Origin of the sequence: Enterococcus sp. AZ071, assembly GCF_050499065.1 — a bacterium.
Classification (GTDB): Bacteria; Bacillota; Bacilli; order Lactobacillales; family Enterococcaceae; genus Enterococcus_A; species Enterococcus_A ferrettii.
Genome location: NZ_JBIPAS010000001.1, coordinates 1 through 57,671, shown reverse-complemented (window position 1 = coordinate 57,671; position 57,671 = coordinate 1). Strand labels below are relative to the sequence as shown.

General features: G+C 40.9%; 55 protein-coding genes and 1 pseudogene (1 of these 56 running past the window's edge). 11 read left to right on the top strand and 45 right to left on the bottom strand.

Annotated elements, in window-relative coordinates; translation table 11 throughout:
• Nucleotides 1–1,092 carry the 5' portion of a PucR family transcriptional regulator gene (locus IGI49_RS00280; protein WP_429962963.1) on the bottom strand. 402 nt of this gene lie to the left of the window's left edge, so the window shows 1,092 of its 1,494 coding nt (coding positions 1–1,092); the start codon lies at nt 1,090–1,092; its stop codon lies off the left edge, out of view.
• 198 nt (nt 1,093–1,290) lie between these two features.
• Nucleotides 1,291–1,548 (bottom strand): hypothetical protein, encoded by a 258-nt coding sequence (locus IGI49_RS00275; protein ID WP_429962962.1) that lies wholly within the window; start codon nt 1,546–1,548, stop codon nt 1,291–1,293.
• 179 nt (nt 1,549–1,727) lie between these two features.
• On the opposite strand from IGI49_RS00275, the gene IGI49_RS00270 reads away from it, so the two are divergent.
• The 3 genes from IGI49_RS00270 (at nt 1,728) to IGI49_RS00260 (ending at nt 3,986) form a co-directional block, all read left to right on the top strand.
• A complete protein-coding gene (locus IGI49_RS00270; RefSeq protein ID WP_429962961.1) occupies nt 1,728–2,141 on the top strand; it encodes a MarR family winged helix-turn-helix transcriptional regulator in 414 nt (137 codons plus the stop codon).
• Nucleotides 2,141–3,013: an NmrA family NAD(P)-binding protein gene (locus IGI49_RS00265; RefSeq protein WP_429962960.1), complete on the top strand. Its 873-nt coding sequence runs from the start codon at nt 2,141–2,143 to the stop codon at nt 3,011–3,013. Before IGI49_RS00270 ends, IGI49_RS00265 begins: the two co-directional genes overlap by 1 nt.
• 205 nt (nt 3,014–3,218) lie before the next feature.
• The gene (locus tag IGI49_RS00260; RefSeq protein WP_429962959.1) at nt 3,219–3,986 is read left to right on the top strand and encodes an SDR family NAD(P)-dependent oxidoreductase; all 768 of its coding nucleotides are present in this window, start codon (nt 3,219–3,221) and stop codon (nt 3,984–3,986) included.
• 319 nt (nt 3,987–4,305) lie between these two features.
• On the opposite strand, the gene IGI49_RS00255 is transcribed toward IGI49_RS00260, so the two are convergent.
• Both IGI49_RS00255 and IGI49_RS00250 read right to left on the bottom strand, forming a co-directional pair.
• Nucleotides 4,306–6,330, bottom strand: coding sequence for an FtsX-like permease family protein (locus IGI49_RS00255; RefSeq protein ID WP_429962958.1), 2,025 nt, complete (start codon nt 6,328–6,330; stop codon nt 4,306–4,308).
• Nucleotides 6,299–7,087 (bottom strand): ABC transporter ATP-binding protein, encoded by a 789-nt coding sequence (locus tag IGI49_RS00250; RefSeq protein ID WP_207703628.1) that lies wholly within the window; start codon nt 7,085–7,087, stop codon nt 6,299–6,301. The genes IGI49_RS00255 and IGI49_RS00250 overlap by 32 nt, the downstream gene beginning before the upstream one ends.
• A 384-nt stretch (nt 7,088–7,471) precedes the next feature.
• Between IGI49_RS00250 and nrdD the strand changes: the two genes are divergently transcribed.
• Nucleotides 7,472–9,664 (top strand): anaerobic ribonucleoside-triphosphate reductase, encoded by a 2,193-nt coding sequence (gene nrdD, locus IGI49_RS00245; RefSeq protein WP_207703629.1) that lies wholly within the window; start codon nt 7,472–7,474, stop codon nt 9,662–9,664.
• Between the two features lie 93 nt (nt 9,665–9,757).
• Entirely contained in the window at nt 9,758–10,360 is a 603-nt protein-coding gene (gene nrdG / locus IGI49_RS00240) for an anaerobic ribonucleoside-triphosphate reductase activating protein (protein ID WP_429962957.1), read from the top strand.
• Nucleotides 10,361–10,427: 67 nt separating this feature from the next.
• Here nrdG and IGI49_RS00235 read toward each other — a convergent pair whose 3' ends face one another.
• From IGI49_RS00235 to IGI49_RS00195, 9 genes are all read right to left on the bottom strand, one after another.
• Entirely contained in the window at nt 10,428–10,967 is a 540-nt protein-coding gene (locus IGI49_RS00235) for a DUF1697 domain-containing protein (RefSeq protein ID WP_429962956.1), read from the bottom strand.
• Nucleotides 10,968–10,997: 30 nt separating this feature from the next.
• Nucleotides 10,998–12,119, bottom strand: coding sequence for a DNA polymerase IV (gene dinB / locus IGI49_RS00230; protein WP_207703632.1), 1,122 nt, complete (start codon nt 12,117–12,119; stop codon nt 10,998–11,000).
• Between the two features lie 420 nt (nt 12,120–12,539).
• Nucleotides 12,540–13,067 (bottom strand): type II toxin-antitoxin system Phd/YefM family antitoxin, encoded by a 528-nt coding sequence (locus IGI49_RS00225; RefSeq protein WP_429962955.1) that lies wholly within the window; start codon nt 13,065–13,067, stop codon nt 12,540–12,542.
• Nucleotides 13,068–13,108: 41 nt separating this feature from the next.
• Complete coding sequence (locus tag IGI49_RS00220) at nt 13,109–14,362, bottom strand: DeoR family transcriptional regulator (protein ID WP_429962954.1); 1,254 nt, start codon at nt 14,360–14,362, stop codon at nt 13,109–13,111.
• 99 nt (nt 14,363–14,461) lie between these two features.
• Nucleotides 14,462–16,555 carry a copper-translocating P-type ATPase gene (locus tag IGI49_RS00215; protein ID WP_429962953.1) on the bottom strand — a complete coding sequence of 698 codons (2,094 nt, stop codon included), beginning with the start codon at nt 16,553–16,555 and terminating at the stop codon, nt 14,462–14,464.
• A gap of 16 nt (nt 16,556–16,571) precedes the next feature.
• Nucleotides 16,572–18,710 (bottom strand): heavy metal translocating P-type ATPase, encoded by a 2,139-nt coding sequence (locus IGI49_RS00210; protein WP_429964945.1) that lies wholly within the window; start codon nt 18,708–18,710, stop codon nt 16,572–16,574.
• Nucleotides 18,711–18,749: 39 nt separating this feature from the next.
• Nucleotides 18,750–18,959: a copper chaperone CopZ gene (copZ, locus tag IGI49_RS00205; protein ID WP_429962952.1), complete on the bottom strand. Its 210-nt coding sequence runs from the start codon at nt 18,957–18,959 to the stop codon at nt 18,750–18,752.
• A 255-nt stretch (nt 18,960–19,214) separates the two neighbouring features.
• Nucleotides 19,215–19,676, bottom strand: coding sequence for a CopY/TcrY family copper transport repressor (locus IGI49_RS00200; protein WP_429962951.1), 462 nt, complete (start codon nt 19,674–19,676; stop codon nt 19,215–19,217).
• Nucleotides 19,677–19,840: 164 nt separating this feature from the next.
• Nucleotides 19,841–21,895, bottom strand: a complete 2,055-nt coding sequence (locus IGI49_RS00195; protein WP_429962950.1) for a heavy metal translocating P-type ATPase — start codon at nt 21,893–21,895, stop codon at nt 19,841–19,843.
• 229 nt (nt 21,896–22,124) lie between these two features.
• Between IGI49_RS00195 and IGI49_RS00190 the strand changes: the two genes are divergently transcribed.
• Nucleotides 22,125–22,469 carry a hypothetical protein gene (locus IGI49_RS00190; RefSeq protein WP_429962949.1) on the top strand — a complete coding sequence of 115 codons (345 nt, stop codon included), beginning with the start codon at nt 22,125–22,127 and terminating at the stop codon, nt 22,467–22,469.
• Here IGI49_RS00190 and IGI49_RS00185 read toward each other — a convergent pair.
• The 21 genes from IGI49_RS00185 to IGI49_RS00085 all read right to left on the bottom strand — a co-directional run bounded on the left by IGI49_RS00185 (nt 22,432) and on the right by IGI49_RS00085 (nt 43,964).
• Nucleotides 22,432–22,782, bottom strand: coding sequence for a DUF2200 domain-containing protein (locus IGI49_RS00185; RefSeq protein ID WP_429962948.1), 351 nt, complete (start codon nt 22,780–22,782; stop codon nt 22,432–22,434). The genes IGI49_RS00190 and IGI49_RS00185 overlap by 38 nt on opposite strands.
• A gap of 38 nt (nt 22,783–22,820) precedes the next feature.
• On the bottom strand, nt 22,821–24,143 hold the full coding sequence (locus tag IGI49_RS00180; RefSeq protein ID WP_429962947.1) for an amidohydrolase: 1,323 nt from the start codon (nt 24,141–24,143) through the stop codon (nt 22,821–22,823).
• Nucleotides 24,127–25,866: an adenine deaminase C-terminal domain-containing protein gene (locus tag IGI49_RS00175; RefSeq protein WP_429962946.1), complete on the bottom strand. Its 1,740-nt coding sequence runs from the start codon at nt 25,864–25,866 to the stop codon at nt 24,127–24,129. The genes IGI49_RS00180 and IGI49_RS00175 overlap by 17 nt, the downstream gene beginning before the upstream one ends.
• A 158-nt stretch (nt 25,867–26,024) precedes the next feature.
• Nucleotides 26,025–26,585, bottom strand: coding sequence for a YdeI/OmpD-associated family protein (locus IGI49_RS00170; protein ID WP_429962945.1), 561 nt, complete (start codon nt 26,583–26,585; stop codon nt 26,025–26,027).
• Nucleotides 26,578–27,162: a flavin reductase family protein gene (locus IGI49_RS00165; RefSeq protein ID WP_429962944.1), complete on the bottom strand. Its 585-nt coding sequence runs from the start codon at nt 27,160–27,162 to the stop codon at nt 26,578–26,580. Before IGI49_RS00165 ends, IGI49_RS00170 begins: the two co-directional genes overlap by 8 nt.
• Nucleotides 27,159–27,599: a MarR family transcriptional regulator gene (locus IGI49_RS00160; RefSeq protein WP_429962943.1), complete on the bottom strand. Its 441-nt coding sequence runs from the start codon at nt 27,597–27,599 to the stop codon at nt 27,159–27,161. The genes IGI49_RS00165 and IGI49_RS00160 overlap by 4 nt, the downstream gene beginning before the upstream one ends.
• Nucleotides 27,600–27,742: 143 nt before the next feature.
• Entirely contained in the window at nt 27,743–28,834 is a 1,092-nt protein-coding gene (locus IGI49_RS00155; protein WP_429962942.1) for an ABC transporter substrate-binding protein, read from the bottom strand.
• A gap of 14 nt (nt 28,835–28,848) precedes the next feature.
• Nucleotides 28,849–29,880: an ABC transporter ATP-binding protein gene (locus IGI49_RS00150; RefSeq protein ID WP_429962941.1), complete on the bottom strand. Its 1,032-nt coding sequence runs from the start codon at nt 29,878–29,880 to the stop codon at nt 28,849–28,851.
• A gap of 298 nt (nt 29,881–30,178) precedes the next feature.
• A complete protein-coding gene (locus IGI49_RS00145; RefSeq protein ID WP_207705104.1) occupies nt 30,179–30,958 on the bottom strand; it encodes an ABC transporter permease in 780 nt (259 codons plus the stop codon).
• Nucleotides 30,951–31,784 (bottom strand): ABC transporter permease, encoded by an 834-nt coding sequence (locus IGI49_RS00140; protein ID WP_207705105.1) that lies wholly within the window; start codon nt 31,782–31,784, stop codon nt 30,951–30,953. Before IGI49_RS00140 ends, IGI49_RS00145 begins: the two co-directional genes overlap by 8 nt.
• 359 nt (nt 31,785–32,143) lie before the next feature.
• Entirely contained in the window at nt 32,144–32,290 is a 147-nt protein-coding gene (locus tag IGI49_RS00135) for a hypothetical protein (protein WP_429962940.1), read from the bottom strand.
• A 2-nt stretch (nt 32,291–32,292) separates the two neighbouring features.
• The gene (locus IGI49_RS00130; RefSeq protein WP_429964944.1) at nt 32,293–33,105 is read right to left on the bottom strand and encodes a prohibitin family protein; all 813 of its coding nucleotides are present in this window, start codon (nt 33,103–33,105) and stop codon (nt 32,293–32,295) included.
• Between the two features lie 207 nt (nt 33,106–33,312).
• A complete protein-coding gene (locus IGI49_RS00125) occupies nt 33,313–34,062 on the bottom strand; it encodes an ABC transporter permease (protein WP_429962939.1) in 750 nt (249 codons plus the stop codon).
• Nucleotides 34,059–34,913 (bottom strand): ABC transporter ATP-binding protein, encoded by an 855-nt coding sequence (locus IGI49_RS00120; RefSeq protein WP_429962938.1) that lies wholly within the window; start codon nt 34,911–34,913, stop codon nt 34,059–34,061. The genes IGI49_RS00125 and IGI49_RS00120 overlap by 4 nt, the downstream gene beginning before the upstream one ends.
• 177 nt (nt 34,914–35,090) lie before the next feature.
• Nucleotides 35,091–36,086: a LytTR family transcriptional regulator DNA-binding domain-containing protein gene (locus IGI49_RS00115; protein WP_429962937.1), complete on the bottom strand. Its 996-nt coding sequence runs from the start codon at nt 36,084–36,086 to the stop codon at nt 35,091–35,093.
• A gap of 139 nt (nt 36,087–36,225) precedes the next feature.
• Nucleotides 36,226–37,524: an asparagine--tRNA ligase gene (asnS, locus tag IGI49_RS00110; protein WP_429962936.1), complete on the bottom strand. Its 1,299-nt coding sequence runs from the start codon at nt 37,522–37,524 to the stop codon at nt 36,226–36,228.
• Nucleotides 37,525–37,561: 37 nt separating this feature from the next.
• Nucleotides 37,562–38,749, bottom strand: coding sequence for a pyridoxal phosphate-dependent aminotransferase (locus tag IGI49_RS00105; protein WP_429962935.1), 1,188 nt, complete (start codon nt 38,747–38,749; stop codon nt 37,562–37,564).
• Between the two features lie 24 nt (nt 38,750–38,773).
• Nucleotides 38,774–39,262: a DUF5590 domain-containing protein gene (locus tag IGI49_RS00100; RefSeq protein WP_429962934.1), complete on the bottom strand. Its 489-nt coding sequence runs from the start codon at nt 39,260–39,262 to the stop codon at nt 38,774–38,776.
• Nucleotides 39,263–39,315: 53 nt separating this feature from the next.
• Nucleotides 39,316–42,069, bottom strand: coding sequence for a helicase C-terminal domain-containing protein (locus IGI49_RS00095; protein ID WP_429962933.1), 2,754 nt, complete (start codon nt 42,067–42,069; stop codon nt 39,316–39,318).
• 401 nt (nt 42,070–42,470) lie between these two features.
• The gene (locus IGI49_RS00090) at nt 42,471–42,671 is read right to left on the bottom strand and encodes a cold-shock protein (protein ID WP_010755600.1); all 201 of its coding nucleotides are present in this window, start codon (nt 42,669–42,671) and stop codon (nt 42,471–42,473) included.
• A 171-nt stretch (nt 42,672–42,842) separates the two neighbouring features.
• Nucleotides 42,843–43,964, bottom strand: coding sequence for a hypothetical protein (locus IGI49_RS00085; protein WP_429962932.1), 1,122 nt, complete (start codon nt 43,962–43,964; stop codon nt 42,843–42,845).
• Nucleotides 43,965–44,507: 543 nt separating this feature from the next.
• Here IGI49_RS00085 and IGI49_RS00080 point away from each other — a divergent pair.
• Nucleotides 44,508–45,056: a PH domain-containing protein gene (locus IGI49_RS00080; RefSeq protein ID WP_429962931.1), complete on the top strand. Its 549-nt coding sequence runs from the start codon at nt 44,508–44,510 to the stop codon at nt 45,054–45,056.
• 49 nt (nt 45,057–45,105) lie between these two features.
• On the opposite strand, the gene IGI49_RS00075 is transcribed toward IGI49_RS00080, so the two are convergent.
• The 11 genes from IGI49_RS00075 to dnaX form a co-directional block, all read right to left on the bottom strand.
• Nucleotides 45,106–45,447 (bottom strand): P-II family nitrogen regulator, encoded by a 342-nt coding sequence (locus IGI49_RS00075; RefSeq protein ID WP_429962930.1) that lies wholly within the window; start codon nt 45,445–45,447, stop codon nt 45,106–45,108.
• 15 nt (nt 45,448–45,462) lie between these two features.
• A complete protein-coding gene (locus tag IGI49_RS00070) occupies nt 45,463–46,677 on the bottom strand; it encodes an ammonium transporter (RefSeq protein WP_429962929.1) in 1,215 nt (404 codons plus the stop codon).
• A 211-nt stretch (nt 46,678–46,888) separates the two neighbouring features.
• Nucleotides 46,889–47,746, bottom strand: coding sequence for a 16S rRNA (cytidine(1402)-2'-O)-methyltransferase (rsmI, locus tag IGI49_RS00065; RefSeq protein ID WP_429962928.1), 858 nt, complete (start codon nt 47,744–47,746; stop codon nt 46,889–46,891).
• Between the two features lie 51 nt (nt 47,747–47,797).
• Nucleotides 47,798–48,148 carry a DNA replication initiation control protein YabA gene (locus tag IGI49_RS00060; protein WP_207705287.1) on the bottom strand — a complete coding sequence of 117 codons (351 nt, stop codon included), beginning with the start codon at nt 48,146–48,148 and terminating at the stop codon, nt 47,798–47,800.
• Nucleotides 48,141–48,965 carry a PSP1 domain-containing protein gene (locus tag IGI49_RS00055; RefSeq protein ID WP_207705279.1) on the bottom strand — a complete coding sequence of 275 codons (825 nt, stop codon included), beginning with the start codon at nt 48,963–48,965 and terminating at the stop codon, nt 48,141–48,143. The genes IGI49_RS00060 and IGI49_RS00055 overlap by 8 nt, the downstream gene beginning before the upstream one ends.
• Nucleotides 48,966–48,995: 30 nt before the next feature.
• The gene (gene holB, locus IGI49_RS00050; protein ID WP_207705280.1) at nt 48,996–49,937 is read right to left on the bottom strand and encodes a DNA polymerase III subunit delta'; all 942 of its coding nucleotides are present in this window, start codon (nt 49,935–49,937) and stop codon (nt 48,996–48,998) included.
• Between the two features lies 1 nt (nt 49,938).
• Nucleotides 49,939–50,268: a cyclic-di-AMP receptor gene (locus tag IGI49_RS00045; protein WP_207705281.1), complete on the bottom strand. Its 330-nt coding sequence runs from the start codon at nt 50,266–50,268 to the stop codon at nt 49,939–49,941.
• Nucleotides 50,269–50,281: 13 nt separating this feature from the next.
• Entirely contained in the window at nt 50,282–50,926 is a 645-nt protein-coding gene (gene tmk, locus IGI49_RS00040; RefSeq protein WP_429962927.1) for a dTMP kinase, read from the bottom strand.
• Between the two features lie 61 nt (nt 50,927–50,987).
• On the bottom strand, nt 50,988–51,584 hold the full coding sequence (recR, locus tag IGI49_RS00035) for a recombination mediator RecR (RefSeq protein ID WP_429962926.1): 597 nt from the start codon (nt 51,582–51,584) through the stop codon (nt 50,988–50,990).
• Nucleotides 51,585–51,620: 36 nt separating this feature from the next.
• Nucleotides 51,621–51,935: a YbaB/EbfC family nucleoid-associated protein gene (locus IGI49_RS00030; RefSeq protein WP_429964943.1), complete on the bottom strand. Its 315-nt coding sequence runs from the start codon at nt 51,933–51,935 to the stop codon at nt 51,621–51,623.
• Nucleotides 51,936–52,248: 313 nt separating this feature from the next.
• Nucleotides 52,249–53,985: a DNA polymerase III subunit gamma/tau gene (dnaX, locus tag IGI49_RS00025; RefSeq protein ID WP_429962925.1), complete on the bottom strand. Its 1,737-nt coding sequence runs from the start codon at nt 53,983–53,985 to the stop codon at nt 52,249–52,251.
• Nucleotides 53,986–54,168: 183 nt separating this feature from the next.
• Between dnaX and IGI49_RS00020 the strand changes: the two genes are divergently transcribed.
• The 4 genes and pseudogenes from IGI49_RS00020 to IGI49_RS00005 form a co-directional block, all read left to right on the top strand.
• Nucleotides 54,169–55,395, top strand: coding sequence for an SPFH domain-containing protein (locus IGI49_RS00020; RefSeq protein WP_429962924.1), 1,227 nt, complete (start codon nt 54,169–54,171; stop codon nt 55,393–55,395).
• A gap of 11 nt (nt 55,396–55,406) precedes the next feature.
• The gene (locus tag IGI49_RS00015; RefSeq protein WP_429962923.1) at nt 55,407–56,462 is read left to right on the top strand and encodes a TFIIB-type zinc ribbon-containing protein; all 1,056 of its coding nucleotides are present in this window, start codon (nt 55,407–55,409) and stop codon (nt 56,460–56,462) included.
• Complete coding sequence (locus IGI49_RS00010; RefSeq protein WP_429962922.1) at nt 56,459–57,265, top strand: TPM domain-containing protein; 807 nt, start codon at nt 56,459–56,461, stop codon at nt 57,263–57,265. Before IGI49_RS00015 ends, IGI49_RS00010 begins: the two co-directional genes overlap by 4 nt.
• Nucleotides 57,266–57,452: 187 nt before the next feature.
• Nucleotides 57,453–57,671: pseudogene (locus IGI49_RS00005) on the top strand (serine hydrolase); the annotation flags it as partial.

Here is a 57,671-nt window from a genome sequence, read left to right as displayed (position 1 = left end):
AGAGGAAGTTTTCCGCTTTAGACGTTCACCTTTGGTTGTATCCACTGTATTTCCGATCAGCCATTCGAACTTATTATCTTGATAATAAAGATTGCGGGGATACTCCTTGACTAATTCCTTTAACCGTTCTTCTCCTTTTTCCTTATAAAAACAATAAAAATCCATGGGGTGATTCACTATGATTCCTGCTTTTTTTGCTAAAAGATTGGCCATCGGGAGATCCCCAGTTTGACAGGCAAAGAAGAATTGCTGACTGGTATTTAGCAGCTGTTCTTCTCCGAAAAACTTCACCATCGTTTCAATCATTCGCTGCAAGCTGTTCAATTGCGAGTCAGACAAAGGTTCTTTACGGAAAGCTGCCAATGAATAAGGATGAGACAATGTGGGCAAATCCAACGAAACGCGTGTGTAGAAATAAACCGTCTGCTGCAATTCGATTACTGCATTCTTTTGTTTAGCAGCTGTCGATTGCTGCAGGTGATCTCTTAAGTGATGATCTAAACTTCTTGGCCAAGATTTCGAAACCAAAATATCTTGTTCCTCATTAAGCAGAAAAAGGCTGCACTTTAATTTATCCGATAAAATACTTAAGCCCGTTTCAATCTGATGCTGACCTTGAGGCAAGTTCCGGATCGTTTCAATTAAAATATCCTGCTGGGCCTCAAATTGGGACTCTTCACTGTTTACATAGCTTAATACTTCAGCAATCACTTCGCTGTAACGCAGCTCCATCCGTTTTTCTGGCATCACAATCAGAACCATATTCAGCTCTTCCATTTTATCAATCAACTGCTGTGATACTTCTGGCATAATAATACCAATATAGTAAAGAATAATTCCTAGTTGACTATGCTGATTTAAAATTGATACAATCTCTAATTGCTTCTCAATGCTATCAGCGATCTGCGCAAATGAGGTGATTACGAACTCATTGCCGGAATACTCCCCTTTGATAGGCATCTGGTTATAGGCTGTCGGCTCAGAAACTTCTAGAACGGAAATAGTTGTCACTAGTCGTTCCAATTGATCCGCACCAGCTAAAACCTTTGCTCCTTCCATGGATGGAATTTTCAGCATATCCTTTACATTCATTGGGAAGCTCCTTTCTTTCGTAGACAGTTCTGCTTATCCGTTTTAATTCTTTTCTTATGTTAAATTAAACCACAAACTAGTTAATTTCACTAATAAGGTCGCTTGAGAGAAACTTTGACTCGGGATTAAACCGATATACTGACAAAAAGCCACTGAGAGGATAGTTGCATATCGTCTCAGTGGCTTTCAATAAGGATACTATTTTAGAAATTTAACCGCCATATTATAGTATTCTTTAGTCATGGTATATCGGTTTAAATGATTCGTGTATTTGTACAATTTATTGTTCTTGCTATCAAAGTGTTTAGTGGTGAATAATACCTCTGGTTCCCTCAGAAGTAATTGTAAAACAGCCTTTTGCTCCTTATAGCGTTGGGAGTCCTTCATGTCAGATAGACTTTTCAGTTCTAGTCTTTGCAGGTTCAGCTTTCTTAATCCTAAAATTATCATCGACATTTTCTTTCCTCCCATCTGGACTTATAGCTTAATGTTACAATGGTTTATTATCGGTTGCAATGGTTTTAACTAGTAATTGTAAAAGTATCCTTATGCGCAGGGATTGACATTCTTACCTCGATTAGTTAGCATACTAATTAAATAAAGTTAGTGTACTAACTAACAAAAGGAGCTTAATTATGGATTCTGGCTACTTATTAATGAATATATCTAAGCAATTAAAATATGATCTGAATCAGGCACTGATCAAAAATGGCGTGACGGTACAGCAATGGGCAGTTATTCAGCAAATTCATCAGAGAAAAGAGTCTACTGTTGCTGAATTGTCCTTTCGACTGGGTATGGATAAGCCGACCGTTTCAGGTATTGTGAAGAGACTTGACAATAAACAGCTGCTAAAAAAGCGGCCAAATCCTTCAGACCAACGTTCTTCACTATTGCTGTTAACTGAATCAGGAGAAGCTATTTTGAAGAAATGCCAGAAAATCAGTGAACAAATTCTTGAAAATAGTCTCTCCATTTTGTCCAATGAGGAACAGCAAACCTTGAATTCTTTACTCACTAAAGTCAACCAAGAGAAGAGGAAACTTTAATGGATCATATCCTGATCATTGGCGGAACCGGTAATATTGGTTTTCCTTTAATAGAATGTTTAGCTAAAAATACGGATGTTAGCATGACTGTTGGTGTCCGTGAGGTGAAAAAGTCTCAAGAAAGATTCAAAGATGTAGAGAATCTTTCGCTTGTTCCCTTTGATTTTCTAGATCCAGCTACCTTTCCTGGAGCCTTTTCTGGTGTAAATAAGATTTTTTTCATTCGACCACCGCAACTTGCTAAACCAAAGGAAGACATGGCTCCCTTTTTGCGTTTTGCTCAGCAGCAAAGTATTCAACAAATTGTGTTTGTTTCCTTAATAGGTGTGGAGAAAAATCCAGTTACCCCTCACCATCAAATTGAGAAAATGATTCGTGAACTGAAAATCCCTCACACTTTTATTCGGCCAAGTTTTTTTATGCAGAATCTGAATACGACGCACCTAGAGGATATTCAGCATAATCACGACTTGTTTATTCCTACTGATCATGCAAAAACAAGCTTCATCGACACTAGGGATATAGGTGAAACCGCAGCGATTTGTTTAACTGATCCTCAATATTTGAATCAGGAACTGGAAATTACAGGTCCAGAGGCTTTAACCTACATGGAGATTGCTAGCGAGATGAGTCGGATTTTGGGAACAACGATTACTTACAGCAAACCTAGCTTGTTCAAGTTTCGACGCACGATGCTTAAACGAGGACTGCCGAAAGAATTTGTCAATGTTATGGTGATGTTGTATTTGATTACCCAATTAGGCAATGCTAAAAAAGTAACAAATACTTTAGAAAAAATATTGCTGCATCCCCCTCGAACTATTGAAGATTATATCAATGATTACAAGGATTGCTTTACAGCTAAAGAATAGAAATAGACTGGAGCAGTTCTAATGAGGACTGCTTTTTCATTTGTATCCTTTTTTTATTAAAGGCTTAGCAAAAATAATTGTATTTTTCTTCACAAGGTGTATTGACAACCCTAGTAACACTCAGGTACTCTTTTTATAAGGTCAACAAATTGTTGATTTGACAAAAATGAAAGCAGTTACTAAAAAACAGATCGGGGATGGGTAAATGTTTGATTTAACAGGAAAAGTTGCTGTAGTTACTGGCGCGAGTAGTGGATTAGGTCGCGATGCAGCGATTGCTTACGCTGAAGCTGGCGCTGATGTGGTCTTATTGGCCAGAAGACTAGAGCGTTTGGAAGAGGTTGCAACAGAAATCAAAGAAATGGGCCGCGATGTTTTACCAATCAAGATGGACGTTACCGATGAAGAAAATGTAAAAGAAGGCATTCAAAAAGCCTTTGACCATTTTGGTCATTTAGATATCCTGTTGAACAATGCCGGAATTGCGGTTGGCGGCGGCGTACATCAGTTATCTGTTGAAGATTTTGACAAATCAATGGATGTTAACGTTAAAGGTATTTTCTTAGTGAGTAAATACGTAGTTCCTCACATGATGGACAACAAATATGGCCGAATCGTCAACGTTGCTTCAGTCAATGCGATTATGGCTGACAAAGCGGATGTTTTCATTCGTCATTCTTACAACGCCAGCAAATCGGCTGTTTTAGGTCTTACATTAGGAATGGCAGCTTCGTATGGTAAATACAACATCACTGTTAATGCGATTGGACCGGGGCTATTCGAATCAGAAATGACCGAAGATACATTATTCAAATCAGATGACTTCCTTAACCTGTATAATGGGACAAATCCAATGTGCCGTCCAGGTAAACAAGGCGAATTGAACGGAACCATTCTGTACTTCTCGAGTGACGGCTCAAGCTATACAACAGGCCAATTCATTGTTGTTGACGGTGGAGGCACAATTGTTTAATTAACCAACTAAATAAATGAAACGCTGACCGATCGGGTTGGCGTTTTTTTGTAGCTTGGAGCTTGAGATATGCAGTATTAAGGTCAGATAATTATTTTCGCTACTCATTAAACAGGCATATGTTGATTTCCGTTCTTTAGACCTACTTAGCACGATTGACGGTTCACCTAACTAAGAAATAATCGCCTTTTTAATGCGTAGCTCATCCTTTAATCTCACGTTGCTCTCCTCTTTTTCATTACCTCAGTTTAACAATATTTCTTACTTTCACCAAAAAATCTTGCAGACTGAGAAACTTCAGCTTGCAAGATTTCGTGATTTACAACAACAGTTTTCTTTGGTAACGATAGGTTAAATAGAAGAAGATACTATAAACGATTAATAAAATACCAAAGAACAGGTATACAAACCAGTAGTCAGCACTTTCAACAACTTGGGAAAAGACATAGATAGCAAAGAAGCTGTGGATTAATCCTAAAAGTACTGGTGGAAAGAATAGCATTTGATTCTCCCGATAAATCAGTTGTTTCAAATTCTTTTGACCAATTCCTAAATAACTCAATAAACGGTAGCGTTCTTTTTGGTTACTAGTGTCGGAAAGCTGCCGCAGACTAACCGTACTAGCCGTAATGACAATAAAAATCATCACTACGAAGGTAAAGACAAACAAAGACAGGCCGGCACTGCTGCGACTGGTACGATAAGTCTCTTCATACGAAACATAATTTGCTCGATACGTAGCAAAGCGATTGGGATTGCTGCTGTGATCATCTCCTGAAATTAATTCCCCAGTTAGCTGTTTGTCCTTCCAGTTTAACTCATACGTAATCGGATCAATCCAGTCGTAATTGATTTTCTTTTCCACTAGCTGACTTAGCTTAGCTTCCTGATCGTCTGGAACATTTACAGCCTCCAACTGATAAGTAATCCCATTTACTTTTTGGAATAACTCATCTGATACCACCAATAAATTTTGTCCATAGTGCAGTGAAGGATCTCCCATATAATTGGTTTCCAAGCGCCGTACCTCTAGCTTTTCGTCTATTAAATTAACCGTACGGCTGTAGTGCCAGTACTCCCTAAAAACAGGTTGGAATGGTGTCAGCATCACTGCGTCATTAGTATCTTTTAACTGAATATCTGCAAGCCGAAGACTCAGCTGTTGAAATTTCTGATAAGTTGATAAAGCAACTAGATCAATAACCTCTGGACGTTCCTCCACTCCTTCCCCAGTAACCATAAGCGGCTGGATACCGCCAACGGACTTAAACGTAAGTGTCTGCTGTTCAAAGGAGGACATTTTTTCTTGAATTATAGGTGCTACTTGTTCAAAGCTTCCTCGATCCATCATCAAAGACACCGGCGCCACTTCTGTTACCCGATTCATCTGAATCGAAACAGTAGCCGCTGTTGCCCCTAGAAAGGTCAAAGCCAAGCCTAAGAAAATCGTGACTGTTCCCAAAAAGTTACGCTCCCGGTAAGAACGAAACAACCCTTCACTGCGAGAAAGTACCCGCAAATTGTGATAACTTCGGCTCGTCCTGCGGATATAGAACCAGCGTAAGGTGTAATTGTAAAAGAGATAGGTTCCCACCACACAAACAGCAAAAATGCCTAGCATGATGTTGAGGTTCGCTCGCAGAAAACCGAATTGCTGAATGAACAAATTAACTACCTTTATATAGAAAACGGCAGCCGTCCACCCCGAAATTAAAAATAGTGCACCTAAAATGGCAAGCACTTTTTGCCCCATGTTCAGGTGAGAAATTCTACGTCGCGGCTTCTCCTCTTTTCGAAAAGACGATAGCCGGTAGCCTGATACCAGCCATAGAGTCTGCAGTGAAACCAAACCTAAAATAATTAATAGCACAAGACCCGTAGTACCTACTGCGTTGGCAGAAAAGAAAAATTTCACCTGTACTGACAAATCCATTGCTTTCAAAAGGACCATGCTGAACAATCGTGAAAATAGAATCCCAAGTAGAATCCCGCTGATAAATGACAGCAAGCCAATAAACAAGAATTCAAAAATAAACAGCAGGCAGATTTGGTAGTATTTTAACCCGTATAAATGAAAAACTGCTACATCCTTTCGTCGATTTTCAATCAGAAAACGACTGGCACTCAGCATGAAAAAAATTAGAATCAACACAATCAGCAGACTGCCTAATGCCAGCATTGTTACAATATTATTTCCTGTAGCTGCTCCTCGCTGCGACAGCTGTTCATTATTCATAGTCGTGAAGGAATAATACACCATCACAGCAAATACCATGCTGAAGAAAAACAACAAGTACCCTCTAGCCTGCTTTTTAAAACTCTTCCAGGCCAATTTGATCAGCATTGGTCTTCCCTCCTCCACCGATGGTTGCCTGCATATCGATTACTTTTTCAAAGAAGGCTTGTCTTGACGAACGGCGAACAATTTCAGAAAAGAATTTGCCGTCCTTGATGAACAACACCCGGTTGCAATAGCTGGCAGTATACGGATCATGGGTTACCATCAGGATCGTCGTATCCTCATGCAGGTTAATCTCTGCTAAATAATGGAGAAAGTCCGCTGATGATTTCGAATCCAGCGATCCGGTGGGTTCATCCGCAAAAAGAATCTTTGGCTGGGTGATTAAAGCTCTCGCGGCAGCAGTCCGTTGTCTTTGTCCCACTGAAATTTCTTCCGGATAGCGATCCAAAATGCCTGTAATATCTAGTATGCTGGCATAATGCTTCAAACGTTGCTGCATCTGTTCATAGGTCATTTTGCTTACCGTTAAGGGCAGCAGAATGTTGTCTTCCACACTGAGACTGTCGATCAAATTAAACTCTTGGAAAATAAAGCCTAAGTTTTCTCGCCGAAAATCAGTCAGCTGGCTATCCCGCATCTGAGTAATGTTCTGGCCATCGATACGGACAGTTCCCATAGTGGGTAATAATATAGTAGATAAAATATTCATCAATGTCGTCTTGCCGGCTCCGCTGGGTCCCATGATCCCAACGAACTCTCCTTCTTCAATCGAGAAGTTCAAATCGTTTAGCACACTGACTTTATTGCTGCGATTTCCGTAGCTTTTACTCAGATGTTGAACGTCAATCATTTTCTTCATATTATTTTGCACTCCGACAAAGCGCGTCAGCTCGTGCTTTCCACTTCCTTTAAAGAAATATTTGTGTGATTCCTCATAAATTCTAATGTTTTCTTAGTTAGTTTTATGGTATCATATCTAAGGCGAAATAAGGTGACGAACGTCTAGTGATCGTCTGACAAATTTGTCATGTGAAGGATTTTTTTTTGCGTTATTTTTCACAAAAGCAAAGACAATTAAATATGATGACCCGTAGTTTTCATTGAACTTTTCAATCACAAAGCACACTATATATAGTGTGCTTTTTCGTTTTTTAACCAAAATACCCACTATATATCGTTGCATCTTAGCGCAAAATGCTATATGATTAACTAGTCGAATTTAAGAAGAAACGGAGTGGTTGATATGATGGAAATCCGAACCAATGACACTGCAATCAACGATTTTCAACCTACTCTCAAAAGTATGAGAGTCATCAAACGAGACGGTCGTCACGTGGCCTTCGATGATAAAAAAATCTATGATGCATTGATTAAGGCAGAAACAAAAATTCACGGAACAATTGATCCTATGGCACATGAACGTATCCAGTCAATTGTTGAACGAGTAGATGCTGAGCTTGCTCAACGATTTACAGATAATGTAAAAATCTACGAAATCCAAAACATTGTGGAGCACATTTTATTAGAAGGTAATGAGTATGAATTAGCTGAGGAGTACATACATTATCGTACCCAACGAGATTTTTCTCGCAGTAAAGCAACAGATATCAACTTCACGATTGGTAAATTAATCAATAAGGATCAATCAGTCGTTAACGAAAATGCTAATAAGGACAGCGATGTCTTCAATACTCAGCGTGACTTAACTGCTGGAATCGTTGGTAAGTCTATCGGCTTGAAGATGTTACCACCACACGTAGCGAATGCACACCAAAAAGGTGACATTCATTATCATGATTTAGATTACCATCCATACACACCAATGACTAACTGCTGTTTGATTGACTTCAAGGGTATGTTAAATAATGGGTTCAAGATTGGAAATGCCGATGTTGAAAGTCCAAAATCTATCCAAACAGCCACTGCTCAAATTTCACAAATTATTGCAAACGTGGCTTCCAGCCAATACGGTGGTTGCTCGGCTGATCGAGTGGATGAGCTATTAGCACCATTTGCTCGCTTAAACTACGAAAAACACATGAAGGATGCCGAAGAATGGATCGACAATCCTGAACGTCGTGAAGAATTCGCTAAGCAAAAGACTCGTAAAGATATTTATGATGCAATGCAAAGCTTGGAGTATGAAATCAACACCTTATTTACTTCCAATGGGCAAACACCTTTTACTTCCTTAGGCTTCGGTTTGGGAACTGACTGGTTTGAGCGGGAAATCCAAAAAGCGATCCTGCAAATCCGGATCAACGGCTTAGGCATTGAAAAACGGACAGCGATTTTCCCTAAATTGATCTTCACTCTACGTCGTGGTGTGAACTTGGACGCAGCTGATCCGAACTATGATGTGAAGCAATTGGCACTGGAATGTGCAACGAAGCGTATGTATCCAGATATCTTGAACTATGATCGATTAGTTGAGTTGACTGGCAGCTTTAAAGTACCAATGGGCTGTCGTTCTTTCTTGCAGGGCTGGAAGGATGAAAACGGAGAAGAGATTAACGTTGGCCGTATGAACTTAGGTGTAGTTACCTTAAACCTGCCACGGATTGCTATGGAATCAGCAGGCGATCGCAACAAGTTCTGGAGCTTACTAGAAGAACGTCTGCAAATAGCTAAAGACGCCTTAGTATTTCGCGTTGACCGCTGTAAAGAAGCGACCCCAGCGAATGCACCGATTCTTTATCAATATGGCGCCTTCGGTAAACGGCTGAAACGTACAGATTCAGTGGACGAATTGTTCAAAAACAAACGGGCAACTGTTTCTCTAGGTTATATCGGTTTGTACGAAGTTGCAGCTTCTTTCTTTGGCGGCGACTGGGAAGGCAATCCTGAAGCAAAAGAATTCACATTGGCTATCTTAAAAGACTTGAAGCAGCATACAGATGCTTGGGGCAACGAATACGGCTACCACTTCAGCGTATACTCTACACCAAGTGAAAGCTTGACTGACCGCTTCTGTCATTTAGACTTAGAACGTTTCGGTATTGTTGAAAACATCACCGACAAGGAATACTATACGAATAGTTTCCATTATGATGTTCGCAAAAATCCAACGCCTTTTGAAAAGCTGGACTTTGAAAAGGATTATCCAAAATACTGCTCAGGCGGCTTCATTCACTATTGTGAATACCCTGTTCTGCAACAAAATCCAACTGCTTTGGAAGCCGTTTGGGATTACGGCTATGACCGAATTGGTTACCTGGGTACCAACACACCAATCGATCACTGCTACGAATGCGGCTTTGAAGGAGACTTTAAGCCAACCAAACGCGGCTTTGAATGTCCACAATGCGGCAACCATGATCCAAAATCATGTGATGTGGTAAAACGTACTTGTGGTTACCTAGGCAACCCACAACAACGCCCTATGGTTCACGGACGTCATAAAGAAATCTCATCACGTGTTAAACATATGAAATAGAAACGATTGATCAGTCAAACAATCAAACGTTGAAGGAAACCAAACAGGGATAGAACTTCTATCCCTGTTTCTTTAAAGAAATCAGGTGAAATTATGCGTAATCCACAACCTAAAGAATGGCTAGCGAATGAATTAAGCCAACAGTATATTGCCGATTACAAAGCCTTTAATTTTGTAGACGGTGAAGGGGTGCGCAACAGTTTGTATGTTAGCGGCTGTCCCTTTGCTTGCGAAGGCTGCTTTAATGTTGCTGCGCAAAACTTCCATTACGGCAAACCATACACAATGGAATTGGAAGATCAGATCATCAAAGATACCGCCCACAACTACGTTCAAGGAATTACTCTTCTAGGGGGCGAACCCTTCTTGAACACTCAGGTATGCTTGCAGCTGATTGATCGCATCCAGGCTGAGTTTGGCGACACAAAGGATATTTGGTCTTGGAGCGGTTATACCTTTGAGGAATTACTGTTGGATAGCGAAGATAAGCTGGAGATGCTAAGCAAAATTGATATCCTAGTGGATGGCCGCTTCGACATCAATAAGAAAAACCTTATGCTGCAATTTCGCGGAAGCGCCAATCAACGAATCATCGATGTGCAACAATCCTTAGCTAAAGGTGAAGTAGTCATTTGGGAACGCCTGCATGATTCGGAAAAGGCCTTTGAACAAATTAAAAAAAGTGAATTAATTTAGTTCCATAGATTCAAAATAAACAAACAACCAGATTTGAAGGCTGCTGCAGCTTCAAACCTGGTTGTTTTTATTTACTTAATTGCAATAATTTATTGGCCGTATTGGCATTTCTGATGGTCACATGATTGTTGACCGATGAGCTGGCAATCTTTGACCATCTGGATTTAGAAAATGTTTTCGCCGATGCTGACCAGAAAATGACTCGACCATGATGGGCAATTTTTTCATATTCTGGTTTAATTTCTCCTACTGCAGTAAAGACCTCCTCCACACTGATGGGTGGAATCAGGAAAATTGCATAATGGATGGATTCCTTATCATCATCCCACCAATTAGGCGCATGACTTAACGTCTCAGCTAATTCATCGGCTGAAACAATATTTACTGGGATTGTTAGCGCGAACTCTGCAGCAATAACTGCTTCACACTGCTCAATTAACTCGTTCTTGTCTTGGCATTCGCTGGAGAAAACAACATTACCGCTATTGATATAGGTGACTACCTCCGTAAATCCAAGTTCCTCAAAAGCTTGCCTTAAAAGAGGCATAGCTATTTTGTTTTTGCCTCCTATATTGATCCCACGCAAAAGTGCAATGTATTTTTTCACACGCTAGCCCCTTTTCTCTTTTATTTAGTGTTAGTAGGTTCGTTCTTCCCACAAAGGTAGTACGATATTTTCGTAAGACATGGGGTCTAAATTGGTTAGGGTTATTCCTAACAAGCGAATTCCCTTTTCAATACCACCGACCTCTTCCCAAATCAAACGGGCTTGAGAATACAACTCTTCTTTTTTCACTATGTAATAAGGTAAGGTTACGCGCTTAGTGACTGTTGTGTAGTCCGTGTAGCGAATCTTGACTACCACCGTCTTGCCATGTCGCTGAACCCGTCGTAAGGAACCTTCTACCTTCTCCGCCAGTTGACGCAGCTGCGATAGTACTTCATCCTCCGTAGTCAGAGAACGGCCATATGTGTGTTCTTTGCCGACTGATTTACGTTCTCGTGTCACAGATACTGGTGAATCATGAATTCCACGGACCTTCCGATACAAAGAGTAGCCCATTTTGCCAAATTCTTGAATCATAAACATTTCACTTTTTTCATATAAATCGCCACCAGTAAAAATACCTAAATCATTCATTTTTGGCACAGTTTTTTTTCCAACTCCATGAAACTTCTCAATTGGCAAACTTTTTAAAAAATCTACGGCTTCATTTGGTGAAATGACCGTCATGCCCCGCGGCTTTTGATAATCTGAAGCCAGCTTAGCTAAAAACTTGTTGTAGCTGACACCGGCCGAACAGGTTAAATGCAGTTCATCCCAAACATCCCGCTGAATCATACGAGCGATTCGAATCGCTGAAAGAATTCCCATTTTATTTGTAGTTACATCCAGGTAGGCTTCGTCTATTGAAACCGGCTCGATCACATCAGTATAACGACGAAAGATTTCCCGTACCTGTTTGGAAACCGCACTGTATTTTTCGTGATTCCCTGGTTTAAAAATCGCATGAGGGCAAAGCTCATAGGCCTTTTGAGCACTCATTGCAGAATGAATACCATACTTACGGGCCTTGTAATTCGCGGTCGTAACTACCCCCTTCCCTCCAGTATCTGAAGGGTGACGGGCAATCACTAACGGATGTTTAGCCAATTCAGGGTCGTCCCGCTCCTCTACCGAAGCGAAGAAGGCATCCATATCAATATGTATAATTTTTCTTGAGGTATCATTTTTTAATGGAAAGTATAGCTCAGCCATCCCAAATCACCTACCTTTACACCCTTATTATAACCGAACGTGCGTTCAGAGACAAATAAGGTAATGTTTCTATTAAAGAAGTTTTTAATCAAGATTAGAAGAATATGTCGAGTATCAAATGTTTCTTACATAAGGTATAATTTCACTCTTTCCCCCTGCTTTATAGAGAATCTCACGGAAAGAGAAGTTGCTCGAGCAACTCCCTTTTGAAGTTAGCATCGATAAAGACGAGGAGCACTTGGATTATTTCATTTTGCTGACAAATGGCTTCTCTATTTTTCCAATGTTCTTAGTGAGTTCATAAGTAGCTCCTCACTTCAAAAGGATTGCATCATTTTTAAAAGCCCTTTATCTTGTCTTTTTCCAGTAAAAAAGCATTCAAAGGAATCGCTCCTTCAAATGCTTCTGCTTTAAGACTATTTAACGTTCAATTAAGTTCACTTTGCGAATAAATACTTTGTCTGTTCCTCGAGGCAATTCTTCTAATTCAGCCACGATTTCAGCATAAATAATCTTATTGTTTTCACGACGTCTCAATTGGTAAATGATTTTTCCGGTTTCGGTTAATTCCCCCAGCATTTCTGTTACCCCGCCAAAGCCGGTTTTCTTAGTGATGAAGCCCATGGCAACCATTCGTTCATCAAGATAACGAGCGGATACAACTGAACCCTTGGATACAGCTGAACGTAATGCATCTGCTAATTCCTCCAGCTCTTCTGGGACAGGTAATTCGTGTTCGACTGGTTGGTATTGTTTATCCCGCAAATCGGTTAACTCTTCCAATAATTCTTCGTATTGCTCTTGGGTCAGCATTACACCAGCAATTTTTTCGCGGTTGAAGATATACACACCTGTTCCTGCTTTGCGTGCCTGCGCGAAGACGTCCATTGGTGATTTCTTTACTTCCGTGATGGAAGATGTGGGAACATCTAATTTCTTCAATTCCATGTCTTTCTTCCCTTCAGCCTGATTCATTCAATTATAGCATATTAGGGAATTGTAAAGACAGTATCACCTTTTTTACTAGGAAAATAGCGCACAGCCAACTGAATAAGATCCCCAAAGGAAGGGTCTTCAATGTACACTGTTTCATTAGGTTTATCTTCATACGCTGGTGGACCTTCTATAATCAATAAATCATAGGCAATCGCCTGAGATCTGGCAGGAAAAAAAGCGATCGGATAGCTGAATTGAATCGCCTGATTCAATTTATCACACAGTTGTTTGCTCTCCTCAATGGAACCGCTTAATTGCAGACCTAAAGAAAAAATGGGCTGACCAATCGATACTGGATAAATTCGTTTTAGGATTGAACATAATAACAGTGATACATCGAGAAATGTCCAATTATCGAAATAGAACCATGCCCTTTTAATTTGCTTACTCACTTCAATTAAGTGGTTTTGTATTCTAGGAGGTCGCTGACTGCCGCTAAAATAAGTAACTGGAATACCAATGTGCAGATCCAATAAGACATAGAAAAAACGAATCCGCAAAATCGTTGTAAATTCTACCGAAATATCCAAATAGTGCATCAGGCTTTGCGTAATTTTACAGGCATTCTGATACAAAAATGTTTCGCCACGCTGATGACTTTCGTAAAATCGCTGCTGCCGGAAAGGATTCAGCTTTTGGTATTCAAAATACAACAAACAGCTAAGCTCCTTAGAAGGTTGAATCGCTTTAACGAATGTATCAAAGGGCTCTGTTTCAACAATTAGCTGCTGCCATTTTTGGATTGCTAAGTGAGAGACAGTGGGAACAGATAGTTGCTCCCAATACTCAGGAAACGTCAAACCAATTGTTTCAGGATCAAATTCTTGTAAATATCGCAATTGTAGCTTGAAGAGTAACGCCTGTGGTGCTCTAAGTCGGTGTGTTTTATAGCTAATCGACATGGTGTAGGGCAATAGACTCTCATTTAACTTTTGAATTTCCCATCGATTTGCTTCTAGAGGCCTTTGCCATAGGGCATCGCAGAAAAGATTGAACTGTTTGCTTTTTTTCAATAGATCTTTGTAGCATTCACTGAACTTTTGTGGATTATTCCAAACAGTATTTTTTTTGGTATGAATACTTAAGCGATAATTCTTTTGTAAATAAGCTAAATCGCGCCGTAACGTTTTCTCACTTATTTCAAGTTCAATAGTCAGCTCTTCCAATGTGTAGGTTCGTTTTCTTAATAAAGACAATAATTGCAGATAATGTTGCGTTTTTTTATCAGTAATATGGCTCCAAAACATCTTACCACCTCTATTAATAAACATAGCATATTTACAAACGCTTGATTATTGAACAATTTTAATTTTTTTAAACAAAAAAAATAAACGCCTGATCAAGGATCAGACGTCTAAGAGTAACGCATTAATCGCAACAATTACAGTACTTAGGGACATGAGTACCGCTCCTACTGCTGGGCTCAAGATAATTCCAATAGGTGCTAGGATTCCAGCTGCTAAAGGAATCGCAATAATATTGTAGCCGGCTCCCCACCACAGATTTTGAATCATCTTGCTGCGGGTTTTCTTTGCTAGCTGAATAAATTTCAGTACATCGCCTAAATTATCATTGGTTAAGACGACATCAGCTGAATCAATTGCGATATCCGTACCCGCACCGATTGCTATCCCAATTGAGGCACGGGCTAATGAAGGTGCATCATTGATTCCATCACCAATCATCATCACCTTTTTGCCCTTTTCGATATAAGATTTGATGACCTTTTCTTTATCATCTGGCAATAATTCACCGTAGAATTCATCGATGCCTAGATAATTGGCCACTGCTTTCGCCGCTTCCTTATTATCTCCTGTCAGCATAACTGGTTGAATATGTTTCGCCTTCAAGTCTGAAATAAAAGTTTTTGCATCTTCTTTGATGGTATCCCCCATAGCAAAGAATGCAACTAGCTTATCATCTAGCAGTAAGAAGGAAATTGTATTACCCTGCTGTTGATAGTGTGTTAATTGATTTTCATCAATCGACAATCCACGTTTTTTGATTTCCTTTTGGTTGGCCAATAGCACTTTTTTACCTTCTACGGTTCCCTCTACTCCAACACCATTGATTGCTTTTACCTCGCTGGCTTGGTAGGGTGTGATGTTTTCCTTTTTCAGATAATTCATTACACCAATTGCCAAAGGATGATTCGTTTGGGCTTCCAATGCACCAATATATTTCAAAGCTTGATCTTTAGTGGCATCTTGTTCTAATACTTCCACACCAGTTACCGTAAATTCACCTTTAGTTAGCGTACCTGTTTTATCTAAGAAAATATAATCCATCTCATTTGCCTGTTCTAAGGCTTGACGATTTTTCAACAATAGACCATTGCGAGCTGCCAAAGAAGTTGAACGAGCAATAACCAAAGGAATCGCTAAACCTAACGCATGAGGACAAGCAATAATAAAAACTGTCACCATGCGGTTTAAAGCTTCAGGCAGATCATCCACAGCTAACCAAACAACAAAACTGATAATCCCAGCTGCCAAGGCTACATAGAAAAGCCATTTAGCAACCTTATCAGACAAGGTTTCCAGCTTAGATTTTTCACTTTGAGCCTGGCGGACCATTTCCATAACCTTGGCTAAATAACCATCTTCACCCGTCCCCGTTACTTCAACTTCAACTGTGCCATTGCCGTTGACTGAGCCGCCGATAACTTTATCCCCCACATTTTTGCTGACACCTTTGGATTCTCCAGTAACAGCAGATTCGTCAACAGTGGTTGAACCTTTAACAATATTGCCGTCTGTTGGCATTTTGTCTCCAGCGCGTACTAAAAGATGATCGCCATTTTTTACTTCCTTCAGCTTCACTTGTGTTGTACTGCCATCAGACTGAAGCAGATTTACTTCATCTGGCAAAAGTTCAGCTAATTTTTGCAAGGCGCTGCTGGCGTTGGATACAGCGTTCATTTCTACCCAATGTCCTAGCAGCATAATTACAATTAAGGTTGCCAATTCCCAGAAGAAATCCATTACATGGGCTTCAGGATGGATCATATTAATAATAAAGGAATACAAACTATAAACATAAGCTACCGTAATCCCCATTGTAATTAACATCATCATGGCGGGACTTTTAGCCTTTAACTCACTTTTCGCTCCCGAAAAGAACGGCTGTCCACCATAGAAAAAGAGGATTGTCGCTAAAATCATGACTACCCATTCAGAGCCGGGGAAGGTGAATTGAAATGGCAAGTTGATTCCCATCATGGGAGACATCAAAATAATGGGGATTGCCAGAACAAGAGAAATCCAGAACTTCTGTTTGAAATTTCCCATATGCATCGAATGATCCATCCCTCCCATATCGCCATGATCCATATCCATGTGATCCGAGTGATCCATGCCTTTCATAGAATGGTTCATTTCATGGTGCTCGTGATGTTCATGGTGCATTTGTGATTTTTCTGATTCTTGCTCTTGTTTCATGATAATCCCTCCAAGTTTAGATTTTTTTCCGGTTCAAACTTAAGGAATTGATTAACACACTGACTGAACTAAAAGCCATCGCTGCTCCAGCAATGATCGGATTCAAAAATCCTAAGGCTGCAAATGGAATGCCAATAACATTGTATAGAAATGCCCAGAAAAGATTCTGCTTAATTTTATTCAAGGTTAATTTAGACAACTGAATACTTTGATTAATAGACGACAAATCACTATTCATCAGCGTTACATCAGCTGTTTCCATAGCAATATCCGTACCGCTGCCCATTGCTATTCCAATGTCTGCCAATGCTAAGGCTGGAGCATCATTGATTCCATCTCCGACCATGCCAACTAGTTCATTGGTTTGATGCAGCTGTTGAACAACCTCAGCCTTGTTTTGCGGTAAAACTTCTGCCACAATTTCATCTGGGGTTAGTCCCACCTGTCGACCAATAAAACCGGCTGCTCGCTGATTATCACCAGTGACCATTTTGACTTTTATGCCATTGTTTTTCAATTCTTGTATTGCCGCTTTCGAGCTTTGCTTGATCTGGTCACTTACCGCAATCGCAGCTAGAACCTTTTGGCTGTCCGCTAAGAACATGACCGTTTTGCCTTCAGCTTCTAAATCCAACATTTTTTCCCATTCTGTCAGAGCTAGATCTCGTGCAGCAATTCCTCGTTTTGAACCGACAAAATACTGTTCACTATTTATTTCACCAACTATTCCCAAACCTGTCAAACTTTCGAACTTGCTAACGGGTAAAAGAGTGGTTTGTTCCTTACCGAAAGCGACGATTGCTTTAGCCAGTGGATGCTCCGATTGGTTCTCCAAGCTGGTTAAAATTGCTAATGCTTCGGAATTACTGCTCTCTAAATCTGTTACCGCCGGCTTCCCTTCAGTGATAGTACCGGTTTTATCTAAAATAATTGTCGATAAATGAGCGATTTTTTCCAACGCACCGCCGCCTTTAATCAAGATCCCATTTTTAGCACCTAAACCTGTTCCTACCATTATGGCTGTTGGAGTTGCTAAGCCTAGGGCACAAGGACAAGCAATAACTAAGACCGAAACACTGTGGACGATAGCCTGCTGCCAGTCTCCCGTAATCAGTCCTGTTGCGATTAAGGTGATTAGAGCAACACCTAGGACGGTTGGCACAAAAACTTTTGAGATACGGTCAGCAATTTGCTGAATCGGTGCCTTTTGTCCCTGGGCATCCTCTACCATCCGAATGATACGAGAGAGCACTGTCATGCTGCCAACTTGGGTTGCTTTTAGCTGAATCGTTCCAGTAGTATTCATGGTTCCACCAAAAACGGAATCTTCCAATTTCTTATCCACTGGTAAGCTTTCACCGGTCAACATACTTTCATCAATGGTAGTCTGACCAGCAACAATCAAGCCGTCCACCGGAATTTGTTCACCAGGTCGGACAAATACGATATCATCCACCACAACATCCTCTACAGGAACTGTCACTTCTTTTCCATCCCGCAAGATGGACGCTGTTTTAGCCTGTAGAGCCATCAAGTGTTTGATTGCTTCACTGGTTTTTGTTTTAGCCTTCTGCTCCAAGTATTTTCCTAATAGAATCAGGGTAATGATCATTGCACTGCTTTCAAAATAAAGATCGGAATTATGTGGATTAAAGAACCCATTATAAATACTTAAGGCATATGCCGCTGAAGTTCCCATCGCCACTAAAACATCCATGTTGGGCGCTTTGGTTTTCAAGGCATGATACGCTCCCTGATAAAAACGCCAACCAATCCCGAATTGTACTGGAGTCACTAAAATCAGTTGGACCCATGGAATATGGAAGAAATGCACCCAACCGGCATGACTTCCCAGCAGCATTGCAATCATCGAGACCATCAGCGGTGCCGTTAATAAGGCACTTACAATCAGATCTCGCTTCATTTTGTTTAAATAGCGTGCCTTTTCTTCAGCAATTTTCTGCTTGTGGGCATCATCAAAAAGAATCGCTCCATAGCCAATATTTTCAACTCGTTGAATAATTTGCTCAGAGGTCAAGTTATCCGCAAACTGAACAGTCGCTTTTTCAGTTGCTAAGTTAACAGTCGCCTCAACTACCCCCGGGGTTTCTTTTAGTTCCTTTTCCACCCGGGCAGAGCAGTTGGCACAGGTCATGCCCGTGATTACATAAGTTTCAACTGTAGCTTCAGACAATTAAACCACCTCAGTATCAAAACCTGCTGCGGTAACTTTTTCCGCAATTTGCTGCGCATTGATTTGGCTTTCGTCAAATTTCACAACGCCTTCGTTCTTCTTCAGGTTAATTTTGACCTTTTCAATTCCTGGTAATTCATTCACTGCCTTTTCAACTGTTGCTACACAATGGTTACAGCTCATTCCGTTAATCGCAAATTTTTGTTTCATGATGTTTATCCCCTTTTTTGTTTTTATTTTCACTTCGCATACTATTCCACTAAGTCGTTTTATTGGTGAGTGGGTTGTGCTTGGCTCTAGTTACTCTTTTACTCTTGTCACTGTCAGAAGTGGAACTGGCAGCTTATTCATACTAAGGTAATCATTTTTCTCTGAAAAATGAGTTTTATTTTCATACCGCATCCCATTCCACTATGTTGTTCTATTAGCGCATAGTCTATACTTTGTTTTACTTGCTCTTTTACTTTAGTCACTGCCAGAAGTGGAACTGGCATGATGTTTGCACTCACATTGGCCGGGTATGCAATTACACTGAATACTGGCAACTGGTTGTTTATCGGCTAATTGCTGTTGGATAAAAGCAATGTCTTTTTCAGTTAAGTCGGCTTGTTCAATCAATTCACCAATGGTATGACCGATTCGTTTGGCACAGATGTGAGAAAAAAGATTCTCGGTCGCACTTTGAACCGTTTCTGCCTCACTAACGTTTGGATGATAAATATACTTTTTGCCTTCTTGTTCGGTACGTAATGCTTCCTTTTTAACTAAACGACCAAGCAAGGTTTTGATTGTTGCAGGCTTCCAATCCTTACTTTCACCTAAGACCTCAATAATTTCTTGCGCCGTAGCTGACTGCAATGTCCAGACGACTCGCATGATTTCCCACTCGGAATCGCTGATTTTTACTGGCTCTAACGTCACAGACATGTTGGGCCTCCTTTCCGATTACATTTGTAATTACAAACATAGTTTACATTTGTAATTGGAAAAGGTCAAGCAATATGTCTAAAAAATAGTGAACTTTTTTCTACTTATCAAAAAAAGCAGCCGAGGGATTTTGTCGCCCTCAACTGCCTCTAAATACTTTTCTATTATTTTCCACTAGTCAAACAACGCATCGCATTCAATACTGCTAAAACTGTTACACCAACATCCGCAAAAACAGCAGCACCCATGGAAGCAAGTCCTAACGCGCCTAAGATTAAAACAAAGACCTTGATTCCAATGGCAAAAATTATATTCTGTTTTACAATCCGCATAGTTTTGCGGGCGATTTTGATTGCTGTTGGAATTTTGGCAGGCTGGTCATCCATAATTACCACATCCGAAGCTTCAATCGCTGCATCGCTGCCTAAACCGCCCATAGCAATTCCTAAATCAGTTCTAGCAAGAACCGGAGCATCATTCATTCCGTCACCTACAAAGGCCACCTTTTGATTCAACAGCTTTTCTAATTGCGTTACTTTATCTGCTGGCAATAGTTCGCTATACACTTTATCGATCCCAATCTCGCTGCCGATCGCTTCAGCAATCGTGCGGTTATCTCCAGTGAGCATCACTGTTTGCTTAATGCCCGCCTGTCTCAATTGAATCATCGTTTCAGCGACACCGGATTTCAGCTCATCCGCAATTAGAAGATAGCCTACATATTGCTGATCAATTGCTACATAAATGATCGTGCCTATTTCATTAACGGGCCCAAAAGCTACCCCTGCCTGTTTCAACAATTTCGTATTTCCGACTAAGTATTGTTGTCCATCAACTGTTGCCTCAATTCCGTAACCCGCTCGTTCTTCTAAAGCAGTAACTGGCAATAATGGTGCTTGATTCGCTCTCAAGATTGATTGAGCAATCGGATGGCTTGAGTTTTGTTCTACACTGGCCACACCTTGCAGAAATTTTTTCTGATCCATCGTTGTTTCCATTTTTTGAATTGCAAATACACCCTTGGTCAAGGTTCCTGTCTTATCAAAAACTACCGTGTCAATTGTTGCTAGTCGTTCAATATAGTTACTTCCCTTGATCAGAATTCCAGCCTTACTAGCACCGCCAATACCGCCAAAAAAGCTTAACGGAACAGAAATAACTAAGGCACAAGGGCAAGATATAACCAAGAAAGTTAGTGCTCGGTATACCCACATTTGAAAAGGTTCGTTCAGAATCATTGGTGGAACAACTGCCAAAAGAACAGCCAATCCTACTACAATTGGTGTGTAGTAACGAGCAAAACTAGTGATAAAGTTTTCAGCCGGCGCTTTTTTGCTGCTGGCATTTTCCACTAGATCCAAAATTTTATTTACAGTGGATTCACCAAAAGTGGTAGTTGTTTTAACTGTTAAACGACCACTTTGGTTCACAAAACCACTTAAAATTTCTTCCCCGACGATTACTTTTCTAGGAACAGCTTCTCCTGTTAAAGCTGACGTATCCACAAAGGATTGTCCATCAATGACCTTGCCATCCAAAGGTACTCGCTCGCCAGGATTAACAACAATCGTCTCTCCAACCTTGATACTTTCGGGAGCTACTTTTTCTACTTGACCATCAATTAAACGATTGGCATAGTCAGGACGAATTTCCAATAACGCACTAATTGATTTTCGGGAACGGTTAACAGCATAATCTTGGAAAAACTCGCCTATTTGGTAAAAGAGCATGACACCTACAGCTTCTGGATATTCTCCAATTGCTAGAGCACCAATCGTGGCGACCGACATCAAAAAATTTTCATCAAAGACTCGCCCTTTTAAAATATTGGTTGCAGCTGTTTTCAGCACATCCCAACCAATCCATACATAAACCGCTAAATAAGCCGCAAATTTCCAAGGCATTGCTGGATCAAGCAGTACTAAGGCCAACGTAGCAATCAACGCCACAGTAATCTGAATAATTTTCCCAGTCTGGCTTTCTTCTTTCTTTGGAGCAGTTAAATCCTTCATTTCAACATCCGGCTCGAATTGATGGACTGTTTTTTCAGCCTCGTCGCAAATTCGCGACATTTCCTTTTCCGGTGCTTCAATAATCATTTTGGTTGTCATAAAATCAATAGTTGCTCGTTTAACCCCATTAATTTCTTGTACTGCATGTTCGATCTTTGATGCGCAATGAGCACAATCTAAACCGTCTAAGCGATACGTCTTTTCCATGATTCGTCCCTTCTTCCCAAAACACATGAATACTTCTTCATAGATAATTATATATGATCACAAATTCATATGTCAACCGAATCAACCAACTCTCTCTTGAAATAAAAAATTTAGATCTTATTTGATCAATTTACTGAGAAAGTGTTTAAAAATTCTGATTTCAGTAGATTACGATACTATACTATATTGAGGAATTAGTGAGTGATTGAACAAGAAAAGAGGACTGATTGTGACTATAAAAGAAATTAGAAAAATTAAGCTTGTGGCAGATTGGCTGTTGGTTGCCTATATCTATTCTGTATTTTCAGCAGCGACTAGAGGGAGCGGTTATTTTGCGGTTAATTTAAGTTTGTTAATAGGCAGTGTCCTTTTAAGAGATTTGCTGCCAAAAGAATATCGCTTTGGCGGAACTTTTCTCAAAAAAGGAAATCGTTGGATGGAATTTATAATCGAGGCAATCTTAATACTTAGCATTGCTTTTGTGTTAATTGAACTACTTAAAAAAAAGCGACCCTATCTCAATAGGATCGCTTCACTCAGTCTCGTAAAATCTTCTCCATCTTTTTCCCTTTAGTCAGCTCATCAACCAGCTTGTCTAAATAGCGGATTTCCCGCATTAAAGGATCCTCAATTTCTTCTACTCTTACGCCGCAAATGACACCTTTAATCAATTCGCGGGATGGATTCATCGCAGGTGCTTCTGCAAAGAAAGTTCTGAAATCAACCTTGGCTTCCAATTGAGCTTCCAATTCTTCCTGACTATAGCCCGTTAACCAGCGAAAAATTTCGTCGACTTCCGCTTTGGTACGATTTTTCTTCTCTGCTTTAATTACATAATGAGGATACACACTTGCTACACTCATGGTGAAAATACGATGCTCTGTCATAAACTCCTCCAGATAATTATTTTCTTTAGTTTACATGATTAAACTTCTGAAGCCTTGCGTTTAGCTTGCGCTACAAACTCGTCCATTTGCTGGTAAAGGGCCGCTCGCAATACTTGAACATCGCGTAAAACCAGCTGCTTTCCTTTAACCAACTGTTGTCCGTTCACCCATACATCTGATACGTTGCTGGCATTTGCTGAATAAACCAGTGCAGAGTAGGCATCAAAAATTGGAAACATAGTGACTGACTGCGTTTCAACTAAAGTAAGATCGGCTTTTTTTCCAACCTCCAAGGAACCAACTTGATTAAACAAACCCAATGTCTTAGCGCCACCTGCTGTGGCTATCTGGACAATTTCTTTCGCTGGAAAAGCGCCACGATCAGCTAAATGTGTCTTATGAAAATTAGCAAACATTCGCATCTGGGTAAACAGATCCAAAGTATTGCCGCTGCTTGGCCCATCTGTACCTAAGCCTACTGTTAATTGGTGTTCTAGCATCCCGCGGACAGGTGCCACTCCTTTAGCAGATTTAGTGTTAGCACCAATACAATGGGCAATTCGTACGTTGTCTTTGTATTCCTTCACTAGTTCCATATCTTCCTCAGTCATAAAAATACAGTGAGCCATAATAAACTCTTGGTCAAGGTAGCCTAGTTCGTGGAGAAAAGCGATGGGCGTCTGCTGATACTTTTCAGTAAATTCCTCCATCTCATAGGTCATTTCCTCAACATGCATAGTAATCGGTACATTATATTTACGACTCAAGGCAGCAATGGCCTCCAAGGTTTTTAAATCATTAGTATTGGGCGCATGAGGAGCAATCACTGGCGTAATCATTTCGTGCCCCTGCCATTTTTGAATGAATGACTCACAGTAAGCTAATGCATCTGCTGAATCTTTAGCATCACAGGTAGCCATATCAATAATCGTCTCACCCAACAAAGCTCGAACCTTCATCGCTTCAGCAGCCTGTGCTACTTCATCTTCAAAATAGTACATATCGCAAAAAGCTGTCACACCACTCAACAGCATCTCAGCCATTGCATATTCCGCTGACGCTCGCACCAACTTCGGCGTCATCACCTGCTCCAAAGGGAATAGAAAACGACGTAACCGATCCGGAACATCATCTCCTAATGATCGGAACGGAATCATACCCGTGTGAGTGTGGGTGTTAATCATGCCAGGTAACAAAATACCTTTTTGACCATCGAGAACTTCATCCGCCTGCGGCAATGAATCGCTCATCGGCCCCAATTGACTGATGCGGTTTTCTTCTATTAAAAGATAGCCATGCTTGTATTCCGTCCACTCCTCATCCATCGTGAGGATATGGACATTTTTAACGAGCTGCTTCATTAGTTAACACTCCATCTTCCGGAAAAACCAAAGGATAGAAGGTTTGATTTTTCGTATCCATCATGCCCTTGTCAGTAACCTTAATGGCTGGAGAAACCGGTAATGACAAAGTAGAGAACGACATAATTTCGTTCATATTTTCGTACCCTAATGCTTGCATGGCTGATCGAACCTGCTGCAAATCATACCCTAGTTCACTGACTGGTGCTTGAGACAAGATTCCACCGATTGGCAGTGGACAAGTAGCTGTGACTTTCCCATCTTCAACTACCACATAACCACCTTGCATCTCCAGCAGCTTATGTTGAGCCGCTAAAATAGATGCTTGGTCATTTCCCATTACCATCAAGTTGTGATGATCATGGGCCCAAGTAGTCGCGATGGCACCTTTCGCTTTGATCGGTTGATCCATTAGTGCGTAAGCAATATTCCCATTGATTCCGTAACGCTCCATCACCATCAACAAGCTGCACTTGGCTGCATCCAAATCAAGAACGCCGTTTACTACTGGAATTTCTTTGACAATCGGTTGAGTGAACGTTCCAATTACTTGTTTCTGAATCACATTGCAGCGAACCGTATCCTTTTCCGTTTGAACCCTCAGCTGCAAATCGTCTTTCGTTAACTGACGACAACGAACACTTTGTTGATAGTGGGCCGGGAAGTTTTCAACGACTTCTGGATGATGGAATGCATCGCCCTGTTGATAAACCTGTTCACCAGATTTGTAAACAGCTGCGATATCAAAATCAGCTAAATTATCCAGCAAGATGAAATCAGCCATTCTACCTGGAGCGATCATGCCGCGGTCATTCAAGCTCATACGACGTGCTGGCGTGTAAGTGGTCATATAGATCGCTTGTTCCATTGGCAAACCGCTGGCAACAGCCTTTTTCAGATTCTCATTCAAATGACCGTTCAACAGATCATCCGCCATAATATCGTCGGTAATAATGCAGGCAAAGTCATACATCTGGTGTTCATTGATAACCGCCATATTCTCCGGAGTGATGGATTTATTTTGAAATTGAATAAACAAACCAGCTGCGATTTTTTCCAATAAGTGCTCAGGAAATTGATGCGTATGATCAGAGGTGATCCCACTGTATAAAAAGTCAGCTAATTCCTGATCATAGATTTTAGGAATGTGCCCTTCCAAAGGCATGGTTGGCCGTTCCTTTTTACATAAAGCAATAATCTCTGCAATTAAGGAATCGGGTTCATAGGCAATTCCCTTAAAATTCATCGCTTCCCCCAGACAAATGACTCGCGGATTCTTTAGCAGCTCTTTTACTTCTGGCAAGCCGATCATTCCACCCGTTGTTTCCAGTTCGGGAGTGGTAGAAGGTACCGACGACGGAATTGCGTGGAAAATATCCAGCCGGGTTTTTGCTGCCATAAAATGCTTTAGACCCTCTAAGCCAAATACATTAGCCATTTCGTGTGCATCAGCAACTACCGTCGTTACGCCATAACGCATCACAGCCTCCGAGAAGATGGTCGGTGTAGTCATGGAACTCTCAATATGCATGTGGATATCCAGCAAACCAGGAATCATGTACTGATTTTCAGCATTGATAATACTATCACTGGAAAGTTGGTTTAAATCAGAAGAACTGATGTAATAAAACTTGTTACCCTTAATGGCAACATTTTGTTTGGTGAATGTCCGAGTTGGTGTTTGAAATACTTGAGCATTTTTAATGATCTTGTCTACTTGCATGAATGTTTTCCCCTAATCCTTCTTTTCTTTCCCTCATTTTAGCAAACCAAATCAGCCTTGCCAAAAGGTATTTTGCTTTTTAAGCAATAAAAAACTCGTTGGGAACTATTGCAGGTATTTCCCAACGAGCTGAACTTATTTATCTTTCATTGCTTGAGTTACATCGGCTTCAAATTCTGATTCAAACGATCCACCATCCAAGCCAGTCGTTTTTCCCGACCAGCATCTGTTTTAGCATCAAGGTACGCTCGGGTGTAGGTTTTCTTCACAGAAGCTGACATGGCTTCAAAGTTCATACGGGCCGGTTCATATTCTTTCAGCAAATCCGCCACCATCACAATATTTTCTTCTGTGATTTGTGGTGCTTTAGGTTTATCCCATTGACCATTTTCCTTGGCTTCATTGATTTTAGCTCTGCCAAGTTCTGTCATCTTCCCTTGCTCCTCCAACTTTTTGACCAGTTTCTTGTTCTTTTCCGACCACTTGCTGTTGGCTCGGCGACAGGCAAAATATTTCTTATAGGAGTGGTCATCCAGGCTCTTCATCTGTCCATCAATCCAGCCGTAGCACAACGCTTCCTCCAGTGCATCATTAGCAGAAAGTGTTGCGGGACCACCTTTTTTTCCAAAAAGCAGCCAGACCCCTTCGCTAGTGGTTCCGTTCTCTGCTAACCAAGTACGGAATTCACCTCTGTCTCTAAATGTAAGAAGATTATTCATTCGCCTTTCCACCTATTCCTTTCATTGGTTCTCCCCATTTTCCTGGAGTAGTTCCATCCCAATTGAAATACGATTGTCTAATGGATTGGACAGGCAGGATCTTCTGCATCCGTTGCTCTTCAGTCAAAGTCTCATCACAAATATACTCATCTGCTAATACATTTCGAATTTTACACAAGAAGATATCGCCTCCATCTAGTACAATCGAACGATCCACTTCCAGTTCATAGATCCAAGGACTTTTTGCAAGAACTGGCACATCTAAAACTCGTCCTTTTTCAATCTCTATTGGAATATCCATCTTATCCATAGCATAGCCATTCGTATTGCCAAGGTAATCAGCAATCGGCAGCAGCTCCTCGGAGACAAGACTAGCAGAAAAGATCTTGTTTGCTCGAATCCGATCCTTAGTCAATTTTTCATCTGCGATACAGGCCATCACGCCCATTTCCTGGTCGAAATAGTAGCTAAACCAGCTGAATAATCCAAAATTGGGTGTCCCATCCTCCTTTGTTGTGCCGTACACAAACAACGTTTGGGGACAGAAGTGATTAGAGATGTCGATTGATTTTTTCATAGCTTTTGCTCCTTTTCGATAAGATTAGACAATATTTTTTGCAAATCCTTCTCAAAGGCTCTAACCTCTGCTTCTGAAAAGTCTGCATAATAAACATCATTCATTTCCTGTGAAATTTTATTGTATTCATCATTTAATTTACGTGCTGTGTCTGTTAATGAAATACGAATTTTCCGTTTATCCATTTGATCAGATACTCGTTTAATCAGGTTGGCCTGCTCCATTCGTTCCAGCATACTAGTTAAGGTTGTTTTAGCTAAACTCGTTTTTCGTGACAATTCAACAATTGAAATGTCGTCCTCTTGCCACAAAACATATAAAATTCGCCCCTGTGCACCATTGAATTCCTCCACTCCTGCATTCGTCAGCATTTTCTCAAAAATACGCCCGCTGATTTGTGTAATTTGAGTCATTAAGAAGCCATCTTGCGTTTCCATAATTATGCGTTCACCTCTGCTTTATTAAATAGTACTATATAGTACTATTTTACACAAACCTTTTTTATGATTTAGTTAACCTCTACAATTGATACAAAAAAACTAGCTCTACCATGATGGTATGAACTAGTTTTTCAGATTGTTTAGTTATTCATTGTACGGTTCCATTGGTCAATCCAGTTAGGCAGATTTTTGTTGATCATTTTGAAATCAACTGCTTCTGAACGGTCAGCAATTGCTCCATAAGTTTTATTTTCTGCTTCTGCTTCAGTCAACTTAACATCTTTGTTCGTTGGACCTTCGTTCAATGATAGAGCTTTCGCCTTTTGTGATTCTTCACTGATACGGTGGTTCACGAATGCTAGTGCAAGGTCTTTATTTTCTGTTTCTTTTGGAATATTTACTGTGTTGTAATTTGCGTATGTGCCTGATTCAGGAACAACGTATTCAACATTTTCAGAAGCACCCTTGATGATGTCTACTGCAAAGTCTGCTACTACAGCTACTTCAATCTCACCAGACTGGAACATGTTTGCCAGGTCGGAAGATTTAGAGTAAGTTTTTACTACGTTTGGTTTCAGTTCTTCCATTGCTTTAAAGGCTGCTTCACCATTGTCAGAAGCAATATCTTTACCTGCATGGTCGCTTGCTACGTAGAGCATTAATGGTCCTGCTGTTACAGTGATATCTGGAACTGAAATTTTTCCTTTTAATTCATCGCTCCAAAGATCATCCCAGCTAGTAATTTCCTTGCCAACTTTTTCTTTGTCATACACGATACCGATACTGTTTACTGCGATTGGCACACCCGCACCGCTTTCGTACACTTCCTTCGCACCATCGGTTAAGTTTGCTAAGTTAGGTACGTCTTTTTCAGTAATATCCAAGAACATATCATCTTGGTTTCCTTCTGTTGAATTGTTTTGAGCCAATTCAATGACATCTACACCTGATTTCGGATTGTTTTTCAGTTTAGTGAACCGGTCAGCACTATTGCCGACTTCTAACGTAACCTTCGCATCATTTTCCTTTGAAAATGGATCCATGATGTCTTTTTTCACGATGTCTTCACTTAAACCAAAAGTAGAAACTACCAATGATTTACTGCCGGTACTTGAGCTGTTGTCATCTGAGCTTCCTGTACTGCCGCCACCATTGTTTGCTGCGCTGTTGCCGCACGCTGCCAAGGCAATACTTGTTACTGCCACCATACCTACTAAAAATTTCTTTTTCATCCTTTTAGCTCCTTTTATTTTTCTAAAATGACTAATTTTTCAGCAGGGAAGCTCAGCGCAATGCTGTCCCCTGTTTGAAACACTTGTTGGTCACTGCCGTTAACCAGCAGCTTGCCTAATGATGATTCTACTTCGTATTGATGGCTCTTGCCTAAGAAGGTCCGAACGCTGATTTTGCCTTTAATCGGTCCATCGGGCTTAATTTCGATGTCTTCAGGACGAATTGTCGCTACCGCTTTTTCGTTGGTTCCTTGAGACAGCTTACTAGAAACACTTGTTCCATCAGCGGTTGTATACGTTCCATCGGCATTCTTGGTTACTTCAAAAAAGTTTTCAAATCCGATAAAATGAGCCACAAATTGCGTCTTAGGTAAACGATAAATGTTTTCTGGCGTATCGTATTGTTCAATTACGCCCCCATTCATAATTGCAACCTTGTCAGAAATAGAAAAGCACTCTTCCTGATCGTGAGTTACGAAGACTGTTGTAATACCTAATTGGCGCTGGATTCGTTTGATTTCGATTCGCATTGCTACCCGTAATTTTGCATCCAAATTACTTAGTGGTTCATCTAATAGTAAAAGCTTTGGTTCAATAATCAACGCCCGGGCCAAAGCTACTCGCTGACGTTGACCACCGGAAAGCTGTTTAGGATAGCGATCTCCTAAATCTTCCAGTCCACAAATTTTCAACATATCAGCAACTTTTTGATCCATAATTTCTTTTTTCTCTTTACGCAATTTCAATCCAAAGGCTACATTTTCCGCAATGGTTAAATGTGGGAACAATGCATAGCTTTGAAACACCATACCAAAATTTCGTTTATGAACGGGAACCTTGGTTAAATTATCATTATCCAAAATAAAATCGCCATCGTTGGGTTGAATCAAACCGGCAATTACTCGTAAAGTCGTTGTTTTCCCACAACCACTTGGTCCCAGCAAAGAAACTAGTTCACCCTTGTCCATGGAAATATTTAAATCTTTTAGAATATCTTGCTTGCCGTCATAGCTGACACGAATGTCGCTTAATTCTACAAATGACACGATAGTTTCGCTCCTTGTTTATTCTTAATTTGTTAACAGTAACAGCGATTGTAGTGAGTACAAATACCGTTCTGCTAAGTAGTTTTTCTTAGCAAGGCTTAGCTTATATGCTTCTAGCCTTTGATATACTGTGAAAAGCAAAACTGGCAGCTAACTCACGATTAAGGAAGTAATTTTTCTATGGAAAATTACTTTGATTTTCGTACGCTTACCATTCTGCTAAGTAGATTTATCCTAGCAAATCTCCAAAACAAAATTCTCCATATAACTTGAACAACTGTGAAAAGCAGAACTGGCACTAAACTATTGATGCCAATCCTAGCGTCCGTTCAATTAGGAACATCAAACCAATTGTCAGAAGCATCAGCATGACTGAAATCGCAGAAACAGTTGGGTCATAGTTGTATTCCATGTAGCTTAGTAATGATGTTGGCAGCATCGTAACTCCTGGGCCAGATAAGAACATCGACACCGGCACATTATTAAAGGAATTAACAAACGCCAACATAAAAGAAGCAAAAATACCGGACGAAACATTCGGCAGCACAATTTGAACAAATGCTCGAAATCTCGTACAGCCCAATGTCCAGGCAACTTCCTCCATTGAATAATCCAACTGGTCCATGCTAGAACCGACTACCCGAATAATGTACGGCAAGCTAATTAGAAAGTGTCCCATCAGCAGGCCTTGGAAGACTGGCAAACCTAATGAAACAACAATAAACTGGAACAAAGTATAACCAACAACGATTCCAGGAATCACAGTGGGTGATAAGAAGAAGCTTTTAATTAAGCTGCGGCCTTTCATTGGGAAGCGTGCCAAAGCATAAGAAGCTGGCACACCGACTAACAAAGCCAAAAAAGTTGCCAGAACACCGATCAATAAGCTTAGCCTAAAACTACTCATGATTGATTCATTGGATAAGGCATTGGCATACCAATCTAGTGTGAAGCCCTTAATTGGAAATTGGATGGCCGCTGCTGTACCGAAGGAGGTAATCCCAATTAAGACTAACGGTAAAAATAGAAATGCGAATACTAAGATCGCAATGACAGTCATTCCTTTTTGTCTACGCATTATGAAACTCTCTCCTATCCACTTGTTTAGCAATGAAATTCAAGACCTTCATAACCACTAAGGTCGTAACAATCATAATCAAAGCAATTACAGCTACGCCATTCCAATCCCCTAAAGTGGCTGCTCGCTGATACAAGAAGGTCGACATCAGCATTTTCTGATTCCCACCTAATAGCTGCGGCGTAGTGTAGGCTGTTAATGTGCCAGTAAATACAAGAATACTTCCCACAATTGCTCCCGGAATAGATAACGGCAGCACAATTTTCATAAAGGCCGTAAATGGTGAAGCTCCCAGTGTTTCAGCAGCCTCAAGCATCTCACCTTCAATATTCTCCATGACCCCAACTAACGTCATTACCATGGTTGGCAAAAATAAATACACCGAGCCGATAATAATGGCAAACTCTGTGTATAGCAGATTCAATGGTTGTTCAATTAATCCACTCTTCAGTAATAGGCTGTTCAAGACGCCGTTTTTCCCTAAGATATTGATCCAGGCAAAACTTCGAATAACCGAGTTAGTCAATAGAGGAAACAGGGTCATCGCCATTAAAATTCCACGCCACTTTTTGTTCAACCCAGCAATAAAATACGCGGTAGGAATCCCAAAAACTAATGAAGCGACGGTTACAATACTTGACACACGGATGGTACGCCAGAAAATCCCCCGATTGTACTCATCTTGGAAAAAAGATACATAATTGCCTAATCCACCATTTTCTGGTAGAAAGCTTGGAAAAATACTTGCCACTAAAGGAAGAATCAAAAAGAACACCAGTAGGACAAATCCCGGTAAAAGGATGAAATAAGGAACATTTTTCTTCATTTTAAACTCCTCGTTCGTTTTTAACATAGATGTAGTATATACGATTTTTTTCGTGTGGACAATACAATCTTGCTAATAAAAATATTTTCGAGGTAATATAGTCAAAAAGCTGCATTATTCGATTCTTTTTTGACTACTTTAGTCAGATACACATAATCACCATTTTAATTGGACATTGTCTCACTAAATTAATGTTCGTGTTTTACCCGTTTCCAGAATGTTGAATATTTTATTGATAAAAAAAAGATCAAAAGAACAGATTCGTCTTTTGATCACTCTAATTACAGCTATACTATTTTTCTTCTATTAAATAGCTTTCCAGCTTTGGAATGCTAACCTCTTCTGAATAACTCAGCTTTTTAAAAGTCTTGCCACTTATCTGGATCATCTTCCTTCTCTTCATCACTTTTCTTTGTATCCTTTTTAATGAAAAAAAAGTAAATAATATAGGATGCACCCCCAGCTAAAATCAAGGCAATCAGAATTTTACTAATAAAAAAGCCCATGATTACTCACCTTGTTGCGTTACAACTGTATCTGTTCCGTTAACTGTAACCCAACCATGTTTCTTTCTAGCCTGAGCTTCTTCATAGCGGATTAGTTCATCAGTCACCGATTCAGCAATTTTTTGGTTCGCTGCAGCCTCAGCTTCGGCTGCTTTAGTCTTTTTATAAGCTTCACTATCAGCTTGAGTTTTAGCTGTTTCTGCATCAAGCTTGGCTTTTTCGTTTTCTTGGCCGGCACGAATAATAGCATCAATGGATTTTTGGGTTTCCGGATCGACGTCAGGAACACCTAGGGTTACATCTTCTACTTCAAAACCCTTTCCTTCTACTGATTTTGCAAAATTCGTCAGTACCTCAGCTTCCACCTTAGAGGACTCGCCGGAAAGAATATCTAGTAAACTGTATTTTGCATAGACTTCTCGAGAAACCTTTTGGAGTTTTGATTTTAACCAGCCATTTTCGATATCCGTACTGGTAATATTTCCAAATTCCTTATACATTTTCGCAGCCTTAGTTGAATCTACCTTGTAATCGTATTTAATATTGATGGAGGTTTTCTTGCCATCACTAGTTGACACCGAAACATTTTCAGCCTGAATCGTCTGTAGGCGAATCGGGTATTGAATGACCTTGTCGATACCAACAAACTTCACCCCTTGTGTCAGGGCCTGATCTTTGATTCCACCGTTCATTGAGTAGCGAACACCCACGTATCCGTTATCAATTCTCTCGAAGAATTTTAAAGCCGCAACAACGCCCACTACGACAACAACCAAAAAGATTATTATCCCCTTAAATCCTTTTGAATTTTTCATTTCAGTCATTTTTGGTTTTTTATCTTGTTTCATTTAAGAATCCCCTTTACTCCCCAATATATAAAAAATGGTCATCGCAACAGCTTACGATGACGTAATTTGAGAATACCATAAATTGCTTTAAAGAAGAATACTATTTTGTGAAAAACAAAACAGAGAACGAATAGTTTACGATAGCTCTTTTATAAAATCATTTATTTTTCGCCCTTACTCTCCATCCAACCCATTCTTTTTATAGGCATAGATAAACACTCCAAAGCTAACCACCAACCAAGCAATTAAAACGAGAATATCTTTACTGTTCCATTGATAACCATCACCAGAAAATGCCTGATCAGCAAATTGACTGATTACGCCTGAATAAACGTAGCTGACTACCTTTGCCAAGGTAGGATTAAAAATACGAAACATCGGTGCTAGGGTAAGCGATAGTAAAATTGGCATGCCAATCAGACTTGATTGCATTTGGCCTTTAGCATAAATACCGATAACATAACCGATCAAAATACTAATTAGACTACCCACCGTAGTTAGTATCAGATAGGCACCTAACTGGATTTCTCCAAACGAAGCACCACTGACAGGTATTAACAGAAGATTAACGATTATCAGGATCATTAATGAAGGCAGCATACTACCGATAAAAAATTCTGCTCCATTTACTGATGAAGTCATTAATACGCGCAGAGTATTTTTCTCTTTTTCTTCGGCTAGTGGATGACTGCTCATCATGATACCACCCATAATAATATTAAACATCAGTCCAAAGCTTAGCAAAAATGAATCTTTAGAGAAGTGCATTCCACCTTCTGTGGCGTCCACCTCCGGCATCATTGCCTTCATCACTATGACAAAACCGATCGCCATAAAAGGAGCAACCATAATACTCATATTGCGTACGATCGACTGCAGCTTCATCACGAAGATGGCATCGATTTTTCTAATGGATAATTTCATACTAGTTCCCTCCCAGTTACTTCTAAAAAGACTTTTTCTAGCGTTGGTTCGCAGGAATGAATGGCTGCCAGGCTGTCTTCTGCCAGCCATTGATCAATTTTAGCTCTCGTTTCATTCGAATGAGCCAAGGTTAGCTCCTTCCCATTCTTCAATGTTATCTGATAGAACTTGTCACGATTGAATTTTAGACACAGCTCTTTTGGACTGCCACTCTCCACAATGAGTCCGTCATTCAGTAAAGCGACTTGATCACATAATTTAGCGGCTTCTTCCATATTATGAGTGGTTAAAAAGATGGCTGTTCCTTTTTGCTTTAATTCCAACAGTAATTGATAGACTGCTTCTGAGGTACTGGGATCAAGTCCGCTGGTTGGTTCATCCAAGAATAGAACCTTGGGCTCGTGTAAAATGGCTCGGGCTAAAACTAAACGTTGCTTCATCCCTTTTGACAGCTTACCAGCCAGCTTTTTCTTGTGCTCCAACAAGCCGACCTTTTGCAGCAGCAGCTCAACGCGTTTTTTATCAATTCCCAATATCCGAGCGAAAAAGCTCAGATTTTGATAAACGCTCATCTTCTCATATAACCCGCTGTTGTCAGTAATGATGCCGATTTGCTGGTAGATCGTCTCATTGATTTGTTCAACCGGTTTCCCTAAGACTGAGGCTTTGCCGGCACTTTGAGTAAGCTGTCCAGTCAATATTTTGATGGTTGTGGTTTTCCCTGCTCCTGATGGGCCTAAGAATCCAAAAATTTCACCTGGTTGTACAGAAAAGCTTAAGTCTTTTAAGGCTGTTTCCTTTCTAAATTGTTTTGCTAAATGATCCACTTGAATCACGGATGAATTTTCCATGCTGATTCTGCTCCTTCACTAGTATCAATTAAGCAGTCGCTGTTTTCGACTTCTCTAACACCTATCTTAGCGAAGGAAATGGAAAAAGACGTAAAAAACGGGCGAATTGTACTCCATTTCGCCCCAAATGTACGAAATACAGGCTGAAAATAAGCAATTCCAACCTGAATTGTACCTTTATCCTTCAATTAATTGCTTCATTTCCTCCAAACGAGTTCGAGATAACGGAAGCTTGTTAGTAGAGTTTCCTTTCAGAATAAGCGTATAACTATTTTTAGAATAGCTGATTAGTTCAGAAATTCTTTGCAGATTTACCAGATACGAGCGGTGACAACGGAAGAAACCAAAGTGTGCCAGCTTCTCTTCTAACTCAGTCATTGTTAAGACTGAAGGAAAATATTCTTCCCCAATGCGAATATTGCTGACACTATTAATACTTTCAATATAGTCAATTTCATTGGGACTGAAAAAGATAGTTTTGTCAGCTAATTTGCACGCGACTTTAAAAACATTCCTTGGCTGTAAATGGTGGCTTTCATTCTCTGATGTGGAGGGTGAATCTTCCGAAACCAAATCAGTTTTTTCTAGTCCAATAGTTCGTTGATAGCGATAAATATCTTTACTTAGCAATAACAACTCTTCAATATAGTAAGCAGTGAAAAGAGTCGCTATTTCTTGTTGGCGAATATATTCTAAGGCTCTTAAATACAGTTCGATTCCCTCATCAGTCAAATTCGTTAAGGGACTCTCAATGAGCAGCACCTGAGGCTGAAATAAAAATAGTCGGAATAAGCTAACTCGCTTTTTTTGATCTGGATTCAGTAGTTTCACCTTCGTTTGCCAAACATCCAGCAACGAGAAGGCTTCTATTTGCGGCTCCAAATTTACAGGATAATTGGCTATCTTTTTGAAAAACTTTAAATAGCCGCTGACAGTTAGATTCTCATACAACCCATCATCCTTCATTTCTGAAAGCAGTCCTGTTGTCTGACATTCAACGGTACCACTGGAGGGTGCCACTTTCCCTGTGATTAATTTAAACAATAGTTGACTTTCTTCATGGGTCATTTTGATGCCGACTTGATCATTCTTGTTGAGGGTCAAGCTAATATTTTTCAGAATGAACTGATTGTTTTTTTGTTTCATTACATTTTCGAGGTTAATTAAGTTCAACGTATCTCCACTTCCAATAATTTGTTTTTCTCATTATACCTGATTTTTTTGCCAAATAAGCGAAAAAAATTATCTTGCTGCATGCAGCGTTTGATAGACAGTAAAAAAGGCTAGGCAAGTTTGCCTAACCTTAAGCTGCTTATGGATAAATCCGGTTCAACAGACGTGGGAATGGACTTGCTTCACGTACGTGTTCGATTCCTGCAAGGAAGGTAATTGTACGTTCTAAACCAAGACCAAAACCAGAATGAGGAACGCTGCCGTATCTGCGTAAATCTAAATACCATGAGTATTCTTCTTCGTCCAGACCAGCTTCACGAATTTGTTCTAGCAAGTATTCATAATCCGTTGCCCGTTCAGAGCCGCCGATAATTTCGCCGTAGCCTTCTGGAGCAATCATATCTGCACAAATGACCAGATCTTCTCTAGTTGGATGTGGCTTCATGTAGAATGGTTTGATTGCCTTTGGATAATTCAAAATAAAGACTGGACGGTCAAAGGAATTGGCGATAAAGGTTTCGTGAGGAGAACCAAAATCATCTCCCCATTCAATATCCTCAAAACCATTTTCTTTCAATAATTCCACAGCATCATCATAAGAAATACGTGGATAAGGTAATTGGGTATAGCGTTTCAAGACTTCTTTGTCACGACCTAAGACGTCTAATGAGTATTCACAGTTATCTAAAACACTTTGTACCAGGTAAGCCACGTATTGCTCCTGAACTTCTAAGCTTTCCTCCTGGTGCATGAAGGCCATTTCTGGTTCAATCATCCAGAATTCGATCAAATGACGGCGAGTTTTAGATTTCTCTGCTCGGAAGGTTGGTCCGAATGAGAAGACTTTCCCCAATGCCATAGCAGCAGCTTCCATATAAAGCTGACCGCTTTGTGACAAGTAAGCTTTTTGATCAAAATAATTGGTTTCAAACAGGTCGGTGGTTCCTTCTGGAGCGGATCCAGTTAGAATTGGCGGATCAATTTTGACAAAACCATTGTTGTTAAAGAATTCATAGGTCGCACGAATGATTTCGTTGCGGATCAGCATGATTGCGTGCTGCTGAGAAGAACGCAACCATAAGTGACGATGATCCATTAAGAAGTCAACGCCGTGTTCTTTCGGTGTAATTGGATAATCATGACTTTCGCCAACGACTTCAATTGATTTGACACCTAACTCATAGCCAAATTTGGAACGAGTATCCTCACGTATTTCACCCGTGACCCAAACAGAGGTTTCTTGGGTTAAATCTTTGGCAAGCTGGAAGAGTTCCTCGCCAACCTCGTTTTTTACAACCACCGCTTGAAAATAAGCAGTTCCGTCACGAAGCTGCAGGAAAGAAATCTTTCCGCTAGAGCGCTTGTTGGCTACCCAAGCACCAATTTTTACGGTCTCGCCAACATGGTTTTTGGCATCAATAATTTGAATCTGTTTCACAAACGTCTCTCCTATCTTTTATCCCGAACCGTCTTTTTTACTTTTGACTATTTTCGATGAAACGTCGAATGCGAACCACTGCTTCTTCTAGATCCTCTAGGCTGCTGGAGTAGCTCATGCGAACATTTTCCGGTGCTCCAAAGCCTTCACCTGTCACAAGGGCAACATGCTCTTGTTCTAATAGGTCATTTACCCAAGTAGTTACGTTATCGTAGCCACCAAACTCCATAGCCCCTTTAATGTTAGGGAACAAATAGAAAGCCCCCTGTGGTTTCTTCAGCTCAAAGCCTGGCAATGCCGCAACCTTCGGATAAATTGTGTTCAAGCGTTCTTCAAAAGCGATGCGCATTTCACGAACAGTTGATTGATCTCCCAGTAAAGCTTCAAGTGCTGCAACCTGACTGACAGCGGTTGGATTACTTGTTGATTGGGAAACAATATCGGACATGCCTGTGATGATCTCTGCATTCCCAATCGCATACCCAATTCGCCAACCGGTCATTGCGAAGGTTTTAGAAACACCATTGATAATAATGGTTTGTTTTGCAATCTCGTCAGATAATGACGCCATATACGGCGCATGCTTGCCATTATAAACCAACCGTGCATAGATATCATCGGAAACGATCAGGATATCCTTTTCTACCGCCCATTCGCCGATTGCTCGCAATTCATCCTCAGTATAGATCATTCCTGTTGGATTAGAAGGAGAGTTCAGCAAAATAGCCTGAGTTTTATCGGTTAATGCTTCATCTAGCTGTTCTACTGTAATTTTATAATCGTTTTCCTGTTTAGTTTCCACCAAAACAGGGACGCCTTCAGCTAGTTTAACCTGCTCACCATAGCTTACCCAGTAAGGAACCGGAATAATTACTTCATCACCGGCATCCAAAATTGTTTGGAACAACGCGTACAAAGCGAATTTCGCTCCGCTGGTAACAATGACCTGGTTTGCTTCAAGATCCAAGCCATAATCGCGCTTAGTTACTTTAATGATCGCATCCTTTAATTCAGGAGTACCGCCGGCAGCCGTATAGAAGCTGACTTTTCCACTTTTAATAGCCTCGATCGCTGCTTCTTCAATATTGTCTGGTGTAGTGAAGTCAGGTTCGCCGACCGTCAATCCAATCACATTGTATCCTTTTGCTTTTAGTTCTCTTACTTTTGCGGTTGCCGCTAATGTTACTGATGATTCTAGGTTCTGCACACGTTTTGATAATTTCATCGCCATAACTCCCCTACCAAGTTTTTAACTAACGTTTTGTATTTCTTCACCGTCTTCAAAGGAAAACAGGTAATAACTGATGGCACCCTCTTGATCCTTGCCAGTAATTTCCCAGACCGGTTGATCTTTGAATTTGCCAAGATTGGCTTTTTCAATCATGATCTCCGGATGAGCGGCTTGCATTTGCTTCGTCACAGCGTCTTCTGTCAAACCATCGGCAGCGTCTATTACCTGGATATTTTTTCCGGACTTAGGAATAATCACGACAATTTCTTTTCCAGACTGATCCTCACCAGTAACAGTAAAGTACGTCTGATCGCGATTAAACCAATAGAAATTCTCTACCGTTTCAAGGTTAGCATGTTGCTTAGCTAAGTCGACTGCTTCTTTCTTCGCTTGCTGCATCGGACGGTTGGAACGGATAAACAAAATTGTTCCCGACACAATGATAATCAGCAGTATAGCAACTAAGCCGATGATCCATTTATTTACTTTTGATCTCCATGTATCCAAAAAGCATAACTCCTTTCAGATAAGCCCCATTATACCAAAAGAATTCATCTTCCTCACTCATTCTCAGTAGTTTTCTCAGAATTTAAAAATTCGTGGGTCTTTTCAATAATTTCTGGCAGACTAGCTTCTTCGATTGGCAGTTCTTTTGGTAAAGCCTTACGCAGCCGTTGACCATAACCAGCGGTTAAAAAGCGGCGATCCAAAAGAATCATAACCCCTTTGTCCGTTTCAGAACGAATCAGGCGTCCTAAAGCTTGCCGCAATCTCAAAGCGGTATGAGGGACTGCTTCTTGGAAAAAGGGATTCACACCCTGTTCCTCTAAATAATCGTTACGGATTTTCACCAGCGGACGTCTCGGATTTTCAAATGGCAGTCTCGTAACTACCATAATTTGCAAGACTTCACCAGGCAAATCCACACCCTCCCAAAAGCTGTCAGCACCAAACAGCAAAGCGTCTTCTGAAAGCAAAAAGCGTTTCAGCAATTTTTCACGGCTGCCGCCAATCCCTTGAGCTAGTACTTCACGACCTTCGTTTAACAAAGGTACCTTCAGGTGGTGATACACCCGATTCAAAATTTCATGAGAAGTAAACAAAACCAAAATAGGTCGTTTCTCAGCTTCAGCTAAGCCACGAATGACCTCCGCTAAATACTGAGCATAACGCTCGGATGAAGACTCTTGAATCGCAATTCCCTCATCTGGCAGGAAAAGCCGAGCCTGTCTAGCATAATCGTACGGACTTGGAATCACTTTTAATGAAGCATCTGGAATACCCCAGCGTTTCGGAAAATACTGACGATCACTGCCAGATTTCAAGGTTCCGCCAATGTAAAGAATCTGCTCATAGCGTTCGTACCACTTTACTTCCGGCAGCAACGAAGCAGTCAAATCCTGAAAATGTAAGGTTTGGCCGCGATCATCCAGCCAATGTACGTAACGAGCCGCCCATTGTTCGCAAAAGGCTTCAAAGGCCTCTTGCTGCTGATGCAAATCTTCAAACCAGTCAATAAACGTATTCCAGCGTGTTTGCTGCAAAATCGTAAAGCTTTCTTTATGGTTCATAAAATAGTTCTGGCATTGATTGGCTAGGGTTAGAGCATCCTCATATAGTCGCTCCACTCGCTGAATCAAATGCTCTCCAGTTACCGACAAAGTATCCATTTGCTCTTTAGAAATAATCGTTGAATCATTCGTTGTCAGCTGCCCCAACTCCACATATAAATCCGTTAAATCTTCAATTAATTCTTCGGCGATATCTTCCAGCAGTTCAATGCCATGGGAAATCGCCTGGTCTTTCGCTGCTAAATCTTGCCATTGTTGAAAAGCTGCGGCCTCCTTTAAACGATTGATTTCTCGTTGAATGTCCAGTATACTCAGCTGACGAGTGCTGACCCGCTCCAATACCCTATTTAAATGATGTGCTTCATCAATGATCAAATACGGGCTGGCTGGAAGCTGAAAAGTCTTTCGCTGATTTTCCTGAGCTAAAAAGGCATGGTTAGTAATAATAATGTTGCTTTGTTTTAGCTTGGCTTGACGATGGCGCAGAAAGTCAACCTGATAGAAGGGATTATGAACAACCAAGGTATCTAGTCCTTGATGCCCTATTTCTTGCCAAAAGGTATGGCGCAGGCTGGTCATATTTAATTCATCAAAATCACCAGTTTCGGTTTGAGTTAGCCAAACCAGCACAGCCATTTGATAAAAGGCATGTTGTTTTTGTTCTGTTTCTTTCTGCAAGTTTTGGTAAAAACGAGCCAAGTCAATATAATGGCTGCTGCTTTTCATGACCACAGCTTGCAGCGGCTGATGCAGTAGCTGATTCAAAGCTGGCAAATCATGTACCAGCATCTGCTCTTGCAGCAACAATGAAACGGTACTGACAATCAGCGGTTTCTCTGGTGTTGCCAGATAACTCATAGGCAGCAAATAGCCCATGGTTTTCCCGAGACCTGTGGCTGCCTCTACCAAAACGTTCTTCTCAGTTTTCTTATTAAAAAAATCATAGACAAGATTCATCAGACGAGCCTGTTCTTTTCGAAAAACTAGTTGATCTTGATACAACCCCTCTTTGGCTTTCTTGGAACGAGGATAGGGCTTTTTCTCATAATAAGTTTCCTCATAGAGAGGGACTTTCTTTTTCTTCAGAGCCAAGCCGTGAACAATTTCCAGATTCGATGATAAAGGCGTAGGATGGTCCTTCATCTCCTCAGCCAGCTCGATTAAGTAATCTTGTGTTTGGAAAGCCATATGGTCAGATAAACGGATGATTTCCTCCACAGTCGCTAATGGCAGATTTTTGATCGTTTTTTCAATTTTTAACAATAATTGCGCCGTGACTTCTGCATCGCTGTCAGCTTGGTGAGGATTCTCATGGGTTAATTGAAATTCATGAGCTAAATCACTTAATCGAAAGCTTAAGGTTGTCGGGAAAAAGACTTGTGATAATTCAACAGTATCAATCCCAGGAATACGCAATTCAGGCATCCCGCAGCGGGCCAATTCATTACTTAAAAAGGGATAGTCAAAAAATATATTATGTGCGACAAAGATTGTGTCAGCTAACAGGTTATAAATAGTTAAGGCGACATCCTCAAAATAAGGGGCTTTACGAACACGCTGGTTAGTAAGGCCGGTTAGATGCTGGATCTGCTTTGAGATCTTTTGATCCGGGTTAATATCGGTGGCAAACCGACCGACGATCTTGCCAGCTTCTACCAGTACACACCCAAATTGAATAATTCGGTCGGTCTTTGGATCCGTCCCGGTAGTTTCGATATCAACAACCGCATAAGTTTTAGTCATACTGCCCCTCCTTCTTTAGCATTATAGCTGAATTTCAGTCTTTTTAACAACTTTCCAATTGAAGAAACAAATGAAAATTGAGAATTTCACATAAAAAATAGTGCCAGTTTAGAAACGAACACTATTCGTTGATTTATTTTGGTCATTTCACCAGCATGGTAATGATTGCTGGTGGAACATTGATAAACTCGGTTATCCATAGGCTTTAGCAAAGAATGTTTTACTAGTCCATGATTAAGACTGTCCTTTTTGTAGGCATTAACTTTTTACTTGTTCGATCATGAAGAAATCCAACTCTCGTAAATGCAGGTCTTATCTGGAAAAGCACTGTTGAAAGCTAGATATTTTACTACAAAAAAAGCCGAGTGCTGTTAGGCACTCGGCATAAATGTTGGTTTTAATTAAGCTTTTTCAACGTTTGTAGCTTGTGGCCCACGTTGTCCGTCTTCTACATCAAAAGTAACCGCTTGGCCTTCTTCTAATGTTTTGAATCCGTCGCCTTGGATAGCTGAGAAATGTACGAATACGTCGTTTCCGTTTTCAGCTGTGATAAAGCCATAACCTTTTTCTGCGTTAAACCATTTTACTGTACCTTGTTCCATGTTAAACATCCTCCTAGGATAAAAATTGATTTGTAATTGCTTGATTGGTGAATAAGGAAGATGTTGTTGGAAACAAGCTTACCATATATTACCGTACAAAAAACTACATTCATAACTATAACACAATTTGTTTGAAAACTCTACCATTAACCATCAAAAACGATTAATTTTTTAGAAGCGCAGGATTGCTAATAAGCTTTTTTCATCCGGTGCGTCCTTTTGATCTAGAACAAATACTTGTCCGCCATTCTTAATTACATGATCCACTGTTTCGTTTAATACTTGACGGCGATCGTATTCAGTATCAGGATCATCGCCAAAGCCAGGTGTCAAATTAGAGGTTGCGATAAACAGATGAGAAATCCGGCCTTCTTTTGCTGCTTGTACAATGTCTACCAATTGATCAATAAATTTCTTGTTCATCATGGTTTGGTAGCTGTCAGTTTCCTCAGCTGCTAGCTCAGCATTAATTTTTTCAGCACCCTTTTCAATATCACTTAAAGCTGCTTGTGCCGGGGATGCTGAAACGGCTGCCTTGTCTGAATAGAATTTATTTTTTGCTACTTTTTTGAATTGTGTTTGATTTTCTGGCAAGGCATAAAGATAAACTGGCAAGTTTTCTAGGTTATCGAACTCATTTTGCAGGAAACTATCCACAGCCTGGTAATAGTTTACCCAGTCAATCTCGACTTCTTCATCCTTGGCATTTACGCCATGGTAAGCCACGCCTTCCTTGGAACCTTGACCACTGCCTTGTGCAGAATAGTTTAGGTTGCCGCCAGTCAGTTCGTCACCAAGTGCTGTTACAACATCTACTGGTGCCCCTTTAGGTAATTCAACTTCCTTCACCGCTTTGTTTTTAACTGAATAAAGCTTCATAGAATCGCGATTCAACGCCATTAAATAGTAGGGATAGTTGAATTGTGTATTTTTGATAATTGCCAATAAATATGGCAGATCACTTACATAATATTGATTGTCTACTTCTATACTTAACCGATGAACATATAAATCTTCTGCAGTCATAATGATCGCAACACTTTTGCTTCCGCTGCGCCAGAAAGACTGATCGGCTAGTAGTCGTTCGATTTTTTCTTGGAATGGTGCAAAGCTTTGATCGGTATAGCGTTTTTCAAAACGCTGCTTCGCTTCTTTTGCAAAGTTCTTGAAAAGAAGTTGATCCTTTTCGACTTCTTGGTGTGCTACGTGCGTGTTTAACATGAATGTTATGAACGGACCGTTTGCTTCCTCTGAAGTCAGTTCAGCGAGTAATTTTTTACTGATGTTTGCCATAAATGAACCCCTCCTAATAAAATCTTACAAGCTCAGTTTAACACAGCTCCATCTTTACTTGAAATAATAAGTAGCGGGGCATTTTTCGCAGGATTTTATAAAAAGAGGAAAATAAATGAGCGGACAACCGTACTGCTCAGACTGTAACTAAATAAATGGACAAAGTACATCCAGTTAGATCTCGTTGGCTGATAAACTCTGTTTCTACTCCTAACTGAAAAAAAGAATATTCATTCGTTCCATTGAGCCCTTCTGAGCCCTTCTCCATCAATAATATAGTGGATGATGGAAAGTATCTAAGGCATTTCTAATAGATTTCTTAGCATTTCGATAAGCAAGTTTCATGATTTTTTGAAGCGTTTCCTTTATCATATAAGTATACCAATTATCCCGAATTGGTTTTTTCATACTTACTCCTACCAAGAGTAAATAACAACCTTCATTTCCACCATAGTGACGGCTATGGTGGTTTTTTTGTGATTGTTCCTCACTAGGTGTTTTGCTACAATGAGAGTAGCAGCTATCACCATGAGGAGGATACGCATGAGAACAGCAGAAGAAATGTACAATTATTGCAAGGACAAGAGCTATTTTTCCGGGTCTGACCGTAATTTTACTTTAAAGCTTTTTAACGTGATCGCAAATCACTTAGGCCAGGATGAGGATGTCGTGGTTTGCTTTATTGGCGTACATAACCGTAAATCACCGACTAAAGATGATGGATTTTATGGCTATGCCTTGACGAATCGTCGTTTTATGATGGGACAAAAGCGGTTGATTGGCGAGGATTTGAAGAGTATTTCGATAAGTAATTTACAAGATATGCAGTTGAAGATGGATTCTACTACAGCTACATTGACCATCTTTACTTCCGATAATCCAGTGACCATTATGTTGACCTCCCACGAAGCAGAGGATATCGCGAAAACTCTTAAGCACTATGCGAGAGAAGACACGGCACCGATTGAACAGGAAAAACCGCAGGGCACCTTAAGCAAAGCCGAGCAGCTATTGAAAATGAAAGAGCTGTTGGATGCCGGAATTCTTTCTGACGAAGAATTCGAACAAGTTAAAAAGGATATCTTACAATAAAAGCAAATACCCTAATGTATCAAGACACGTTAGGGCATTTGCTTTTTATTTAGATCGCTGCTTTACCAGATTCTCTAGTACGAATCCGAATTACTTCTTCAATTGGATAAACGAAGATTTTCCCATTGCCAAAATCCTCTGAGTGACAAAGATCAATAATCAAATCAATTACACTCTCTACTGCCTCATCGTCTAGGACAAAGCTGATATTAACTTTAGGTAATAAGGTAGTAATGACTTCTTGACCACGTACATACGACTTTTGCCCTTTTTGCGTTCCACAGCCTAGTACTTGGGTAACAGTCATACCGCTGATTTCAACTTCCCGATCAACGGCTGCTTTTAACTCTTCCAATTTTTCTTGACGGATAATTGCTTCTACTTTTTTCATACAGTTCCCTCCAAATTAAGAATCCAAGCCCATAAAAGTTGGGTAGGCATTTTCATCGTGTTCGATTTGATCCAAACCTACTGCTTCTTCGTGTTCTGATACACGAATCGGCATGATTGCTTTGATAAATGTAATAATCAAGAAGCTGGCAACTCCAGCAAAGACTAACGTAATTCCGATACTGGCAAGCTGTGCCAAGAATAGATCTACTGAGCCATAGATGAGTCCTGTTCTTCCACCTACAGCTGGATCAGCGAAAATTCCAGTTACAATTCCACCAAAGATTCCGCCTACACCATGACAACCAAAAGCATCCAAAGCATCGTCTAAGCCTAATTTCTGCTTAATGACTGCAATAAAGAAGTAGCAGAATGGGCTGACAAGAGCACCAATCAGAATACTCGACCATAGAGAAACAAAACCGGCACCTGGAGTGATGGCTACTAAACCAACGACTGCTCCGGTACAAGCACCAACAACAGTTGGCTTGCCATTCGCTAGTTTCTCAATCAGCATCCATGACAGCATCCCGCAAGCAGCAGCCGTATTGGTTGTCAACATCGCATGAATCGCTAAACCATCTGCTGCCAAAGCCGAACCACCATTGAAGCCGAACCAGCCAAACCATAAAAGAGCTGCTCCTAAAACGACAAATGGGACATTATGAGGACGATATTCCGTCAAATGGTATTCACGACGACGTCCTAGAACAACTGCTAATACCAAACCTGAAATGCCCGAGCTAATATGCACTACATTTCCACCAGCAAAATCAATTGATCCGATCTGATCTAAGAAGCCGCCGCCCCAAACCATATGTGCCATTGGGAAATAGACAATTGGCAGCCATAAAGCGATAAATAGAAAGATTGCAGAGAATTTCATTCTCCCAGCAACCGATCCCGTTAAAATTGCTGTAGTAATTAATGCAAACATCATTTGGAAGAATGCGAATAGACCTTCAGGTATCCCGTCACCCTCAGTCATGGATACACCATTGAAAAAGACTTTGTCTAAGTTTCCAATGAAGCTTCCTTCGCCGCTAAATGATAAAGAGTAACCGACTGCTACCCAAATCAGTGAGGCTAATCCCATTGTACAGATCACCATCATCATAGTGTTCAAAATATTTTTCCGTCGCTCCAACCCTCCATAAAAGAAAGCTAACGCAGGAGTCATTAGAAACACCATCGCCGAACAAACTAAAATAAATCCAATATTCCCTGTCATAACAAGCACCTCATCCTTTAATATGTTACATAGTCTAACATCATATCAAATAATTACCAGCGTTTTGCCACCTTTTTTTCATTTTTTTCTAATTTAGTGACTATCTACGTTAGATTTCCTTACATCAAGATTCAAACTTGTGGATCACTTATGACAGTTGATCGGATAATTGCACTGAATGAAGCAAAAAAAAGACCGGATCTCTCCGATCTTACAATTCATGAAATTCCTTGTATACTTCCTGTTTCTTCAGCTGATTACGCTTAGCTACTTCCTTGATCGCTTCTTTAGAAGAAAGTCCCTCTTCCACCAGATGCTCAACTTGCTCCTTTAAGCTGCCCTCCGGAATTTCTTCTTCTAGTACTTCCGAAGCTCCTGCTATCAGCAAGCAGCATTCTCCTTTTAAAGGATGCTCCGCTAAATAATTGATCACTTCCTGCATACTTCCACGAATGTATTCCTCATACAGCTTGGTCAGCTCCCGACAGATTACCACTTGCCGATTCCCTAAAACCTGCTCTGCATTCTTCAATGTTTCCTTCACCCGATGCGGCGATTCATAAAAAATCATGGTACTTGTCTGATTTTTCAACTGCTCCAGCTCTTTTTTCTGTTGACTCTTCTTCCGTTGCAGAAAGCCATAAAAATAAAAAGGCTGTGGGGACAACCCCGATGCAATCAAAGCAGTCATTCCAGCGGTTGCTCCTGGTAAAGAAACCACGGGAATATCTTCTGCAATACAGGCTGCTACCAGCTCTTGACCAGGGTCACTAATTGAAGGCATGCCGGCATCACTTACTTGGGCAATCATCTGTCCCTTTTTTAATAATGTAATCAGCTCGGGAATCCGTTCGCGATAATTGTGCTCGTGAAAACTTTTCTGCGGGACTTTAATCTCAAAGTGATTCAACAATTTTTGCGTATTCCGCGTATCTTCACTGGCAATTAAATCTGCTGATTGCAACGTCTTCACACTGCGAAAGGTCATATCCTCCAGATTGCCAATCGGTGTCGGAACAAGGTATAGGGTGCCGCTGCCGTGATTGCCATAGCTTCTTTGAATATTCACTCATTCGTCCTCCTTGTCTCATTGAAAAAACCGGAACGAATTGTCCCGGTTTCATTTCCCTTGTTTGCTCTCACGATAGATGACATCCAAACAAAAAGCACAAGGCTCGTCATATTCTCGTCTAGAACCATATAGCAGGTTGCAGACGTGGAAACCATCCTCATAGATTTTTTCCAGATTCATGCGAGAACGTGACAGTTCTTGTCGTTCATCGGTTACTGGAGAGGCTTTTTGATTCATTTCACGAACTCGTTCTCTTAATCGTTCGTTTTCCATTTCCAAAGTGGCATTCTTTTCGATTAATTCTAACAAGGCTTCCTTCATCTCGGCAAGCTCGGTTACATTATGCTGCATTTCTTGCTCTAATCGGTTCAGCCCGTCATAAAGTGAACGTCTATCCATCATTACTATCACCTGCTTTTGCTGCCTGCAGCTCACTGTAATCATACTCAATAGCGGTTTCCCGTCCAGGCAGACGAACTTTAATTACGCGACTCAGTAAGTTTAGGCCCACTACCCGACCCTTACCGTCTGGCGTCTGCACTTCTTTTCCATAGTCTGGCAATTCCCGTTTCGCCGCTTCATATTCATTGTTTTCATACTTCAAGCAGCACATTAAGCGGCCGCACAAGCCTGAAATTTTGGTTGGGTTTAAGGACAAGCCTTGATCTTTAGCCATTTTAATCGACACTGGAATAAAATCTCCCAAGAAGGTCGAACAGCACAACGGTCGGCCGCATGGACCAATCCCGCCTAGAATTTTCGCCTCATCACGAACACCAATCTGACGAAGTTCTATCCGGGTGCGGAACACCGAAGCCAGATCCTTCACCAATTCACGAAAATCTACTCGACCATCCGCAGTGAAATAGAAGATCATTTTGCTGCGATCAAAGGTATACTCCACTTGGATCAGCTTCATTTCCAGTTCGTGATCACGGATTTTTTCTTTGGCTACTTTAAAGGCTGCTTGTGCATCGCGTTCGTTCTCTGACGCTTTTTGCAGTTCCTTTTCCGAAGCTTTATGCAAAATTGTTTTCAAATCATCAGATAAATCACTGGAGTCCATATCTAGCTTAGGGACGGCTACAGTGGCGATCTGATGCGCTTGCTGTGATTCAACTAATACTTTTTCATTGTAATAGTATTCGTTTTTGCCTGGTGCATAATAGTAAATATGTCCAGCTTCGCGAAAACGGACACCGACAACTTCAACCATTGGTCTCCCTACTCTCTGTAAAAAATAACATTAAGCAAAAATGACATGCAATGTTATTTGTTCTGCAATATTTTGAAAGGATACATTGGCCTCTAGTTTCTGATTCGCAAGTAAAATTTCTTCTAACAGATGGTTGTAGAAAGCGACTGTCTGTTGATTTTGCTGAAGCATTTGGTCACGTTTTTCCTTCACGTAAAATGCTAGCATTTCAAAGGCTGTCCGCTGCTGCATCTTGTCCTTGAAAACTTTTACTAGTTTTTTTTGTACATAAATAAAGGCCTGCGGGTCCTGTTTTTCAAGGTAACTATACCATTGAATAACAGTATCCTTAGATTCATTAAACCATTCATCCTTTGATATTTCAACTGCTTTTGTATAACTATTTGTTAAATTCGTCAAGAGTTTCGCTGATTTGAGAGGGATGTGTGCTTCTTTTTCCAACTGTTCGACTAATTTAGCTGTCGACAATGCTTGAAAATGAATAATTTGACAACGAGAACGAATGGTCGGTAGGATCTTGCCGATGGCTTGTGTTTCCAAAATAATCATAAAATTCGCTGGCGGTTCTTCCAGAAATTTCAGTAAACTATTGGCAGAATTAGTGTTCATTTTTTCTGCTTCATGAATTAATACAACCTTTTTAGCTGATTCAAAGCCGCTTTTTCCCAGCTCTGTCTGCAGCTGTCGAATTTGTTCTACCTTGATTGTTTGGCCATCTGGTGCTACTTCCACCACATCGGGATGTTCATGATTGCCGATACGTAAACAATTGTTACATTCTTCACACGGCATTCCGTCTCTTAAGGATAGACAGAACAGGTGCTTAGTAAACCATATGGCCATTTCAGCTTTTCCTGTTCCCAAATCCCCTTCAAAAAGATAAGCATGGGCTAAACGACCATGCTTAAAACTGTTCTGTAATTGACGGAAGACAACCGGTTGAAGTTGTTGGAGTTTCTCTGCTTCTGTCATCTTAATATTGATGGAACCCTTCTACCGGCATAATGAACACGGTGGCTCCGCCAACTTCCACTTCCACTGGATAAGGTACTTGACCGTCCAATGAAATATCTAGCGTAACAGGTGTTGTTACGTATTGTGTACGAGACTGGCAAGTTTCCTTGATTAATTCAAGAGCTTCTTCTACCCGCTCGTCTTCAATCCCTACGATGAAGGTGCTGTTGCCTGCCTTTAAAAATCCGCCAGTAGAAGAAAGCTTTGTCGCACGGATATTGGCGTCGATAAATTCATTTGCTAAACGGTTGGAGTCCTTGTCTTGGACAATGGCCATAATTAATTTCATTTTCTACACCTCTCTAGTTTTGAAAATACTTAGGGTAACGGGAGATTAATTCGTAAAAACAATCCTCCACGACTAATTCTAGACGTTTCCTAGCGTCGATTTTGATAATTCGTTCAGAATGCTCATCCGCCAATTTTAAATAAGCGTGACGAACCCGCTGATGGAATTGCAGCCCCTCTGCATCCAGCCGATCAATTTGATTTTTCCGGCTGCTCATAATGCGCTGTAGGCCAGTATCAGAATCAACATCTAAGTAAAGAGTGATATCGGGAACAGTTCCTTCAATGGCAAATTCATTAATTTGAGCTACTTCTCGCATCCCAATTCCACGACCTGCTCCTTGATAAGCCAACGAGCTGTCAACAAAACGGTCACACAGCACGACTTTTCCTTGCTCTAAGGCAGGCCAAATCTTTTCAATTAGATGCTGTCTGCGGGCTGCTGCATAAAGCAGTGCTTCTGTCCGATCATCCATTCGATCATTTTTAGGGTCCAAAATCACTTGACGAATCTTTTCAGCAATCGGAATCCCACCAGGTTCTCTGGTTTTTACGATATCCTTGGTAGCGACCTGTTGCAAGCGAGGAAACAATTCCTCAATCACGCTTGTCTTGCCAGCGCCATCTGGACCTTCAATAGTAATAAATAAGCCGTTCACTCTTCATTTGCCTCCATTAGTTCTATTCTCATTGTACACAAAAACGTCGTGAAAGAAAAACCTAGAGTTCACGACGTCCTTCCACCGCTTTTAGCAAAGTCACTTCATCTGCATATTCAATGTCACTGCCAACGGACAATCCATGAGCCAAACGCGTTACTTTTATTCCTGCGGGCTTGATCAGCCGCGACAAGTAGATGGCCGTTGCTTCACCTTCCGTCGTTGCGTTGGTGGCAATAATGACTTCTTTTACTTCATCGTCATGCAGACGTTTAATCAATGGTGCAACATTAATATCTTCTGGACCTGTTCCCTCCACCGGTGACAGAACTCCGTGAAGCACATGATACAGGCCATGGTAATCACGAACCTTCTCCAAAGCCATTACATCTTTGGGCTCCTCTACGACTAAGATCGTGCTGCGATCACGCGTAGTATCCCGGCATATTTCGCAAGGGTCCTCTTCTGTGATATTGCCGCATATACTGCAAAAATGCAGATCCCGCTTCACACTGATAAGTGAGCGGGCAAAGTCATTTACGGTTTCGTCTTTCATATCAATGGTAAAGAAAGCTAGGCGCGTAGCCGTTTTCTGTCCGATTCCCGGCAGCTTCATATAGCTTTCGATCAATTTTGCTATTGGTTCAGGGTATTGCATGGCCTACTTCCTTTCAACCGATTAACCGAAAAGCAATTACATCCCAGGCAGTCCTTTGGTGTATTTGCCCATTGTTGCTTCGGTTTCTTCACTTATTTTTGTTAGCGCATCGTTTACAGCCAAGATAATCATATCTTGCAGCATATCTGGATCTTCTGGATCGATTAATTCAGAATTGATTTCCACTGTTCTCATCGTTTTATCACCAGTGAAAACAACTTTTACTAAATCATTAGTAGCAGCACCGAAAAATTCTTTTTTATCCAATTCTTCCTGAGCCTTTACCATTTCCTTTTGCATTTTTTGCATTTGTTTCATCATACCTTGCATATTTCCCATTCCACGCATCATATTAGCCACATCTCTTTCTCTTTTATGAATTAATTTTTCTATGAAAAATTAGTCTGTTTTTCATTTCGAATACCATTCTGCTAAATTACTTTAGCCTTGTAAAGCTTTACTTTGAGGTTCTTCTTTTCTACTCGACTACACTGCGAAAAGCAGAACTGGCATCTCTTTCTTTTTTATGAATTAATTTTTCGTTTCGAATACCTATTTCTATTATTATAGCTCACTTTAGACGTTGATAATCTAAAATTGCTTGAAGCTATCTTGTTACTCTTTTTTGGTCTACATTTCTTTACTGACAAGCAGAACGGATCGATCAATCTTCTTGAATAGTAACTAAATCTCCGAAAAGACTTTTTGCCTGTTCAACGACCTGGTTTTCTTCTGGAATTAGTTCGATTTCTCCCTCATCCTCTGCGTCGCTGACTTCTGGCTTCATGTCTTTGTGCTGACTGACATATGATTGGCGTAACCGAGGCCAGCTTTCTCTGGTTATAAAGACAAACTCTGGTGAATAATCTTTAATCATCAAACCTAGAGAGTTTTGCATGTTGGTGCGTAGTTCTTCATTACCATCTGCTCGTTGACAAACAATCTCATAATCAAAAGCTAACAGCAGGAGACTGGGACCCGCTGCAACTGGTTCACTGGCCTTAAGCAGTGCCCGTTGAGTTACAGGTAATGCCATTAACAAATCTTCCCACACACCACGGATTCCTTGAAGATGATCCTTGGTCGCCTCTGAAAGTACTTGATAGACCCGTTCAGTCGGAATCCGATACGTACTGCTGTTTTTCTTCGGTGCTCTTGCCTTAGGTTCTTCAGCTTTCCCAGGAGCAGCTGGTCGATCCTTCAGCTGTTTGACTTCTGTTTGCAGCTGAACAATTTGCCGTTTTAGCTCCACAATATCCTCATTGTCAACCGGAGTACCAACTTTTTCACCGCTACCACTACTGACAGCCGGAGCTGTATTGGTTGGCGGTGCCGCCAATTTCACAGTAGCAACCTCTAGATAAACATTGGCATGATTGGTGAAACGAATCTCATTTTGAGTTTCACTTAAAATTTTAATCATCCAGTAGAAGCGATCCGCTGCTGTCTTTTCCGCCAATTCTTTGAAGGTGTCAGTTAAGTTAGCTCGTTCGTTTAGCAATTGTGGGGCTTGCTGATACATTAGCAAGTCTCGGCAATACAGCAGTAAATCCTCCGTCAAACGACGTGCTTCTTTACCTTCTGCCAAAATATTTTCCAACACCTCTAAAGCTGCACTGACATTTTGTTCTAGACATGCGGAAATAAACGCATCCATCATTTCGGTGGTTAAACTGCCGGTAACTGCTAGAGCATCGGCTAACGTAATTGTCTCATCACTAAAGGAGATCGCCTGATCCAGAATGCTCAAAGCATCCCGCATCCCACCTTCAGCAGCGCGAGCAATTACTGATAGTGCTTGCTCTTCATAAGTCTGGTTACTAGCTTCTAAAATGTGCTGCATTCGACCAACAATCGCTTGCACGCTGATCCGTTTGAAATCAAAACGCTGGGTTCGGGAAATGATCGTCGCCGGAATTTTGTGGGGTTCAGTTGTCGCTAAAATAAAAATTACATGCTCTTTAGGTTCCTCTAAGGTTTTCAACAAAGCGTTGAAAGCCCCTGTAGAAAGCATATGTACTTCATCAATAATATATACTTTGTATTCAGCAGTCGTTGGTGCATAGTTTGCTCGATCTCGAATGAAACGGATTTCTTCTACACCGTTGTTGCTGGCCGCATCAATTTCAATCACATCTTCTTGACGTCCTTCGGTAATCGAACGGCACATTTCACATTCATTACATGGTTCACCGTCGACACTGTTGGGACAATTGATGGCTTTGGCAAAGATTTTTGCAGCACTGGTTTTCCCGGTTCCTCTCGGTCCGGTAAACAAATATGCATGAGAGGTCTTTTTTTGTTTAATTGCGTTTTTCAGCGTTTTCGTAATCGCCTCTTGTCCAACCACATCGTCAAAACGCTGCGAACGCCAGACACGATATAGTGCTTGATATGCCATAGTCACCCTCTTTTCTTTTGAGCCCTGCTTTAAAATCACCGCCTTTTATTATACGTGATTTTGAAAAAAAATACTACATTAAAACTGATTGCTTAGCGAGTTCTTAAACTTGAAAAAACCTTGTTTCTGCGCACTATGTCCTCTGTGATATAATAAAAAAAGATATCTTAAGGAGGCTATTTTATGGGATTAATTAAAGCAGCAACAAGCACAATTGGCGGCGGCTTAGCTGACCATTGGCTAGAGGTCATCGAACCTGCCAATATGGGTCAGACCACAGTCATGACTAAAGGCGTTGCCGTTCGTCGGGATGATCGGCGGGGCTCAAATAAAAAAGGAACCAAAGACGTTATCACGGACGGTTCAGTGGTTCACGTTTACCCTAATATGATGATGCTTTTGGTTGACGGCGGCAAGGTAATCGACTTTACCGCTGAAGAAGGCTATTACACAGTGAAAAATGATTCTGCTCCGTCTATGTTCCAAGGTTCACTGAAGGAGGCTATCTCCGAAACCTTTGATCGCTTTAAATATGGCGGTGTGACTCCTCAAAAACAACAGGTTTATTACATTAATTTACAGGAAATCAAGGGAATCAAATTTGGTACGCCGACACCTTTGAATTACTTTGATAATTTCTACAACGCAGAGCTGTTTTTAAGAGCTCATGGTACCTATTCTGTTCAGATTACTGATCCGATTTTATTCTTTGCCAATGCGGTACCACGCAATCTGGAGCAGGTGGACATTTCAGATATTAATGAACAATACCTGCAAGAATTTCTTACTGCTTTGCAAGCAACAATTAACCAGCTGTCTGCTAACGGCGAGCGCATTTCCTATGTTCCATCGAAAAGTATGGAGCTGAGCAAATACATGTCTGATATCTTGGACGACAGCTGGCGGGAACTTCGCGGGATGGAAATTGTCGCTGTAGCAGTTGCCAGCATTTCTTATACTGATGACTCAACCGAGCTGATTAACATGCGCAATAAAGGCGCGATGCTGGGTGATCCAGGAATTCGTGAAGGGTATGTGCAAGGTTCAGTCGCTCGTGGGATGGAGGCAGCCGGCAGCAACGACTCAGGGGCTGGCAACGCCTTTTTCGGAATGGGTATGGGTATGAATACGGGTGGCTCTTACCTTTCTCAGGCTTCAGAAACCAATCAGCAGCAAGCACAGCAAAAGCAAGCCCAAGGCGAGACTTGGACCTGTCCAAAATGTGGAACTGAAAACACAGGGAAATTCTGCAGCAATTGTGGCGAACCAAAACCTTCTCAGCAATCTGCTTCAGCACCAAAAATTGAAATGAAATGCAGCGAATGCGGGGAAGTCGTTGATTTAAGCAATGGCGTGCCGAAGTTCTGTCCTCATTGCGGCAAACCCTTCAAGGGAATTCCGCTGGATTAAGGAGGAGACTTATGGCCGATGTATTAACACATCATTGTCCCAACTGTGGCGGTCCCCTGACCTTTAACCCGGACGATCAAAAATTCCACTGCGACTATTGCTTGAGTATTTTTACTACTGCAGATATTGAGACCTTTGAAGCAAAGCATCCAGCTGAATCCGCGATTTCTGCAGAGGAAAAGGCCGAAACAGATGCGATGGACTTATTCAATTGTCCCAGCTGTGGGGCTGAAATCGTCACTGATACGACTACGGCGGCAACCTATTGCTATTTTTGCCATAATCCGGTGATCTTAGCTGGACGTTTAGCTGGAGACCTCTTACCTAATAAAGTTCTGCCTTTTCAAATTGATCGCAAAAAAGCTGAAGAACAGTTTTTGGCTTGGACAAAGAAAAAGTGGTTTATCCCAAAAGACTTTTTCAACAAGTCGCAAATTGAAAAGCTGACTGGTGTTTACTTTCCCTACTGGGTGGTGGATGCCCAAACGCGGGGAGAATACAGCGGTAAAGGTACTTCTGTGCGCGTTTGGGTAGCCGGAGATATTGAATACACTGAGACCAAAATCTATCAGGTTTATCGCAAGGGAAAGGCAACCATCAATAACTTGGTAAAAAACGCATTGACTAAAAATATTCAGCAGAAAATGGTGGAGGCGGTTCAGCCCTTTCCGATTGATCAGGCAGTTGATTTCCATACTGAATATCTTTCTGGTTTTCAAGCGGAGAAACGGGATATTGAAATTGCAGATATTGCTGCCGGATTGCAGCAGGAACTGCAATCTTACACGAATGATCTTTTGCGAGATACGGTTTCCGGTTATACAACCTTTAATAAAACCGGCAGCTCAGCAGCGATTAATCGGCAAAGCAATCATTACATGCTGCTGCCGGTTTGGCTAGTGACGTATCAAGGTACCAACGACAAAGTTTATTATTACGCGATGAATGGTCGAACCGGGAAAGTCAGCGGTATTTTGCCTATTAGCTATAAACGTTTAGGCTGGTTTTCATTAGGAATTTTCTTCATCACAGCGATCATCATGTTGATTGTGGGGTATTCAGTATGAGAAAACTTATATGGTTATTCGGTCTTTTACTAGTATTTGTCCCGATGAACTCTTTTGCAGCCAGTGATACAGTAACTGACGAAGCAGCTCTTTTCACTCCTGAACAGCAAACTGAGCTGGCAGGCTTGGCTGATACACTGAACGAGAAAATGGAGGGTCAAACCTTTGTATTAACTACTAATTCCAATACAGAGGATCCGCAGCTATTTGCCAACCAGCAACTAAAAGCACGAGTTAGTGAAGGCGGAAACGGCGCATTGTTGCTGCTGGATATGGGGCAGCGGCAGCTTTATCTCACGTATTCCGGCAATATGATTGATTATATTACCGATCGAAGACGCGATAAAATCCTAGATGCTGTCGAAGAAGCCATGCGTGATGGAAACTATTATCAAGCAGCCGCAAGCTACTTTACGATGGCCAGCGATTATGTTGATGCTGGCATCCCAAGCAATCACTACCAAGTCAATGGTGAAACTGGTGAAGTCACTGTCCAGCGTTCTCTAACTGAAACAGATGTAATAACAGCAGTCGTAGTGGGATTAATTGCAGCAATAGCCTTCTTTATTGTTGTTCGCATGCGTTACCAGCTGAAAATGGGAACGTACCGTTATCCTTATCGAGAACAATCGAGACTTGAATTAGAAGAGCGCCAAGACCAGCTGGTGAATTCCTTTGTCACCACTCGTCGAATTCCTAAGCCCTCTAATAATAATAGTGGAGGCGGCGGTTTCGGAGGCGGCGGCAGCACTACGAACTCTAGCGGCGGTGGGACCTTTGGCGGAGGCGGCCGTAGTTTTTAACAAATTTTGTTATTTTATAGCCATTAACAGGAATCAAATAAAACTGATTCCTGTTAATTATAGGTATTTTTGTAACGAAATAAGTAAAGACTTTCTTTCTTAATCCCGCTTAAAGGCCGGGAACACTTGAATTCATCAGCATACTTTGCTAGAATTTTAGGGTTAAGAGAAAAAAAGGAGATTATTGATGCAAAATAAAAGAAAAATTCCCTTGCTTTTTGTAATTTTAGGTCTTTTTTTACAATTGTTCGCAGCGATTCCGGCACAAGCAGCCGATGATTTTACGATTAAAGCTGAGGCAGCCTTTGCCATTGATGCTGATTCGGGCAAAATTTTTTACGACCAAAACGGTAGCACTCCATTAGCAATTGCGTCTGTCACCAAAATGATCACTGCCTACTTAGTA

Bases quoted from the DNA above. Each gene is read 5' to 3' on its own strand.
- IGI49_RS00275 (WP_429962962.1), bottom strand. From the start codon at position 1,548: ATGTCGATGATAATTTTAGGATTAAGAAAGCTGAACCTGCAAAGACTA.
- IGI49_RS00270 (WP_429962961.1), top strand. From the start codon at position 1,728: ATGGATTCTGGCTACTTATTAATGAATATATCTAAGCAATTAAAATAT.
- IGI49_RS00265 (WP_429962960.1), top strand. From the start codon at position 2,141: ATGGATCATATCCTGATCATTGGCGGAACCGGTAATATTGGTTTTCCT.
- IGI49_RS00260 (WP_429962959.1), top strand. From the start codon at position 3,219: ATGTTTGATTTAACAGGAAAAGTTGCTGTAGTTACTGGCGCGAGTAGT.
- IGI49_RS00255 (WP_429962958.1), bottom strand. From the start codon at position 6,330: ATGCTGATCAAATTGGCCTGGAAGAGTTTTAAAAAGCAGGCTAGAGGG.
- IGI49_RS00250 (WP_207703628.1), bottom strand. From the start codon at position 7,087: ATGAAGAAAATGATTGACGTTCAACATCTGAGTAAAAGCTACGGAAAT.
- nrdD (WP_207703629.1), top strand. From the start codon at position 7,472: ATGATGGAAATCCGAACCAATGACACTGCAATCAACGATTTTCAACCT.
- nrdG (WP_429962957.1), top strand. From the start codon at position 9,758: ATGCGTAATCCACAACCTAAAGAATGGCTAGCGAATGAATTAAGCCAA.
- dinB (WP_207703632.1), bottom strand. From the start codon at position 12,119: ATGGCTGAGCTATACTTTCCATTAAAAAATGATACCTCAAGAAAAATT.
- IGI49_RS00225 (WP_429962955.1), bottom strand. From the start codon at position 13,067: ATGGAATTGAAGAAATTAGATGTTCCCACATCTTCCATCACGGAAGTA.
- IGI49_RS00220 (WP_429962954.1), bottom strand. From the start codon at position 14,362: ATGTTTTGGAGCCATATTACTGATAAAAAAACGCAACATTATCTGCAA.
- IGI49_RS00215 (WP_429962953.1), bottom strand. From the start codon at position 16,555: ATGAAACAAGAGCAAGAATCAGAAAAATCACAAATGCACCATGAACAT.
- IGI49_RS00210 (WP_429964945.1), bottom strand. From the start codon at position 18,710: ATGACCTGTGCCAACTGCTCTGCCCGGGTGGAAAAGGAACTAAAAGAA.
- copZ (WP_429962952.1), bottom strand. From the start codon at position 18,959: ATGAAACAAAAATTTGCGATTAACGGAATGAGCTGTAACCATTGTGTA.
- IGI49_RS00200 (WP_429962951.1), bottom strand. From the start codon at position 19,676: ATGTCTGTGACGTTAGAGCCAGTAAAAATCAGCGATTCCGAGTGGGAA.
- IGI49_RS00195 (WP_429962950.1), bottom strand. From the start codon at position 21,895: ATGGAAAAGACGTATCGCTTAGACGGTTTAGATTGTGCTCATTGCGCA.
- IGI49_RS00185 (WP_429962948.1), bottom strand. From the start codon at position 22,782: ATGACAGAGCATCGTATTTTCACCATGAGTGTAGCAAGTGTGTATCCT.
- IGI49_RS00180 (WP_429962947.1), bottom strand. From the start codon at position 24,143: ATGAAGCAGCTCGTTAAAAATGTCCATATCCTCACGATGGATGAGGAG.
- IGI49_RS00175 (WP_429962946.1), bottom strand. From the start codon at position 25,866: ATGCAAGTAGACAAGATCATTAAAAATGCTCAAGTATTTCAAACACCA.
- IGI49_RS00170 (WP_429962945.1), bottom strand. From the start codon at position 26,585: ATGAATAATCTTCTTACATTTAGAGACAGAGGTGAATTCCGTACTTGG.
- IGI49_RS00165 (WP_429962944.1), bottom strand. From the start codon at position 27,162: ATGAAAAAATCAATCGACATCTCTAATCACTTCTGTCCCCAAACGTTG.
- IGI49_RS00160 (WP_429962943.1), bottom strand. From the start codon at position 27,599: ATGGAAACGCAAGATGGCTTCTTAATGACTCAAATTACACAAATCAGC.
- IGI49_RS00155 (WP_429962942.1), bottom strand. From the start codon at position 28,834: ATGAAAAAGAAATTTTTAGTAGGTATGGTGGCAGTAACAAGTATTGCC.
- IGI49_RS00145 (WP_207705104.1), bottom strand. From the start codon at position 30,958: ATGCGTAGACAAAAAGGAATGACTGTCATTGCGATCTTAGTATTCGCA.
- IGI49_RS00140 (WP_207705105.1), bottom strand. From the start codon at position 31,784: ATGAAGAAAAATGTTCCTTATTTCATCCTTTTACCGGGATTTGTCCTA.
- IGI49_RS00135 (WP_429962940.1), bottom strand. From the start codon at position 32,290: ATGGGCTTTTTTATTAGTAAAATTCTGATTGCCTTGATTTTAGCTGGG.
- IGI49_RS00130 (WP_429964944.1), bottom strand. From the start codon at position 33,105: ATGAAAAATTCAAAAGGATTTAAGGGGATAATAATCTTTTTGGTTGTT.
- IGI49_RS00125 (WP_429962939.1), bottom strand. From the start codon at position 34,062: ATGAAATTATCCATTAGAAAAATCGATGCCATCTTCGTGATGAAGCTG.
- IGI49_RS00120 (WP_429962938.1), bottom strand. From the start codon at position 34,913: ATGGAAAATTCATCCGTGATTCAAGTGGATCATTTAGCAAAACAATTT.
- IGI49_RS00105 (WP_429962935.1), bottom strand. From the start codon at position 38,749: ATGAAATTATCAAAACGTGTGCAGAACCTAGAATCATCAGTAACATTA.
- IGI49_RS00095 (WP_429962933.1), bottom strand. From the start codon at position 42,069: ATGACTAAAACTTATGCGGTTGTTGATATCGAAACTACCGGGACGGAT.
- IGI49_RS00090 (WP_010755600.1), bottom strand. From the start codon at position 42,671: ATGGAACAAGGTACAGTAAAATGGTTTAACGCAGAAAAAGGTTATGGC.
- IGI49_RS00085 (WP_429962932.1), bottom strand. From the start codon at position 43,964: ATGGCAAACATCAGTAAAAAATTACTCGCTGAACTGACTTCAGAGGAA.
- IGI49_RS00080 (WP_429962931.1), top strand. From the start codon at position 44,508: ATGAGAACAGCAGAAGAAATGTACAATTATTGCAAGGACAAGAGCTAT.
- IGI49_RS00075 (WP_429962930.1), bottom strand. From the start codon at position 45,447: ATGAAAAAAGTAGAAGCAATTATCCGTCAAGAAAAATTGGAAGAGTTA.
- IGI49_RS00070 (WP_429962929.1), bottom strand. From the start codon at position 46,677: ATGACAGGGAATATTGGATTTATTTTAGTTTGTTCGGCGATGGTGTTT.
- IGI49_RS00060 (WP_207705287.1), bottom strand. From the start codon at position 48,148: ATGGATAGACGTTCACTTTATGACGGGCTGAACCGATTAGAGCAAGAA.
- IGI49_RS00055 (WP_207705279.1), bottom strand. From the start codon at position 48,965: ATGGTTGAAGTTGTCGGTGTCCGTTTTCGCGAAGCTGGACATATTTAC.
- holB (WP_207705280.1), bottom strand. From the start codon at position 49,937: ATGACAGAAGCAGAGAAACTCCAACAACTTCAACCGGTTGTCTTCCGT.
- IGI49_RS00045 (WP_207705281.1), bottom strand. From the start codon at position 50,268: ATGAAATTAATTATGGCCATTGTCCAAGACAAGGACTCCAACCGTTTA.
- recR (WP_429962926.1), bottom strand. From the start codon at position 51,584: ATGCAATACCCTGAACCAATAGCAAAATTGATCGAAAGCTATATGAAG.
- IGI49_RS00030 (WP_429964943.1), bottom strand. From the start codon at position 51,935: ATGATGCGTGGAATGGGAAATATGCAAGGTATGATGAAACAAATGCAA.
- dnaX (WP_429962925.1), bottom strand. From the start codon at position 53,985: ATGGCATATCAAGCACTATATCGTGTCTGGCGTTCGCAGCGTTTTGAC.
- IGI49_RS00020 (WP_429962924.1), top strand. From the start codon at position 54,169: ATGGGATTAATTAAAGCAGCAACAAGCACAATTGGCGGCGGCTTAGCT.
- IGI49_RS00015 (WP_429962923.1), top strand. From the start codon at position 55,407: ATGGCCGATGTATTAACACATCATTGTCCCAACTGTGGCGGTCCCCTG.
- IGI49_RS00010 (WP_429962922.1), top strand. From the start codon at position 56,459: ATGAGAAAACTTATATGGTTATTCGGTCTTTTACTAGTATTTGTCCCG.